The 53301-nt window shown below is 62.8% G+C and carries 57 protein-coding genes and 1 pseudogene; 54 read left to right on the top strand and 4 right to left on the bottom strand.

Annotation, left to right across the window (positions count from 1 at the left end; genetic code table 11):
- The first annotated feature begins 205 nt into the window (after positions 1-205).
- From QZ378_RS00810 to spoIVA, 43 genes are all read left to right on the top strand, one after another.
- Positions 206-901, top strand: a complete 696-nt coding sequence (locus QZ378_RS00810) for a tyrosine-protein phosphatase (protein WP_191378739.1) — start codon at positions 206-208, stop codon at positions 899-901.
- Between the two features lie 3 nt (positions 902-904).
- On the top strand, positions 905-1615 hold the full coding sequence (locus tag QZ378_RS00805) for a site-2 protease family protein (RefSeq protein ID WP_291256986.1): 711 nt from the start codon (positions 905-907) through the stop codon (positions 1613-1615).
- A 64-nt stretch (positions 1616-1679) separates the two neighbouring features.
- Positions 1680-2435, top strand: coding sequence for a segregation/condensation protein A (locus QZ378_RS00800; RefSeq protein ID WP_191528723.1), 756 nt, complete (start codon positions 1680-1682; stop codon positions 2433-2435).
- Positions 2436-2481: 46 nt separating this feature from the next.
- On the top strand, positions 2482-3144 hold the full coding sequence (gene scpB / locus QZ378_RS00795) for an SMC-Scp complex subunit ScpB (protein WP_087236600.1): 663 nt from the start codon (positions 2482-2484) through the stop codon (positions 3142-3144).
- A gap of 4 nt (positions 3145-3148) precedes the next feature.
- Positions 3149-3760, top strand: coding sequence for a DUF2953 domain-containing protein (locus tag QZ378_RS00790; protein WP_191528677.1), 612 nt, complete (start codon positions 3149-3151; stop codon positions 3758-3760).
- Between the two features lie 3 nt (positions 3761-3763).
- On the top strand, positions 3764-4186 hold the full coding sequence (gene ytfJ / locus QZ378_RS00785; RefSeq protein WP_087236602.1) for a GerW family sporulation protein: 423 nt from the start codon (positions 3764-3766) through the stop codon (positions 4184-4186).
- Positions 4187-4214: 28 nt separating this feature from the next.
- A complete protein-coding gene (locus tag QZ378_RS00780) occupies positions 4215-5312 on the top strand; it encodes a D-alanyl-D-alanine carboxypeptidase family protein (protein ID WP_291256985.1) in 1098 nt (365 codons plus the stop codon).
- Positions 5313-5355: 43 nt separating this feature from the next.
- Positions 5356-6048: a pseudouridine synthase gene (locus QZ378_RS00775; RefSeq protein ID WP_291256984.1), complete on the top strand. Its 693-nt coding sequence runs from the start codon at positions 5356-5358 to the stop codon at positions 6046-6048.
- Positions 6049-6189: 141 nt separating this feature from the next.
- Complete coding sequence (locus QZ378_RS00770) at positions 6190-7059, top strand: MurR/RpiR family transcriptional regulator (protein ID WP_087236605.1); 870 nt, start codon at positions 6190-6192, stop codon at positions 7057-7059.
- 38 nt (positions 7060-7097) lie between these two features.
- Positions 7098-8315, top strand: coding sequence for an NAD(P)/FAD-dependent oxidoreductase (locus QZ378_RS00765; protein WP_291256988.1), 1218 nt, complete (start codon positions 7098-7100; stop codon positions 8313-8315).
- Positions 8312-8992 carry a (d)CMP kinase gene (gene cmk, locus QZ378_RS00760; RefSeq protein WP_191528674.1) on the top strand — a complete coding sequence of 227 codons (681 nt, stop codon included), beginning with the start codon at positions 8312-8314 and terminating at the stop codon, positions 8990-8992. The genes QZ378_RS00765 and cmk overlap by 4 nt, the downstream gene beginning before the upstream one ends.
- Positions 8989-9606 carry a 1-acyl-sn-glycerol-3-phosphate acyltransferase gene (locus tag QZ378_RS00755; protein WP_191528673.1) on the top strand — a complete coding sequence of 206 codons (618 nt, stop codon included), beginning with the start codon at positions 8989-8991 and terminating at the stop codon, positions 9604-9606. Before cmk ends, QZ378_RS00755 begins: the two co-directional genes overlap by 4 nt.
- Positions 9603-11549: a bifunctional 4-hydroxy-3-methylbut-2-enyl diphosphate reductase/30S ribosomal protein S1 gene (locus tag QZ378_RS00750; RefSeq protein WP_291256983.1), complete on the top strand. Its 1947-nt coding sequence runs from the start codon at positions 9603-9605 to the stop codon at positions 11547-11549. Before QZ378_RS00755 ends, QZ378_RS00750 begins: the two co-directional genes overlap by 4 nt.
- A 173-nt stretch (positions 11550-11722) precedes the next feature.
- On the top strand, positions 11723-12202 hold the full coding sequence (locus QZ378_RS00745; RefSeq protein ID WP_087236610.1) for a CarD family transcriptional regulator: 480 nt from the start codon (positions 11723-11725) through the stop codon (positions 12200-12202).
- 97 nt (positions 12203-12299) lie between these two features.
- Positions 12300-13028 (top strand): 2-C-methyl-D-erythritol 4-phosphate cytidylyltransferase, encoded by a 729-nt coding sequence (ispD, locus tag QZ378_RS00740; RefSeq protein ID WP_291256982.1) that lies wholly within the window; start codon positions 12300-12302, stop codon positions 13026-13028.
- Positions 13025-13501, top strand: coding sequence for a 2-C-methyl-D-erythritol 2,4-cyclodiphosphate synthase (ispF, locus tag QZ378_RS00735; RefSeq protein ID WP_291256981.1), 477 nt, complete (start codon positions 13025-13027; stop codon positions 13499-13501). Before ispD ends, ispF begins: the two co-directional genes overlap by 4 nt.
- 68 nt (positions 13502-13569) lie before the next feature.
- Positions 13570-13824 carry a DUF3343 domain-containing protein gene (locus QZ378_RS00730; protein WP_191528671.1) on the top strand — a complete coding sequence of 85 codons (255 nt, stop codon included), beginning with the start codon at positions 13570-13572 and terminating at the stop codon, positions 13822-13824.
- On the top strand, positions 13821-14948 hold the full coding sequence (locus QZ378_RS00725) for an aminotransferase class V-fold PLP-dependent enzyme (RefSeq protein WP_191528670.1): 1128 nt from the start codon (positions 13821-13823) through the stop codon (positions 14946-14948). The genes QZ378_RS00730 and QZ378_RS00725 overlap by 4 nt, the downstream gene beginning before the upstream one ends.
- Before the next feature lie 221 nt (positions 14949-15169).
- Positions 15170-16057, top strand: a complete 888-nt coding sequence (gene cdaA / locus QZ378_RS00720; RefSeq protein WP_087240279.1) for a diadenylate cyclase CdaA — start codon at positions 15170-15172, stop codon at positions 16055-16057.
- Positions 16038-17288 carry a CdaR family protein gene (locus tag QZ378_RS00715; RefSeq protein ID WP_291256980.1) on the top strand — a complete coding sequence of 417 codons (1251 nt, stop codon included), beginning with the start codon at positions 16038-16040 and terminating at the stop codon, positions 17286-17288. The genes cdaA and QZ378_RS00715 overlap by 20 nt, the downstream gene beginning before the upstream one ends.
- 18 nt (positions 17289-17306) lie before the next feature.
- Entirely contained in the window at positions 17307-17735 is a 429-nt protein-coding gene (locus QZ378_RS00710) for a SoxR reducing system RseC family protein (RefSeq protein ID WP_191378754.1), read from the top strand.
- Positions 17735-18604 (top strand): DUF5685 family protein, encoded by an 870-nt coding sequence (locus tag QZ378_RS00705; protein WP_191378755.1) that lies wholly within the window; start codon positions 17735-17737, stop codon positions 18602-18604. Before QZ378_RS00710 ends, QZ378_RS00705 begins: the two co-directional genes overlap by 1 nt.
- Positions 18601-19215 (top strand): DnaJ domain-containing protein, encoded by a 615-nt coding sequence (locus QZ378_RS00700; RefSeq protein WP_087240287.1) that lies wholly within the window; start codon positions 18601-18603, stop codon positions 19213-19215. Before QZ378_RS00705 ends, QZ378_RS00700 begins: the two co-directional genes overlap by 4 nt.
- Before the next feature lie 3 nt (positions 19216-19218).
- The gene (locus QZ378_RS00695) at positions 19219-19755 is read left to right on the top strand and encodes a hypothetical protein (protein ID WP_191528666.1); all 537 of its coding nucleotides are present in this window, start codon (positions 19219-19221) and stop codon (positions 19753-19755) included.
- A 53-nt stretch (positions 19756-19808) separates the two neighbouring features.
- Positions 19809-20687, top strand: coding sequence for a YicC/YloC family endoribonuclease (locus QZ378_RS00690; RefSeq protein ID WP_087240292.1), 879 nt, complete (start codon positions 19809-19811; stop codon positions 20685-20687).
- Positions 20688-20699: 12 nt separating this feature from the next.
- Positions 20700-20972 (top strand): extracellular matrix/biofilm regulator RemA, encoded by a 273-nt coding sequence (gene remA / locus QZ378_RS00685; RefSeq protein ID WP_087240294.1) that lies wholly within the window; start codon positions 20700-20702, stop codon positions 20970-20972.
- Positions 20969-21598 carry a guanylate kinase gene (gene gmk, locus QZ378_RS00680; RefSeq protein ID WP_087240297.1) on the top strand — a complete coding sequence of 210 codons (630 nt, stop codon included), beginning with the start codon at positions 20969-20971 and terminating at the stop codon, positions 21596-21598. The genes remA and gmk overlap by 4 nt, the downstream gene beginning before the upstream one ends.
- A 5-nt stretch (positions 21599-21603) precedes the next feature.
- Positions 21604-21813, top strand: a complete 210-nt coding sequence (gene rpoZ / locus QZ378_RS00675; RefSeq protein WP_087240299.1) for a DNA-directed RNA polymerase subunit omega — start codon at positions 21604-21606, stop codon at positions 21811-21813.
- A 73-nt stretch (positions 21814-21886) separates the two neighbouring features.
- The gene (gene priA / locus QZ378_RS00670) at positions 21887-24364 is read left to right on the top strand and encodes a primosomal protein N' (RefSeq protein ID WP_291256979.1); all 2478 of its coding nucleotides are present in this window, start codon (positions 21887-21889) and stop codon (positions 24362-24364) included.
- Positions 24365-24376: 12 nt separating this feature from the next.
- On the top strand, positions 24377-24868 hold the full coding sequence (def, locus tag QZ378_RS00665) for a peptide deformylase (protein ID WP_291256978.1): 492 nt from the start codon (positions 24377-24379) through the stop codon (positions 24866-24868).
- A complete protein-coding gene (gene fmt / locus QZ378_RS00660) occupies positions 24865-25785 on the top strand; it encodes a methionyl-tRNA formyltransferase (RefSeq protein ID WP_291256977.1) in 921 nt (306 codons plus the stop codon). The genes def and fmt overlap by 4 nt, the downstream gene beginning before the upstream one ends.
- The gene (locus tag QZ378_RS00655; RefSeq protein WP_291256976.1) at positions 25782-27032 is read left to right on the top strand and encodes a glycosyltransferase family 39 protein; all 1251 of its coding nucleotides are present in this window, start codon (positions 25782-25784) and stop codon (positions 27030-27032) included. The genes fmt and QZ378_RS00655 overlap by 4 nt, the downstream gene beginning before the upstream one ends.
- Positions 27033-27276: 244 nt before the next feature.
- Positions 27277-27975, top strand: a complete 699-nt coding sequence (locus tag QZ378_RS00650) for a zinc metallopeptidase (RefSeq protein ID WP_291256975.1) — start codon at positions 27277-27279, stop codon at positions 27973-27975.
- Position 27976: 1 nt separating this feature from the next.
- Entirely contained in the window at positions 27977-29302 is a 1326-nt protein-coding gene (gene rsmB, locus QZ378_RS00645) for a 16S rRNA (cytosine(967)-C(5))-methyltransferase RsmB (RefSeq protein ID WP_291256974.1), read from the top strand.
- Complete coding sequence (locus tag QZ378_RS00640) at positions 29289-29909, top strand: hypothetical protein (protein ID WP_191378763.1); 621 nt, start codon at positions 29289-29291, stop codon at positions 29907-29909. The genes rsmB and QZ378_RS00640 overlap by 14 nt, the downstream gene beginning before the upstream one ends.
- The gene (gene rlmN, locus QZ378_RS00635) at positions 29906-30931 is read left to right on the top strand and encodes a 23S rRNA (adenine(2503)-C(2))-methyltransferase RlmN (protein WP_291256973.1); all 1026 of its coding nucleotides are present in this window, start codon (positions 29906-29908) and stop codon (positions 30929-30931) included. The genes QZ378_RS00640 and rlmN overlap by 4 nt, the downstream gene beginning before the upstream one ends.
- 74 nt (positions 30932-31005) lie before the next feature.
- A complete protein-coding gene (locus QZ378_RS00630; protein WP_087240315.1) occupies positions 31006-31740 on the top strand; it encodes a Stp1/IreP family PP2C-type Ser/Thr phosphatase in 735 nt (244 codons plus the stop codon).
- 14 nt (positions 31741-31754) lie between these two features.
- Positions 31755-33851: a Stk1 family PASTA domain-containing Ser/Thr kinase gene (gene pknB / locus QZ378_RS00625; protein ID WP_291256972.1), complete on the top strand. Its 2097-nt coding sequence runs from the start codon at positions 31755-31757 to the stop codon at positions 33849-33851.
- 3 nt (positions 33852-33854) lie between these two features.
- Positions 33855-34748 (top strand): ribosome small subunit-dependent GTPase A, encoded by an 894-nt coding sequence (gene rsgA, locus QZ378_RS00620; RefSeq protein ID WP_191378765.1) that lies wholly within the window; start codon positions 33855-33857, stop codon positions 34746-34748.
- Positions 34721-35368, top strand: a complete 648-nt coding sequence (locus QZ378_RS00615) for a thiamine diphosphokinase (RefSeq protein ID WP_291256971.1) — start codon at positions 34721-34723, stop codon at positions 35366-35368. Before rsgA ends, QZ378_RS00615 begins: the two co-directional genes overlap by 28 nt.
- Before the next feature lie 66 nt (positions 35369-35434).
- Complete coding sequence (locus QZ378_RS00610; RefSeq protein WP_162613985.1) at positions 35435-35605, top strand: hypothetical protein; 171 nt, start codon at positions 35435-35437, stop codon at positions 35603-35605.
- 164 nt (positions 35606-35769) lie between these two features.
- On the top strand, positions 35770-37296 hold the full coding sequence (locus tag QZ378_RS00605) for an SPOCS domain-containing protein (RefSeq protein WP_291256970.1): 1527 nt from the start codon (positions 35770-35772) through the stop codon (positions 37294-37296).
- A gap of 103 nt (positions 37297-37399) precedes the next feature.
- Positions 37400-38743, top strand: coding sequence for a stage IV sporulation protein A (gene spoIVA, locus QZ378_RS00600; RefSeq protein WP_291256969.1), 1344 nt, complete (start codon positions 37400-37402; stop codon positions 38741-38743).
- Here the strand turns inward: spoIVA and QZ378_RS12945 are convergent.
- Together QZ378_RS12945 and QZ378_RS00595 are read right to left on the bottom strand one after the other, a co-directional pair.
- Positions 38726-39232: a primase-like DNA-binding domain-containing protein gene (locus tag QZ378_RS12945; protein WP_366935108.1), complete on the bottom strand. Its 507-nt coding sequence runs from the start codon at positions 39230-39232 to the stop codon at positions 38726-38728. The genes spoIVA and QZ378_RS12945 overlap by 18 nt on opposite strands.
- A 98-nt stretch (positions 39233-39330) precedes the next feature.
- The gene (locus tag QZ378_RS00595) at positions 39331-39477 is read right to left on the bottom strand and encodes a hypothetical protein (RefSeq protein ID WP_291256968.1); all 147 of its coding nucleotides are present in this window, start codon (positions 39475-39477) and stop codon (positions 39331-39333) included.
- A gap of 577 nt (positions 39478-40054) precedes the next feature.
- Between QZ378_RS00595 and QZ378_RS00590 the strand changes: the two genes are divergently transcribed.
- Both QZ378_RS00590 and QZ378_RS00585 read left to right on the top strand, forming a co-directional pair.
- Positions 40055-40336, top strand: coding sequence for a hypothetical protein (locus QZ378_RS00590; protein WP_291256967.1), 282 nt, complete (start codon positions 40055-40057; stop codon positions 40334-40336).
- Positions 40324-40893: a relaxase/mobilization nuclease domain-containing protein gene (locus tag QZ378_RS00585; RefSeq protein WP_291256966.1), complete on the top strand. Its 570-nt coding sequence runs from the start codon at positions 40324-40326 to the stop codon at positions 40891-40893. Before QZ378_RS00590 ends, QZ378_RS00585 begins: the two co-directional genes overlap by 13 nt.
- A 10-nt stretch (positions 40894-40903) precedes the next feature.
- Here the strand turns inward: QZ378_RS00585 and QZ378_RS00580 are convergent, their stop codons facing one another.
- Positions 40904-41128 carry a helix-turn-helix domain-containing protein gene (locus tag QZ378_RS00580; RefSeq protein WP_291256965.1) on the bottom strand — a complete coding sequence of 75 codons (225 nt, stop codon included), beginning with the start codon at positions 41126-41128 and terminating at the stop codon, positions 40904-40906.
- 305 nt (positions 41129-41433) lie between these two features.
- Here QZ378_RS00580 and QZ378_RS00575 point away from each other — a divergent pair, with 305 nt between their 5' ends.
- From QZ378_RS00575 to QZ378_RS00565, 3 genes and pseudogenes are all read left to right on the top strand, one after another.
- Positions 41434-42618, top strand: a complete 1185-nt coding sequence (locus QZ378_RS00575; protein WP_291256964.1) for a YibE/F family protein — start codon at positions 41434-41436, stop codon at positions 42616-42618.
- Positions 42619-42658: 40 nt separating this feature from the next.
- A pseudogene (locus QZ378_RS12940) lies at positions 42659-43390 on the top strand (chitobiase/beta-hexosaminidase C-terminal domain-containing protein); the annotation flags it as partial.
- A gap of 861 nt (positions 43391-44251) precedes the next feature.
- Positions 44252-48886, top strand: coding sequence for an S-layer homology domain-containing protein (locus QZ378_RS00565; protein WP_291256962.1), 4635 nt, complete (start codon positions 44252-44254; stop codon positions 48884-48886).
- Between the two features lie 170 nt (positions 48887-49056).
- Here QZ378_RS00565 and QZ378_RS00560 read toward each other — a convergent pair whose 3' ends face one another.
- A complete protein-coding gene (locus QZ378_RS00560) occupies positions 49057-49197 on the bottom strand; it encodes a hypothetical protein (RefSeq protein WP_291256961.1) in 141 nt (46 codons plus the stop codon).
- A 303-nt stretch (positions 49198-49500) separates the two neighbouring features.
- Here QZ378_RS00560 and QZ378_RS00555 point away from each other — a divergent pair, with 303 nt between their 5' ends.
- The 6 genes from QZ378_RS00555 to QZ378_RS00530 all read left to right on the top strand — a co-directional run.
- Positions 49501-50436: a DUF932 domain-containing protein gene (locus tag QZ378_RS00555; RefSeq protein WP_291256960.1), complete on the top strand. Its 936-nt coding sequence runs from the start codon at positions 49501-49503 to the stop codon at positions 50434-50436.
- A gap of 70 nt (positions 50437-50506) precedes the next feature.
- The gene (locus QZ378_RS00550; protein WP_291256959.1) at positions 50507-51451 is read left to right on the top strand and encodes a lambda-exonuclease family protein; all 945 of its coding nucleotides are present in this window, start codon (positions 50507-50509) and stop codon (positions 51449-51451) included.
- 15 nt (positions 51452-51466) lie between these two features.
- A complete protein-coding gene (locus tag QZ378_RS00545) occupies positions 51467-52240 on the top strand; it encodes a hypothetical protein (protein ID WP_291256958.1) in 774 nt (257 codons plus the stop codon).
- Between the two features lie 81 nt (positions 52241-52321).
- Complete coding sequence (locus QZ378_RS00540; RefSeq protein WP_291256957.1) at positions 52322-52522, top strand: hypothetical protein; 201 nt, start codon at positions 52322-52324, stop codon at positions 52520-52522.
- Entirely contained in the window at positions 52522-52983 is a 462-nt protein-coding gene (locus QZ378_RS00535) for a DUF3846 domain-containing protein (RefSeq protein WP_291256956.1), read from the top strand. The genes QZ378_RS00540 and QZ378_RS00535 overlap by 1 nt, the downstream gene beginning before the upstream one ends.
- Positions 52984-53110: 127 nt before the next feature.
- Positions 53111-53301, top strand: a 191-nt coding sequence (locus tag QZ378_RS00530; RefSeq protein WP_291256955.1) for a hypothetical protein, incomplete at its 3' end; no start/stop codon positions are given.

Raw genomic sequence — 53301 nt, 5'->3', positions numbered from 1 at the left:
CGTCAAGTTGTTGTCTGCAACTCCAACTTTAACCGATGAGGCCTTATCCTTCATCTTTTTTTATTCTCCTGTCCAATATGTATTGTACTCCTACAGGTTCTCTCCGGCGGAACGGCGGGCATCCCCTTGTGCTTTTCGGGGGAATTTGCTATAATTGACTTTACCGTATCAGCCGCCCGGAGGGGCGGCGGAAGGGGGAAAGGGCATGTACCGCCGCATCCGGCTTGGAAAGATGCTGAATCTGCGGGATCTGGGCGGCTATCCTGCGTCCGGCGGGAAGACCACCCGGTGGGGGCGGCTGCTCCGGGGCGACAACCCGGCGGGGCTCTCCCAGGCCGACCGGGATTGGCTGCTGGAGCGGGGGATCACCACGGTGATCGACCTGCGCAGCCCGGCGGAGATTGAGAAGCTGCCCGACGAGCTGGCCGGACAGCCCGGCTTTGCCTACCGCCATCTCCCCCTGTCCGGGGGCGTGAAGCTGCCCCATGAGGAGGAGCTGGTGGGCTGGGGGTACTTCCAGATGCTGGAGCGGAAGGAGGAGGTGGCCGCCGTGCTGGCGGCCATCGCGGACGCCCCCGGCGGCGTGCTCTTCCACTGCATGGCGGGCAAAGACCGCACCGGCTGCGTGGCCGCCCTACTGCTCACCCTGGCGGGGGTGGATCGGCTGGACATTCTGGCCGACTACCAGGTTTCGGAGACCTACATCCGCCCCGTGATCCAGTGGATGAGGCAGACACAGGAAAACCTGCCTGCCTATGTGGGGGCCTCCCGGACGGAGTATCTGGAGGACTGCCTGAACCGGCTGGAGGGGGCCTACGGCTCTGTGCCGGACTACCTGCGCGCCGCCGGGCTGTCGAAGGAACAGCTGGACCGGCTCCGGCGCAGGCTGTTGGAGGAATAGTATTTGGGTTCTGTATCACAATTTGTCCGGGGCATGGACTGGTGGGGCCTGCTCACCCTGCTCATCAGCGCGGCGGCGGCATTGCTGTGCATCACCCTGCACGAGCTGTCCCACGGTTTCGTGGCCTGGCGGCTGGGGGATCCCACCGCAAAAAACGTCGGGCGGCTCACCCTCAACCCCATCAAGCACCTGGATCTCTTCGGACTGCTGATGATGCTCATCGCCAAGGTGGGCTGGGCCAAGCCGGTACCGGTGGATATGCGCTATTTCAAGCACCCCAAGCAGGGCATGGCCCTCACCGCCCTGGCCGGGCCGGCGGCCAACTTCCTCACCGCCCTGGCGGCCACGGCGGTTGCCTCTCTGATCTACCACATCGCCCCGCTCCACCCGGTGTGGGTGGCGGTGCTGTGCCTGCTGTCCAACCTGGCCCTGTTGGGCGTGGGCATGGGGCTGTTCAACCTGATCCCGATCTCCCCCCTGGACGGCTCCAAGATCCTGTTCGCCCTGCTGCCCGACCGGGCGTATTACACCATCCTGCGCTATGAGAAGTACGTCATGGGGGTGCTGATTGTCCTGGTGCTGCTGGGGGCGTTTGACCGGCCCCTGTCCTTCCTCATGCTCCACGTGCTCCAGGGCTTCTGCGCCGTGACCGGCATGCCCATGGGGGCCCTGCTGGTGTTCCAGGACGCGGCCAGTATCTTTCAACTGTTTTGAGGTGAGCGCCATCGAAACGCCGATTTTTCACCTGGAAAAGGTGGTCAAGGCACGGGATGAGGAGATGGAGGACTTCAACGGCCCTCTGGATTTGATCCTACACCTGCTGAGCAAGAATAAAATGGAGATCAAGGACATCCAGATCTCCCTGATCCTGGATCAGTACCTGGCGTGGATGGCCCGGCGGAAGGAACTGGATCTGGAGGTGGCCAGCGAGTTCGTCACCATGGCGGCCCAGCTGGTGTTCATCAAGACCAGGATGCTCCTGTCCATCCACGACGAGGAGGCCCTGTCCGAGATGGAACAGCTCATTGCCTCCCTGGAGGAGCACCAGCGCCACGAGAACTTTGCCAAAATCAAGGCGGTGGTGCCGGAGTTGTCCGACCGCTACGCCATCGGCCGGGACTACCTGACCAAGACGCCGGAGCCCATGCCGGTGGAGAAGACCTACCGCTATGTCCATAAGCCGGAGGATCTGGTGCGGGCTATGATGTCGGTGCTGGAGCGGGCGGATCACCGCCTGCCGCCCCCCATGGCCGCCTTCGAGGGGATCGTGGGCCGGGAGCCCTACCCGGTGGCGGACAAGGCCAGCGAGATCCTGGATCGGCTCAGCCGCTTCGGCGTGACCCGGTTCCGGGCCCTGTTCAAGGGCAACCGCAGCCGCTCTGAGGTGGTGGCCACCTTCATCGCCGTGCTGGAGCTGTGCAAGGCCCGGCGGCTGCGCCTGGCGGGCACGGAGACCGACTGCACCGTCACCTGCACCGAGGAGGGGGCGGCGGGAGAGCTGGAGCTGACCACCGACGCTGAGACGGCGGAGTAGGGGAACATCACTGCCGGGTTACAACGGGGCAGATTGGGGTTATACTATGGAATTGAAGGAAATTGAATCCGCCATCGAGGGTATTCTCTTCGCGGCGGGGGAGCCGGTGGGGGTGGAGCGCATCTGCCTGGCCCTGGAGATCGACCGGGCCACGGCGGACGCGGTGTGCCAGCGTCTGGCGGACGCCTACAGCTATGAGCGGCGGGGCATCCGGCTTCTGAAGCTGGACAGCAGCTATCAGCTCTGCTCCGCGCCGGAGTTCGCCCCCTATATCCGCAGGGCGTTTGAGAGCCGGCGGCCCGCCCGCCTGAGCCAGCCCGCCCTGGAGGTGCTGGCCATCATCGCCTACTACCAGCCCGTCACCCGGGCCTATGTGGATCAGATCCGGGGGGTGGACAGCTCCTACACCGTGGGCCTGCTGCTGGAGCGGGAGCTCATCGAGGAGTGCGGCCGTCTGGCGGTGCCCGGCCGGCCCATCCAGTACCGCACCACCCAGAACTTCCTGCGCGCCTTCGGCCTGTCCAGCCTGGAGGAGCTGCCCGAGCTGCCCAACGCATCCCCGGAGGACGGACAGATCACCCTAGAGATGCAGGCGGCGCTGGAGAAGCTCCAGGCGGAGGAACAGGCGGAAGGGGAGACGGCCGATGTGACGGAGGAGGAGATCCTCCAGGCCGCCCGGGAGTTGGCCCAGACGGAGGAGGCGCAATAAGCCCATGACAGCCCTTGTGATCCTGGCCGCGGTGGTGCTGGCCCTGGTGCTCCTGGGCCAGATCCGCCTGGGAGCGGCGGTGGACTACACCGCCCAGGGCCTGTGCGTGCGCGTCAAGGCAGGGCCTCTGCGGATTCAGGCCTATCCGCGTCCGCCCAGGCCGGAGAAGCCGCAAAAGCGGAAAAAGAAGAAAAAAGAGCCGGACAAGCCCAAGGAGAAGGCAAGCCCGCTGGCCCAGCTCAGGCAGTACCTGCCGCTGATCACCGACGCGGCAGGGCGTTTGAAGCGGAAGATCCGCATCGACAGCTTTACCCTGGAGTTCACCGCCGCGGCATCCGACCCGGCGTCGGCGGCCCTGATGTTCGGCGGGGCCAATGCGGCGGTGGGTATGATCTGGCCCCTGGTGGAGCAGAATTTTAACGTGAAGGACAGGGACATCCGCACCCGGGTGGACTTCAACGCCCAGCGGCCGGAGGTTGCCCTCTCCGCGGCGGCCACCCTCACCGTGGCCCAGGCCATCTCCCTGGCCCTGCGGCTGGCCGCGGGGTTTCTCAAACTGAATTCCCAATCCAACTCCGGGGCCAAGGCCCCGGCCAGACAGAAAGAGGCGGTTTAAGCTATGGAAAAGCAGCATCCCATTGACGACCTCATGAGCACCACCATGCAGAAGCTCCGGGAGATTGCGGATGTGAACACCATCGTGGGCAAGCCCATCCAGGCGGGGAATGTGACCATCATCCCCATCTCCCGCCTGACGGTGGGCTTTGCCTCCGGCGGCAGCGACTTTGTCTCCAAAAACCAGAAGCCGGAGGCTGACAACTCCTTCGGCGGCGGCAGCGGCGCGGGGATGAACCTGTCCCCGGTGGCCTTCCTGATCGTCAAGGGGGACACGGTGAAGCTGATGCCCGTGGCGCCCCCGGCGGCCACCACCGTGGATCGTGTGGTGGAGATGGTGCCCGAGGTGGTGGACAAGGTCACCGACTTCATCGAGAAGCAGCAGGCCAAGGGCCAGGATAAAGGGGAGACGGGAGAGACATACTAAGGGCATCTTCTGCCCGAGGTGATGTCCCTTGAAGCGCGTCTCCGCTCTTCTGCTGGTTCTGGTACTGCTGTGCCCCGCCGCCGACGCGGCGGGGCCGTCCACGTCGGCCGCCTCCGCCATTTTGATCGACGGCGGGAGCGGCCGGGTGCTCTACGCCCAAAATGCCGACGAGGAGCGGCCCATCGCCAGCATCACCAAGCTGATGACCGCCCTGGTGGCGGTGGAGTGCCATCCGGAGCTGTCCGATGTGGTCACCATCCGGTCGGAGTGGACGGGCATCGAGGGCTCCTCCATGTACCTGAAGGCGGGGGAGAAGCTCACCCTGGAGGCGCTGCTCTACGGCCTGCTGCTGGTGTCGGGCAACGACGCGGCCACGGCCATCGCCGGATACTGCGCCGGGGACAGCGAGACCTTTGCGGCCTGGATGAACGAGAAGGCGGCTCAGCTGGGGATGGAGCACAGCCGTTTTACCAACCCCAGCGGCCTGAACGAGGAGGGGCACTACTCCACCGCCGCCGACATGGCCCGCCTGGCCCGGGCGGTGCTGGAGCACGAGACCCTGGCCCGCATCGTCAGCACCCGATCCGTCTCTGTGGCAGGCCGCTCCCTCACCAACCACAACAAGCTGCTGTGGCAGTACGAGGGGTGCACCGGCCTCAAGACCGGCTATACCGAGGCGGCGGGGCGCACCCTGGTGTCCAGCGCGGAGCGGGACGGCCAGACCCTGATTGCCGTCACCCTCAATGACCGCAACGACTGGGCGGATCACGCCGCCCTGTTTGACTACGGCTTTGCCGGCTATCCCAATACCATGCTGGCCCTGGCGGGCCGGGCGGTGTCCGCGGTGCCGGTTTCGGGGAGCCTGTGCCGGTTTGTGCCGGTGGAGACGGTCTCCGACGTGTATTATCCCCTGACGGAAGGGGAGCGGGTGGAGGCAAAAATCGAACTGCCCCAGGCGGTGACGGCCCCTGTCCAGGCGGGGGAGACGGCAGGACAGCTGGTGTTCACCCTGGACGGAGAGGTGATCGGGGAGACCGAGCTGGTGTACAACCAGTCCGTGTCCGACGACCGGGCCGGCCCCGGCCTGCTGGAAGGGCTTTTGAACCGCCTCCGCGGCGGGGCATAGCGAGGAATCTTTCTGTTGTAACCTATAAAAGGAGGGACGCGCCGTGGAGGAGCGGCTGCAAAAAATCCTGTCCGCCCGCGGCGTGGCCTCCCGGCGGGCGGCGGAGGACTGGCTGGCCGCCGGACGGGTGACGGTGAACGGCCGCACTGCCCAGGTGGGGGACAAGGCCGACCCGGAGCGGGACGAGATCCGGGTGGACGGGCGGCTCCTGGCGGGGCCGGCCCGCCGTACTTATGTGATGCTCAACAAGCCCAGGGGCTATGTGACCACCCTGTCCGACGAGAAGGGGAGAAAAACCGTGGCGGAGCTGGTGGCGGACTGCGGCGCCCGGGTGTGGCCGGTGGGGCGGCTGGATCTGGACTCGGAGGGCCTGCTGCTCCTCACCGACGACGGGGCGCTCACCCAGCGGCTCATCCACCCCAGCCATGAGGTGGAGAAGGAGTACCACGTCCAGGTGGAGGGGGATGTGGCCGCCGCCCTGCCGGTGCTGCGGGGCCCCATGGAGCTGGACGGGATCCCGCTCCACCCGGCCCGGGTGGAGGAGCTGGGGCCCGGGCTGCTCTCCGTGGTGATCCACGAGGGGCGCAACCGCCAGGTGCGGCGCATGTGCGCCGCCGCCGGACTGAGGGTGCGCCGCCTGAAGCGGGTGCGGGAGGGGGCGCTCCGACTGGGCACCCTGCCGCCGGGGAAGTGGCGCCGCCTGACGGCGGAGGAGCTCCGCCTGCTGGGCCTGTGACGCCCCTCTTTGCAAGATTGGGAGAAAAACTTGCAAAAGGGGATTGCTTTTCCCCGCCAGACCCGGTATGATAAAGAAGATTGAAATCCGCGTCTGGGCGCCACTCCCGCCGGAGCGGACAGACAGTAGGGGGATCCATCCATGTCCAACGACATTTTATCGGTGATTCAGGGCAATATGCCCACCTTCTCCAAGGGACAGAAGCTGATTGCCAATTTCATTCTGGAGTCCTATGACAAGGCGGCCTTCATGACCGCCAGCCGCCTGGGCAAGACCGTCCGCGTCAGCGAGTCCACGGTGGTGCGCTTTGCCGCCGAACTGGGCTATGACGGCTATCCCGCCATGCAGAAGGCCCTCCAGGAGATGATCCGCTCTAAGCTCACCTCCATCCAGCGCATCGAGGTGTCCAACGACCGCATCGGCGATCAGGATATCCTGTCCATGGTGATGCAGTCGGACATGGAAAAGATCCGCATGACCTTGGAGGAGACAGACCGGGAGCACTTCAACCGGGCGGTGGACGCCATTGTGGCGGCCCGGCACATCTATATTTTAGGCGTGCGCTCGGCGGCGGCCCTGGCCAGCTTCCTGGGCTTCTACTTCAACCTGATCTTCGACCATGTGACGGTGGTGCACTCCACCTCCACCAGTGAGGTGTTCGAGCAGTTGCTACGGGTGGGGCCCGGGGATGTGGTGATCGGCATCAGCTTCCCCCGGTATTCCCGCCGGACGGTGACGGCCATGCAGTTTGCCAGCGACCGGGGGGCCACCACCATCGCCCTCACCGACAGCGAGACCTCGCCTTTGGCCCCCATCTCCACGCTGAAGCTGCTGGCCAAGAGCGACATGGCCTCCTTCGTGGACTCCCTGGTGGCCCCGCTGTCCCTGGTCAATGCCCTGATCGTGGCCATCGGGCGCAAGAAGAACGACGATCTCTCCCAGACCTTTGAGACGCTGGAGCAGATCTGGGATGAGTATCAGGTCTATGAGAAGGTGGAAGAGAACCATTGAATGATGTGATTGTTGTCGGCGGCGGCGCGGCCGGATGCATGGCCGCCCTTGCCGCCGCCCAAAGGGGGGCCTCCGTCACCCTGCTGGAGCGCAACCCCAAGCTGGGGCGCAAGCTGTACATCACCGGCAAGGGCCGCTGCAACGTGACCAACGACTGCACGGTGCAGGAGGTGCTCCAAAACGTCCCCCACAACAGCCGATTCCTCACCAGCGCCGTCACCCGCTTCCCGCCGGAGGCGGTGAAGGCGTTTTTTGAGGGCCTGGGCGTTCCGCTGAAGACGGAGCGGGGGAACCGGGTCTTTCCCCGGTCGGACAAGGCCGCCGACATCATCGACGCCCTGCTCCGCGCCCTGCGCCGGGCGGGGGTGTCCGTGGTGCAGGATCGGGCCGTGTCCCTGCGGCGGGAGGACGGCGTCCTTCTGGGCGTGGAAGGGGAGGGCGGCTTCTACCCTGGCGGGGCGGCGGTGATCGCCACCGGCGGGGTGTCCTACCCGCTCACCGGCTCCACCGGCGACGGCTATGCGCTGGCCCGCAGCGTGGGGCACACCGTTCTGCCCCCCAGGCCCAGCCTGGTGCCCCTGGTGGCAGAGCAGGATTTCTGCGCCAGGATGCAGGGCCTGTCCCTGCGCAACGTGGCCATCCAGGTGCGAAACGGGAAGAAAAAGGCGGTCTACGCCGAGCAGGGGGAGCTGCTGTTCACCCACTTCGGCCTGTCCGGGCCGCTGATTCTCAGCGCCAGCGCCCACATGCGGGATTTTGAGAAGGAGCACTATTACATCAACCTGGATCTCAAGCCCGCCCTGGACGAGGAAAAGCTGGACAAGCGGCTGCTCCGGGATCTGGAGGAAAACGCCAACCGGGATTTCCACAATGTGCTGGAAGGGCTGGTGCCCCGGCTGATGGTGCCGGTGCTGGTAGAGCTCACCGGCATCCCGGCGGAGGAGAAGGCACATTCTGTGACCAAGGCCCAGCGCCGCCGACTGCTGGATACCCTCAAGTGCCTGCGCATCGACATCAAGGGGCCCCGCCCGGTGGAGGAGGCCATCGTCACCTCCGGCGGGGTCAAGGTGTCGGAGGTCAACCCCACCACCATGGCGTCCAAGCTGGCTCCCGGCGTCTATTTTGCCGGAGAGGTGCTGGACGTGGATGCCTATACCGGCGGCTTCAACCTGCAGCTCGCCTGGTCCACCGGCCGGGCGGCCGGGGAGGCCGCCGCCCTGTCCCGCACTGAAAACCGAGGAGGAAGCAACCCATGACAGAGCACAAGAGCATCGCCGTGGACGGGCCGTCCGGGGCGGGGAAATCCACGCTGGCCAAGCTGCTGGCCAAGGAGCTGGGCTTTTTGTACGTAGACACCGGGGCGATCTATCGCACGGTGGGGCTGAAGGCCTACCGGGAGGGGGTGGATCCGGAGGACGGGGCGGCGGTGACCGCCCTGCTGCCCGGCCTGAACATCGAGCTGAAATACGGCGGGGACGGCCTGCAGCACATGTACCTGGACGGCGAGGACGTGACCGACGCCATCCGTCAGCATGAGATCTCCCGGTATACCTCCTGTATCTCTGCCATCCCGGCGGTGCGGGACTTTTTGCTGGAGCGCCAGCGGGAGCTGGCCCGCACCCACGACGTGATTATGGACGGCCGGGACATTGGCACCGTGGTGCTGCCCCGGGCCGACGTGAAGATCTTCCTTACCGCCTCTCCGGAAGACCGGGCCCGCCGGCGCTATGAGGAGCTGCGCCAGCGGGGGCAGGAGACCGACTATGATACCGTCCTGCGGGATGTGATTCAGCGGGATGAGCACGATACCAGGCGGGCCGCCGCCCCCCTGCGGCAGGCAGAGGACGCTCTGCTGGTGGACACCACCGGCAACTCTCTGGAGAAGAGTCTGGGCGTCCTGCTGGACACCATAAAGGAGCGGCTGCATGCATGAATAAGAAGCCAAAGAAGAACCTTGTCTACTGTATTGCCTATATTGTACTCTGGGTGGTGTTTCGTATTGTGATGCCCACCCGGTGCATCAATAAGCAGAACCGCCCCAGGGGGGGCGCGCTGCTGTGCGCCAACCATACCCGCACCAACGACCCCCTGTTCATCGCCTATGCCCTGGGGTGGCGCTATCAGATCCATGTGATGGCAAAAGAGGAGATCATGCACTGGCCCTTCATCGGCTGGGTGCTCCGCCACGGCGGCATCTTCGGCGTCAAGCGGGGCAAGGCGGATGTGGCCGCCATCAAGACCTCCATCAAGTACCTGAAGAACGATGAACTGCTCCTCATGTTCCCCGAGGGCACCCGCCACCAGGACGGCGACTTCGGCGACGCCAAGACCGGCGCGGCCATGCTGGCTCTGCGCACCGGCGTGCCCATCATCCCCATCTACTTACCGGCGGAAAAAAGATTCTTCCGGTGGAATCCCGTGGTGTTCGGCGAGGCATACTATCCAAAGGTGCCGGAGGGGCGCAAGCCCACCCAGGAGGACTATCACGCTGTGGCGGATGATCTGATGGAGCGCATTGAGGCGTTGAAGCCTCAGGCCGGCCGATGAGAGTCGAGCTGGCCAGAACCGCCGGCTTCTGCTACGGCGTCCGCCGGGCGGTGCAGCTGGCGGAGGAGGCGGCGGGACAGGGCAGACCCTGCGTCATGCTGGGGCCCATCATCCACAACCGGGACGAGATCTCCCGGCTGGAGGCCATGGGCGTGGGCCTGGCCGCCTCGATGGAGGAGATCCCGGAGGGAAGCGCCGTGCTCATCCGCTCCCACGGGGAGGGGAGGGCCGTCCACGAGGCCCTGGCCGCCCGTGGGTGCACGGTGATTGACGCCACCTGTCCCAACGTATCCCGCATCCACGGCATTGTGTCCCAGGCGGAGGGGGAGGGGCGGCAGGTGCTGATCATCGGCACGCCCACCCATCCGGAGGTGGCCGCCATTGCCGGCTGGTGCGCCCATCCCGTGGTGCTGGAGGGGGCGGCGGCCCTGTCAAACTGGCTGGATGACGCCCCGGAGCGGCGGGAAATGCCCCTCACCATGGTGTCCCAAACCACCTCCACCCGATTTATTTGGGATTCCTGCGTAGAAAAAGCAAAAAAAGAGTGTACAAACTTAAAAATTTTTGATACAATATGTAATGCTACGTGTAAACGGCAGTCTGAGGCCCAGGCGCTTGCCGCGCGATCCGATGCTGTGGTCGTCATCGGAGGACGGGAGAGCTCCAACACCAAACGGCTGGCGGAACTATGCGGGGCGCTCTGCCCCATGGTGGTTTGGATCGAACGGGCGGCAGAGCTGGAACCTTCCACCCTGTGTCGGAAGGCTTCTATTGGAATCACTGCGGGCGCGTCCACGCCTGAGTGGATTATAAAGGAGGTCTATGACAAAATGAGCGACGAAAACATTGAGATCGAGGAATCCTTTGCTGAAATGCTGGAGAAGTCGATCAAAACTTTGCATACAGGGGAGAAGGTCACAGGCGTTGTCACTGGCATTACGCCCACTGAGATCTATGTGGATCTTGGGACTAAGCACGCCGGCTACATACCGGTGTCCGAGCTGACCGACGACCCTACGGTCAAGGTTGAGGATCTGGTAAAAGTCGGCGACGAGATTGAGACCTATGTCATGCGCGTGAACGACCAGGAGGGTGTGGTCACCCTCTCCAAGAAGCGCCTTGACACGGTCAAGAGCTGGGAGGACATTGAGCAGGCCCGCGAGGAGCGCACCACCGTCGAGGGTGTGGTCACCGAGGAGAACAAGGGCGGCGTTGTCGTCAACATCAAGGGCGTGCGCGTCTTTGTGCCCGCCTCCCAGACCGGCCTGCCCCGGGACACTCCCATGAGCCAGCTGGTCAAGCAGAAGGTGCGCCTGCGCATCACCGAGGTCAACCGCGCCCGCAAGCGCGTGGTGGGCTCCATCCGTGCCGTGGAGGCCGAGGAGCGCGCCGCCAAGGCCGCCGAGGTGTGGGAGAACATCGAGGAGGGCAAGCACTACACCGGCACCGTCAAGAGCCTGACCTCTTACGGCGCCTTCGTGGACATCGGCGGCGTGGACGGCATGGTTCACATCTCCGAGCTGTCCTGGTCCCGCATCAAGCACCCCTCTGAGGTGGTGAGCGTGGGCGACACCGTGGACGTGTATGTCATCTCCTTCGACAAGGAGAAGAAGAAGATCTCTCTGGGCATGAAGGATCGCACCCAGAACCCCTGGGAGATTTTTACCGGCAAGTACAACGTGGGTGACGTGGCCAACGTCCGCATCGTCAAGCTGATGACCTTCGGCGCCTTTGCCGAGATCGTCCCCGGCGTGGACGGCCTGATCCACATCTCCCAGATCGCGGATCACCGCATCGACAAGCCCGGCGACGTGCTCAGCGAGGGCCAGATGGTGGATGTGAAGATCATCGACATCGACTACGAGCACGAGAAGGTCTCCCTGTCCATCCGCGCGCTCCTGGAGGAGCCCGCCGCCGAGGACGAGGACGTCAACGAAGAGTAATCACCTGATTGACCAAACAGCGCCATTTCCTGTGGAAATGGCGCTGTTTTTTTCGGATTTACAAAAAATAAACAGGAAACGGCTTGCAAAGGGGAAAAAAGGCGACTATAATACATTACGTAGGGTAAAATTGGAGGTATACGAAACGGAATGTTCTGCTGGGAGGTGGAAACGTGTTTCAGGTGGGAGACAAAATTGTCCATCCGATGCATGGTGCCGGCGTGATTGACAGCATCGTGCAGAAGAAAGTCAACGGCGTCGTCAGAGATTACTATATTCTCAAGCTGCCGGTGGGCGGCATGCTGGTGATGATCCCCACGGCCAACAGCGAGGAGATCGGCGTGCGGCCCGTCATTAAGGGCGAGGAGGCCGACCGGGTCATCGCGGCCATTCCGGGCATCAAGGTGGACATGATTCCCAACTGGAACCAGCGTTACCGGGAGAACATGCTGCGCCTGAAAAGCGGCAATCTGCTGGAGGTGGCCCGGGTGGTCAAGGGCCTGATGCTCCGGGAGGGGGAACGGGGGCTGTCCACGGGGGAACGGAAGATGCTCCACTCTGCCAAGCAGATCCTGATCTCCGAGATCGTCCTCTCCCAGAATTCCAGCTATGACGAGGTGGAGGCGCGCATAAATACCGCCCTGGCCCAATAAGTCTGTAGGGGGCGGTTCTGCGGAACCGCCCGGCCGGGCAAAATCAATTGGAGGGGGGAGCCGAAGAGGCTCCCTTTTTTTGAAAGGAGAGATGGACATGGCCGGACTGCTGGGCCGCCTGTTCCGGCGGCGGCGGGAGGAGCTGCGCTGCTCCGCCGTGGTGCCGGCTGCGGGGAGCTCCACCCGCATGGGGAAGGATAAGCTGCTGCTCCCTCTGGGGGAGCAGCCGGTGCTGCTGCACACCCTGCGGGCCCTGGATGCCTGTCCCTACATCACGGAGATTGTGGTGGTGACCCGGGAGGAGCTGATCGTCCCCATCGGCCAGCTGTGCCGGGATGCCGCTTTGGAGAAGGTGCGCAAGGTGATCGTGGGCGGGGCGACCCGCAGCCACTCGGTGCTGGCCGGCCTGGGGGAGCTCTCCCCGGACGCGGAGCTGGCTGCCATCCACGACGGGGCCCGGCCCTTGGTGAGCCAGGCGGTGCTGGAGGCGGTGATCCGCCGGGCCTCGGAGTGCGGCGCGGCGGCCCCGGCGGTGCCGGTGAAGGACACGGTAAAGCGGGCGCGGGACGGGCTGGTGACGGCCACCCTGGATCGGGCCGAGCTGCGGGCGGTGCAGACCCCCCAGGTATTCCAGGTGGATCTGATCAAAACCGCGCTGCAAAAGGCCCTGGAGGACGGGGCGGAGCTCACCGACGACTGCGCCGCGGTGGAGCGGCTGGGCATCGGCGTGGCCCTGACAGAGGGGGACTACTGCAATCTGAAGCTCACCACCCCGGAGGATCTGGCGGTGGCGGAGGCGCTTCTGGCATGGAGGGAAGAGCAGTGAGAATCGGACACGGCTATGATGTACATAGGCTGGTGGAGGGGCGAAAGCTGATTTTGGGCGGCGTGGAGATCCCCTATGAGCGGGGGCTGCTGGGCCACTCCGACGCGGATGTGCTCACCCACGCGGTGATGGACGCCCTGCTGGGGGCCTGCGCCCTGGGGGATATCGGCCATCTGTTCCCGGACAGCGACCCGGCCTACGCCGGGGCGGACAGCCTCCGACTGCTGGACGAGGTGATGTCCCGGCTCCATGCCCAGGGATTCCGGGTGGGCAATGTGGACGCCACCGTGCTGGCCCAGGCCCCCAAGCTGGCCCCCCACCTGCCCGCCATCCGCCGGAACCTGGCCGACCGGCTCCAGGTGCCCCTGTCCCGGGTGAGCGTCAAGGCCACCACCGAGGAGAGACTGGGCTTTACCGGTGCGGGGGAGGGCATGGCCGCCCACGCCGTCTGCCTGGTGGAGGAGGACGGCTGACCGCAGACAACGGGGCAGAACCCGACGCTCCTTTCGTGCATACACTGGCACGAGAGGAGCGTTTTGCTATGGTCTACTATCTCATCGTGTGCCGTTCGCTAACCTACGCCCAGCGGACGGCGGCCGCCCTGGAGCGGGCGGGCATCACGGCCTATATTCTCCGCTCGCCCAGAATCATCGCCGGCGAGGGGTGCAGCCACTCCGTCAAGGTGTCGGAGCGGAATCTGGCCCGCGCGCTGCTGGTACTGGAGCGGGTGGGGCTCTCCCCCAGGCGGATCTATATCATATCCGGGGACGGCGGCTATAAAGAGGTGCTGTTATGATCTATCTGGACAGCGCAGCCACCACCCTGCAGAAGCCGTCCGCCGTGGCCCGGGCCATGGCCCGGGCGGTGAACCATCTGGCTACCCCGGGGCGGGGCGGCCACGCCCCCGCCATGGCCGCGGCGGAGACGGCCTTCGCCTGCCGCCGGGTTGCGGCGGAGCTTTTCCAGCTGGAGAACCCGGAGCAGGTGGTGTTTACCTTCAACGCCACCCACGGCCTGAATATCGCCATCCGCTCCCTGCTGGAGCCGGGGGACGCGGTGGTGATCTCCGGCTATGAGCACAACGCCGTTACCCGCCCCCTCCGCGCCCTGGGGGCGGAGGTGCGGGTGGCGGAGGCATCCCTTTTTGACCGGGAGGCCCAGCTGGCGGCCTTTGAGCGGCAGCTGGACGGGGACGTGAAGGCGGTGCTCTGCACCCACGTGTCCAATGTATTCGGCTTCGTGCTGCCGGTTGGGGAGATCGCCGCCCTGTGCCGGGCACGGGGCATCCCCTTTGTGCTGGACGCCTCCCAGTCCGCCGGCTGCCTGACGGTGCGGATGGGAGAGCTGGGGGCGGCCTTCATCGCCATGCCGGGGCACAAGGGCCTCTACGGCCCCCAGGGCACCGGCCTGCTGCTGTGCGGCGCGGAGACAAAGCCCCTTCTCCAGGGGGGCACGGGCAGCGCCTCCGCCCTCCAGGACATGCCGGAGTTCCTCCCCGACCGGCTGGAGGCGGGCACCCACAACATGCCGGGCATCGCCGGACTGCTGGAGGGCCTCCGCTACGTCCGGGCCCAGGGGACGGAGCGCATCCTGGCCCATGAGCGCCGGCTGCTCCGTCCGGCGGGGGAGGCACTGGCCCGGATTCCCGGCATCACAGTGTTCCAGGCGGAGGAGCCGGCGGCCCAGGCCGGTGTGCTCTCCTTCCGGATCGACGGCATGGACTGCGAGGCGGCGGGGGAGGCCCTGGGCAGGCGGGGCATCGCCGTCCGGGCGGGGCTCCACTGCGCGCCCCTGGCCCACCGCTCCGCCGGCACCCTGGAGACAGGTACCGTCCGCGTCAGCGTCTCCGCCTTTAACACCGCTCAGGAGCTGCGCCGCCTGATCCGGGCGGCGGCCGAGCTGGCAGAGCGCAGAAAATAGCCGCCCGGTGCGGCTATTTTTTTGTTGTTCAGAAGCACGACAGCGCGGAGGCGCGCCGTTTTCCGGTGCCCGCTCCGCCGCAGGTTTATTCACAGAAAATTGATTTCCCTTCTACTTGCCAACCGACTGGGAATACAGTATAATAAACTGGTTAAAGAATCTTTGAGCGGTCTGTGTTGGAACAATGACGCCGGCGGTGCCGGGAGCGGGAGACGGTGGACATGGAAGGCATTATCTATTTGCTCCAGCAGTTCTGGAGTATGGTAACCCCGTTTGGAATTTCCGACGTGATCGACATTGCGATCATGTCCTTCATCATCTACAAGTTCATCATGTTCATGCGCCGCACCAACTCCGGTGCGGTGGCAAAGGGGATCCTGCTCTTTTTGGCTGCCCTGCTGGTCTCCACCTATTTTCAGCTCAACACCATCAGTTATCTGCTGCTCCAGGTGGTGGACTGGGGCGTGATCGCCCTGGTGGTTCTGTTCCAGCCGGAAATCCGCCGTTTTCTGGAGAAAATGGGCCGAACCACGCTGGGAAATGTATTCAACAACCAGGAGGAGCGCAACGAGCTGGACAGCGCCATCACCCAGACGGTGGAGGCCTATACCTCCCTGTCCAAGAGCAAGACCGGCGCGCTGATGGTCTTTGAGCGCAAAAACATGCTGGACGACGCCATCAAGACGGGCACTGCCCTGGACTGCACGGTGAACGCCGAGCTGCTGAAAAATATCTTCTGGAACAAGGCTCCCCTCCACGACGGCGCGGTGATTGTCCGCGGCGGGCGGATCGTGGGCGCGGGTTGCATGCTCCCAATGTCGGGCAATGTGAACCTGTCCCGGGAGCTGGGCATGCGCCACCGCGCGGGCATCGGTGCCAGCGAGCAGACCGACGCGGTGGTGGCCATCGTCTCGGAGGAGACCGGCTCCATCTCCGTGGCGGTGGGCGGCATGCTCAAGCGCCACCTGGCGCCGGAGACGCTGGAGCGGCTGCTGCGCAATGAGTTGATGCCAGAGCCGGTGCAGGACGATTCGGCGGCCAAGTTCAAGCTGGGCAGCCTGCTCCGTTTTGTAAAGGGGGATAAGCAGGATGGGAAAGAAGATTCTTAACAGCAAATGGATTTATGTCATTCTCTCCGTCCTGCTGGCCTTTGTCCTGTGGCTCTATGTGGGCAGGGAGGCCAACCCGGAAGTGACCAACACTCTGAGCCATGTCCAAGTGGTGTACAGCGGCCTGGAGAGTCTGGAGGAGCGGGGGCTGATGATCTCCGAGGGGGCGGAGCAGACTGTGTCCCTGCGCATCCGGGCCACCCGGGACGTGTGGCGCCGTCTGAACCAGGGGGACACCACCGTCACCATTGACGTCTCCGGCATCGCTGAGCCGGGAGAACAGAGCGTGTCCATCACCACCCGGAACATCAGCTTCCCCCGTTCCATCACGGTGCTGGATTCCATCGACGTACAGTATACCAGCCCGGGAACCGTGGACTTTACCGTGTCCCGCTGGGCCTCCAAGGACGTGCCGGTACAGGGCGTGTTCAACGGCAGCGTGGCCGAGGGCTACCAGCGGGAGGAGTTCTCCTTTGCACCGGAGACGGTCACCGTCAGCGGCCAGGAGGAGCTGGTAAACCAGGTGGATCACGCCCTGGTGACGGTGTCCCAGGAGGAGATGAGCACCACCTATATGGAGAATTGCAGCTATACCCTGGTGGACGCCAACGGGGAGCCCGTTGCCAATGCCGAGCAGCTCGACACCTCTCCCGAGACAGTGCTGGCCACCCTGCCCATTGTGCAGCTGAAGGAGGTACAGCTGACGGTGGACATCATCCCAGGCGGCGGAGCCACTGAGGACGACGTCACGGTGGAGATTGACCCGCTGACCATTACCGTCTCGGGTGAGGCGGCGGATCTGGCCGAGCTGGACAGCATCAGCCTGGGTGAGATCGACCTGTCCACGGTGTTCGGCACCCAGACCGAGAAGATGCCCATCAATCTGGACGCATCCCTCACCAATGTCAGCGGCCCGGCGGAGGCCACCGTGACGGTGCGGGTGGAGGGCCTGTCCACCAAGACCTTGGAGGTGGACAACATTGAGATCATCAACAAGCCGGCGGGTTACGAGGCAGATCTGGTGACCCAGTCCTGCACCGTACTGGTTCGCGGCCCCCAGGAGGCCCTGGATGCCGTGACCGCCTCCCAGATTCGCATCGTGGCAGATTTGTCCGATCTGGATCCCTCCACCGGCACCCGGACGGTGCCCGTCCGGGTCTACCTGGACGGCAGCAGCGAGGTGGGGGTCGTGGGTACCTACAATGTTTCCATCTCCATTACCAGATCATAGAGAAAAGGTGATCCTGACATGGTTCAAACCGCAAAAGTGACCCGCATTCTGCCCGGCGGGCGGGCAGAGGTATCTGTCAAGCGGCAGTCGGCCTGCGGCCACGACTGCTCCAAGTGCGGCGGCGGCTGCAGCGAGCTGATGGTGAGCTCCACGGTTTCCGTGGTCGCGGCCAACGGCATCGGCGCCCAGCCCGGCGATATGGTGACGGTGGAGTCCTCCACCAAGGGCGTGCTGGGAGCGGCAGTCATGGTGTACGTGGTGCCCTTCCTGCTGTTCTTCATTGGCTATTTCACGGCGGCGGCCCTGGGGCTGCCCGGCGGCGGCAGCGCCGGTGTGGGCGGCATAGGCTTTGCACTGGGGCTGGTGCTGGCCGTGCTGTGGGATCGCCGCGTGCGGAAGCAGCAGTCCATCTCCTTCCGCATCACCGCCATCGCCGCCGGGGACTGATGTTCGGCTACGTGCGCCCCAACCGGGATGAATTGAAGGTGCGCCAGCTCCGGGACTACGAGGCCCTTTACTGCGGCCTGTGCAGCAGCCTGGGGAGGCGGCACGGATTTTTTGCCCGGTTCTTTCTCAACTACGACTTTACCTTTCTGGCCATGCTGCTGGACGGGGGGAGACCGGAGACGGAGCGGCGGCGCTGCCCGGCCCGGCTGTGGTGCCGGAAAAAGACCTGTGCCATTGCCGGCGGCGTGGATGCGGCGGCGGACGCCGGGACGATTCTGAGCTATTGGAAGCTGCGGGACACCGTGGCCGACGGGACGTTCTGGGCGCGCACCGCCGCCCGGTTGCTTTCCGTCCTGCTCCGGCGGGGCTACCGCCGGGCCGCCGGCCACCGGCCGGAGTTCGACCGGACGGTGCGGGGCTGCCTGGAGGAGCTTCAGGCCCTGGAGCGGGAGAACTGCCCCTCCCTGGATCGGACGGCGGACACCTTCGCCCGGCTGCTGGCCGGGGCCGCCCCCGCCTCGGGGGATGCCGCCCGGGATCGGGCGCTGGGGCAGCTGCTCTACCACGTGGGCCGGTGGATCTACCTGGTGGACGCCTGGGACGACCTGGCGGATGACCGGCGTACCGGCTCCTATAACCCCATATCCGCCCGGTTCGGCGGGGAGACGGAGGCCAACCGGGACTATCTGCGCACCACCCTGCGCCACTCCCTGAACCTGGCCCGCTCCGCCGCCGCCCTGCTGGAGCTGGGCCACTGGCGGGAGACGGTGGAGAACATCCTCTTTCTGGGCCTGCCCATGGTGGAGGAGCTTGTGTTTACCGGCCGCTGGAAGGCCGTCAATCAACATAACAGGAGACAGAATCCATGACAGATCCGTATACCGTACTGGGGGTCAAGCCCGACGCCAGCGATGAGGAGGTCAAGCGGGCCTACCGGGAGCTGGCCCGGAAATACCATCCGGACAACTACCAGAACAATCCCCTGGCCGACCTGGCCGAGGAGAAGATGAAGGAGATCAACGAGGCCTACGACGCCATCACCAAGATGCGCAGCGGCGGCTCCTCCGGCGGCTACCAGAGTCAGGGGGCCTATCAGGGCTCCTACCAGGGGGGGTATCAGCGGCAGTACTCCAACGCCTCCTCCGGCAGCCTGTACAACCAGGTGCGCCAGGCCATCAACATGGGGGACATCAGTCGGGCGGAGGAGCTGCTCCGCTCCGCCCCGTCCCAGGATGCCGAGTGGCACTTCCTCACCGGCTCCATCGCCTACCGGAAGGGGTGGCTGGACGAGGCCACCCAGCATTTCCAGATGGCCTGCAACATGGATCCCTCCAACGGGGAATACCGGCAGGCCCTGATGATGATGCGCCAGGGGGGACAGGCCTACCGCCCGTACGGCTACGGCGGCGGGGTGGACACCTGCGACCTCTGCACCACCTGTCTGTGCCTCAACTGCCTGTGCGGCGGCTGTGGGAACTGAGCCATGGGGCGGGCGCGCTTCGGAAAGGGGGCGGGCCGGATCGCCCTGGTGGGCGTTCTGGCGGCGCTTTCCCTGATCGTTCTCTACCTGTCGGCCGTGTCTCCCGCGGCACAGCTGGGCATCGTGGCCATCGCGGGGGTGTTTCCCGCGGGGGCGGTGGTGTCCGCAGGGCTGGGGGCCGGCTTTTTCTGCTACGGCGCGGCGGGCTTGCTGGGCCTGCTGCTGGTGCCTGACAAGGCCAACGCCCTGCTCTACCTGCTCTTTTTCGGCCTGTGGCCCATGCTCAAGAGTCTGCTGGAACGGCTTCCCAGCCGTCCCGCGGAGTGGGCGGGCAAGCTGGCGGTGTTCAACGCCGTCCTGACCCTCTGCTGGTTCGGCCTGAAGGCGCTGTTTCTGCCCTTCCTGCCGTCGGCCCTGACGGCGGCCTGGATGGTGTATGCCGCCGGCAACGTCGCCTTTGTTATCTATGACATCGGGTTTTCCAAGCTGATTGCATTCTATGTGGCCAGGGTAGACAAGGTCTTGCGGAAGGCTTCCTAGTCTGGTATAATTTTTTAGATCACCAAATGATGAGAGAAACGGGGGGAACCCGCGTGGTAAAGAGCATGACGGGCTACGGCAGGGGAGAGGCCGTGGTGCACGGCCGCACCATTACCGTGGAGGTGCGCTCGGTCAACAACCGCTATCTGGACTGTACGGTGAAGCTGCCCCGCGTTTACGTATTCGCGGAGGACGCCGTCAAGGCCGGGGTGCAGAGCCATATTTCCCGGGGTAAGGTGGATGTGTTTGTCACCATCGGGCCGTCGGAAAAGGGGGATGTGGCCATCTCGGTCAACAAGCCGCTGGCCGACGGCTATTACGCCGCCCTGTGCCGGCTGCGGGACGACTACGGCTTGAAGGACGATATTTCGGTCTCCCTGCTCTCCCGGTTCCCCGACGTGTTCCTGGTGGAGAAGACCCAGGAGGATGTGGAGGCCATGGCCGCCGACATCTGCTCGGTGCTGGAGCTGGCACTGGCCGACTTCGACGCCATGCGCAGCCGGGAGGGGGAGAAGCTCTATCAGGATGTGCTGAACCGGGCGGACACCATTGAGGGCCTGACCGCCAGGGTGGAGGAGCGTTCCCCCGGCATCGTGGCCGACTACCGCGCCCGCCTGACGGCCAAGCTGAACGAGGTGCTCCAGAACACCCAGATCGACGAGAGCCGCATCCTCACCGAGGCGGCCATCTATGCCGACAAGGTGGCGGTGGACGAGGAGACCGTCCGCCTGCGCAGCCACCTGTCCCAGCTGCGCCATATGCTGGAGCAGGGGGGCGCCATCGGCCGCAAGCTGGACTTTCTGATCCAGGAATTCAACCGGGAGGCCAATACCATCGGCTCCAAGTGCAGTGACATTGAGACCGCCGGCTATGTGGTGGACATCAAGGCCGAGATTGAGAAGATCCGGGAACAGATCCAGAACATTGAGTGAGGCGGTGAGAGAATGAAGCTCATCAATATCGGCTTCGGCAACATGATCTCCGCCGGCCGGCTCATCGCCATTGTCAGCCCGGAGTCGGCCCCCATCAAGCGGATGGTGCAGGAGGCCCGGGATCGGGGTGTGCTCATTGACGCCACCTACGGCCGCCGCACCCGCGCGGTGCTGATCATGGACTCCGACCACATTGTCCTCTCGGCCCTCCAGCCTGAGACGGTGGCCGGCCGCCTGGGCGGCCGGGATACGGAGCCCGCAGAGGAGGAGAAGGAGGAGCCATGAACTGGAAGAAGAAAGGAAAGGGACAGCTGATTGTCCTATCCGGCCCGTCGGGCGTGGGAAAGAGCACGGTGATCTCCGAGCTTTTGGGTGCCCGGAAGGATATCTACTTCTCCGTCTCCTTTACCACCCGCCAGCCCAGGGTGGGGGAGGAGGACGGGATCAACTACAACTTTGTGACCCGGGAGCGGTTTGAGGAGATGATCGCCGGGGACGAGCTGTTAGAATATGCCGAATACGTCCATAATTACTACGGAACCTCCCTGCGGGTGATCCAGGAGAAGCTGGAGGCCGGCATCGATGTGCTGCTGGACATTGAGGTTCAAGGCGCCGCCAAGGTGCGGGCCAAATGCCCCGACGCGGTGTTTATCTTCATCGTGCCCCCCTCCTTTGAAGAGCTCTCCCGCCGCCTCCACCGCCGGGCCACCGACCAGGAGGAGGTCATCCAGGGCCGGCTCCAGAAGGCCCGGGAGGAGTGCAAGCAGATTCCCCACTACGACTACGTGGTGGTCAACGACAAGGTCTCGGAGGCCGCCTGGGAGATCATTTCCATTCTGACAGCGGAGAGCTGCCGAACCAAAAACCGCGTTCAGCTTCTGGACGCCATTTCATCCTTGGAAGGAGACTGATTGACATGATGCTGGAACCCCCCATGAAAAAACTGCTGGAACAGGTGCCCAGCCGCTATATGCTGGTGAACGTGGTGGCCCAGCGGGCCCGGCAGGTGGCCAGTGAGGCCGAGGACGCCGGAATCCCCCTGGACGACAAGCCGGTGACCATCGCCATCCGCGAGGTGGCCGACGGAAAGCTGGAACTGAACGACGAGGAGCGAGACGAGGCGTAAGCAGCCGATCTGAGGCAAGCGGCGGGTGATCTGATCCCGGCGCTTGCCTTTTCTGGAGAAAGGGGGCTTGTATATGGCGGGAAATACAGTGGCGAAAATCGCCCTCCAGGCCGCCACCTACGCCATCGACAAGCCCTATGACTACCAGGTGCCCACGGAGCTGCTGGATCAGCTGCGCCCCGGCATGCGGGTGATCGTCCCCTTTGGGGCGGGCAACCGGCGGACGGAGGGGATTGTCCTGGCCCTGGAGGGCGGACGGCCCGACGATCCCAGGCGCAAGGCCATTCTGGCACTGCTGGACGAGGAGCCGGTGCTGGACGCGCCGGAGCTGCGCCTGGCCCTGTGGATGCGGGAGCGGTACTTCTGCACCGTGTACGACGCAGCCCGGGCCATGCTGCCGGCGGGCCTGTACTTCTCCCTCCAGGATCGGTGGCAGCTCGCCCCCGGCATGGACGAAGAGGCGGCCTATGAGGCGGCGGGCCGCTCGGAGCGGGCCCGCAGGGTGCTGGAGCTGATCTTTGCCTCCGGCGGCTGGGCCGACGTGGCCCAGCTCAAGGAGGCTTTCGGCACCAAGGATCCCAATCCCGCCCTCAAGCTGCTGCGGGACAAGGGGGTGCTCATCCTGGAGACCAGCGCCTCCCGGGGCGTGGGGGACAAGAAGGAGCTGGTGGCCGCCCTGGACATCCCGCCGGAGGAGGCCATGGCTCAGGTAACCCCCAAGCGCCGTTCCGCCCCCCTGCGGTATGCGGTGACGGAGCTGCTGTGCGCCCTGGGCAGCGCCTCCGCCAAGGAGCTGTGCTATTTCACTGGCGCGTCCAATTCCACCCTCCGCTCCCTGGCCAAGAGCGGCATCCTCCGGCTGGAGCAGCGGGAGGTCTACCGCCGGGTGGCCGTGGAGCCGGGGGAGCGGACCGCGCCGCCGGTGCTCAACGCCGAGCAGCAGGCGGCTTTCGACGGCCTGGATGCCCTGGCCGTTGAGGGGAAGCCTGCCGCCGCCCTGCTTTACGGGGTGACGGGCAGCGGCAAGACCCAGATCTATCTGCGGCTGATCTACGCCGCCCTGGGGCGGGGGCGCACCGCCATGGTACTGGTGCCCGAGATCGCCCTCACCCCACAGCTGCTGCGCATTTTTGCCTCCCACTTCGGGGACGACATCGCGGTGCTTCACTCCTCCCTCCGGGCGGGGGAGCGGTATGACGAGTGGAAGCGCATCAAAAGCGGCAAGGCCCGGGTGGTGATCGGCACCCGCTCCGCCGTGTTCGCCCCTTTGAAAAACCTGGGGCTGATCGTGCTGGACGAGGAGCAGGAGGCCACCTACAAGTCGGAGAACGTGCCCAAGTACCACGCCCGGGACGTGGCCAAGTACCGCTGCACCCAGAGCGGCGCCCTGCTGGTGCTGGGCTCCGCCACCCCGTCGGTGGAGAGCATGTACCACGCCAGGCGGGGGGACTACCGCCTGTTCACCCTGTCTCACCGCTATAATCAGGGCGCCCTTCCCGAGGTGCGCATCGTGGACATGAAGGGGGAGCTGCGCGCCGGCAACGGCACCTCCCTCAGCGCCCCCCTCCGGCAGGCCTTGTCGGAGACCATGGCGGCGGGGGAGCAGAGCATTCTGCTCCTCAACCGGCGGGGGGCCAGCCGCATGGTCACCTGCGGCGAGTGCGGGGAGGTGCCCACCTGCCCCCGGTGCTCGGTGCACCTGACCTACCACTCGGCCAACGGCCGGCTCATGTGCCACTACTGCGGCCACTCGGAGCCGCTGCCCCACGCCTGCCCCTCCTGCGGGGGAGCGCTGAACTTTATCGGCGCGGGCACCCAGAAGGTGGAGGAGGAGCTGAGAGAGGCCTTCCCGGAGCAGGAGATCCTGCGGATGGACACCGACACCATCTCCGCCACCCAGAGCCACGAGAAGCTGCTGGCCCGCTTTGAGCGGGAGAGGATCCCCGTGCTCCTGGGCACCCAGATGGTGGCCAAGGGCCTGGATTTCCCCAACGTGACCCTGGTGGGAGCGGTGTCCGCCGACCAGTCCCTGTATGTGGACGACTACCGGGCGGGTGAGCGCACCTTCTCCCTGCTGACCCAGGTGGTGGGCCGGGCGGGCCGGGGGGGCAAGCCGGGGCGGGCCATCATCCAGACCTTTACTCCGGACAACGACGTGATCCGCTGCGCCGCCCGGCAGGACTACGACAGCTTTTATGCTCAGGAGATCGCCCTGCGGGAGATGCGCCGCTGCCCGCCCTTCCGGGATCTCTTTGTGCTCACCGCCTCCGGCACCATGGAGAGCGCGGTGCTGCGGGCCTGCATGCGCCTGCGCCGTACCCTGGAGAGTTGGCTGGCCCAGCCGCCCCTGGCGGGGATGGAGGTGCAGCTGCTGGGGCCCGCCCCGGCCAGCATTGCCAAGGTCAACGACCGCTACCGCTACCGGCTCACCCTGGCGGCGGAGAATACCAAAGCCCTGCGGGCGGTGGTGGCGTATCTGCTCCGCTGTGCGCAGACTGACAAGGAAAACAGGGGCGTGTCCGTCTCGGCGGATGTGAACCCGCTGGATTAAGGAGGAAACAACATGGCTCTCAGAACAATTTTGACCGACGGCGATCCCGCCCTCCACAAGGCGTGCCGCCCAGTGACCAACTTTGACCAGCGCCTCCATGATCTGCTGGACGATCTCAAGGAGACCCTGGCCAACGCCAACGGGGCCGGCCTGGCCGCCCCCCAGGTGGGGATCCTCCGCCGCGCCGTTGTGGTGGTGGACGGGGAGGACCACATGCTGGAGCTGGTCAACCCGGAGATCATCTCCCAGGAGGGGGAGCAGGAGGGCTTTGAGGGCTGCCTCTCCGTGCCCGGCCGGTGGGGCGTGGTGAAGCGCCCCCTGAAGGTCCGCGTCCGCGCCCAGGACCGGGACGGCAACTTCTTCGAGGCCGAGGGGGAGGAGATCGTGGCCCGCTGTTTCTGCCACGAAATCGAGCACCTGGACGGCCATCTGTTCACCGAGCACACCGACCGGCTCTACACCACCGAGGAGCTGGATCAGCTGATGGAGGAGCAGGGGGAATGAGAATTCTGTTCATGGGCACCCCAGACTTTGCCGTGCCCTCCCTGGAGGCCCTGGTGGCCGCCGGCCACGACGTGTGCGGGGTGTTCACCCAGCCTGACAAGCCCAAGAACCGGGGCATGAAGCTGCTGCCCACGCCGGTGAAGGTGTGCGCCCAGGCCCACGGCATCCCGGTGTTCCAGCCCGTCAAGCTGCGGGACGGCACCGCCCTGGCCCAGATCCAGGAGTTGGCCCCGGAGCTGATTGTGGTGGCCGCCTACGGCCGCATTCTGCCCGACGACATTCTGGCCGCCCCGCCCAAGGGGTGCATCAACGTCCACTCCTCTCTGCTGCCCAAGTACCGGGGGGCCGCCCCCATCAACTGGGCGGTGCTCAACGGGGACAGCGAGACCGGCGTCACCATCATGCACATGGCCCATGATCTGGATGCCGGCGACATCATCGACCAGGCCGCCACTCCCATCGACCCGGATGAGACGGTGGTGTCCCTCCATGACCGGCTGGCCCAGATGGGGGCGGAGCTGCTGGTAAAAGTGGTGGCGGACATCGCCGCCGGCACCGCCGCGCGCACCCCGCAGGATCACGGCAAGGCCACCCTGGCCCCCATGCTCAGCCGGGAGCTGTCCCCCATGGACTTCACCCGGCCCGCCCGGGAGCTCCACAACCAGGTGCGGGGGCTGATCCCCTGGCCCGCCGCCGTGACCGAGCTGGGGGGCAGCCGCTGTAAAGTATTTTCCACGTCCGTACTGGACGTCCATACCGATGCCGCCCCCGGCGCCATTTTGGCGGCGGGGAAGGAGGGCATCCAGTTGGCCTGCGGCGGCGGCACGGTGCTGCGCATTGATGAGCTCCAGGCCGACGGCGGCAAGCGCATGAAGGCCGCCGACTACCTGCGGGGCCACCCCATCCCCGTGGGATGATCCGCCTGCTCTGGACGCTGGCCGTCTCCGGGGCTGTCATCGCCCTGGGGGTGGTGCTGGTGCTCCGGTGGCTGGGTGCCGCCGGAGTCCCGGTGCCTCTGAGAGGCCAGTCCCCGATATCGATCCGCTATGAGGCAGACAGGAAGGAGAGCGCGGCGGTGTTTGCCGCCGCCCTGCTGTTCCGGCTGGCGGTGTTTCTGGCAGCAGCCCTGCTGGCCTGCCTGGTGCTCTATCCGGGGACGGGAGCCCATTGGGCCCTGGACATCTGGAAAAAGTGGGACGCCTGGCACTACGTCAACCTGGCGGAACTGGGCTATTCCGGCTATATGGAGGACGGAAAGCACCTGTTCCTGGTGTTCTTCCCTCTGTACCCGTGGCTGGTGCGGCTGGTTTCCGCGGTAACGGGCAATACTATGGCGGCGGGACTGCTGGTGTCCTCTGTGTGCTATGCGGCCGGGTGCGTGTATCTGTACAAGCTGGCGGCCTGGGAGCTGGGGCGGGAGGCCGTCCGGCGGACAGTGCTCTTTCTCTCCGTCTTTCCCTATGCCTTTTTCTTCGGCGGGGTGATGACCGAGGGCCTGTTCCTGCTCACCACCGCCGCATCCCTGTGGCACATCCGCCGCCACCGCTGGTGGCGGGCGGGGCTGTGGGGCACTCTGGCCGCCATGACCCGGATGCACGGCCTGCTGCTCATCGGCGCCGCCGGGGCGGAGCTGGTGGAGCACCTGGGGCACTTCGACTGGAGGGCCATCCTCCGCCGTCTCCCGGCGGTGCTGCTGCCGGCGGCGGGCAGTCTGGTCTACCTGGGCCTCAACGCCGCCGTGACCGGCGACCCCTTCGCCTTCACGGTGATGCAGGAGCACTGGAGCCAGGGGTTCTGCTGGATCTCCGACACCCTGTGGTATGTGCTGGAAAATGCCCGATCCTATCCCACGGTATCCATCCGTTATGAGATCTGGATTCCCACGCTGGCCATGTTCCCCCTCTTTTTCGCGTTGCTCTGTTATGCCTGGAAGCGGTTCCGGAGCATGTACACCCTCTACGCCTTTGTCTATCTGGTGCTGAACTACTCCCTGTCCTGGCTGCTCAGCGCCGGGCGGTATCTGTCCTGCGCCCTGCCGTTCTTCCTGTTTGCCGCCGCGCTGACGGAGAAGCGGCCCTGGCTCACCGCCCTGCTGGCGGGGGGCATGGGGGCGGGATTCCTGATCAATCTGACGGTCTACCTGACCGGAGGACAGATCATGTAACCAGCGTGTCAAAAAAGTGGCTTTCGCCACTTTTTTGAGAAAGCTGCATGGCAGAAGGGGTTCGATTTCTTACGAAATAGTCACCCCTCCCGCCATGAGAAGTGTCATTTCCGAGGCGCATGTCCCCGGAAATGACGGATTTTGATTTTATTCCGTCATCTGCGGATGACGGAACTCTGCGAGGCTTTCCCTGCGGGGGAGTTTTTTGACAATCTGCATGTAACGCCCTTTCACGGAGGTTTCTATGCCCTTTTTCTACTACTACGCCCCCTACTACTGGATGATTTTGGTGCCCGCCATGCTCATCGCCCTGCTGGCCCAGCTCAACGTGTCCTCCACCTTCAACCGCTATTCCCGGGTGGCCAGCCGGCGGGGCTTCACCGGCGCCCAGGCGGCGGAGGAGGTGCTCCGGGCCCACGGCGTGTACAACGTGCGCATTGAGCGGGTGTCCGGCCGGCTCAGCGACCACTACGACCCCCGGAGCAACGTGATCCGCCTGTCCGACGCGGTGTACGGCTCCACCAGCATCGCCTCCCTGGGTGTGGCCGCCCACGAGGCGGGCCACGCCGTCCAGTACGCGGTGGGGTACGGCCCCATCAAGCTGCGTACCGCCATCATCCCGGTGTGCAATATCGGCTCCCAGCTGTCTATTGTGCTCATCATCCTGGGCCTGGTGCTCTATTTCCCGGCCCTGTTCGGCGTCGGAGTGATCCTCTTCGCCCTGGCGGTGGTGGGGCAGATCGTCACCCTGCCGGTGGAGTTCAACGCCTCCCGCCGGGCCATCCAGAGCCTGTCGGGCACCGGCCTGCTGGACGACCAGGAGCTGCGGGGGGCCCGGAAGGTGCTCACCGCCGCGGCCCTGACCTATGTGGCCGCCCTGCTGGTGTCCCTGGCCCAGCTGCTGCGCTATCTGCTGGCCTTCGGCGGCCGGCGGAGGAGCTGAAATGGGTACGGCTCGGAACGTGGCGCTGGACGCCCTGGTGGCCTGTGAAAAGCAGGGGGCCTGGTCGGACGGCTATCTGAAAAAGGCCATCAAGGCGGCGGAGCTGGACGGCCGGGACGCCGCCCTGGCTACCCGCCTGTGCTTCGGTGTGCTCCAAAACCGGATGCTGCTGGATTTTTACCTGTCCCAGATGTGCACCACCCGGCTGGAGAAGCTGGAGGCGCCCATCCGCAACCTGCTGCGGCTGGGGGCTTATCAGATTTTATATCTGGATCGGGTGCCAGACCATGCCGCCGTCAGCGAGACGGTGTCCCTGGCCCGGAAGAAGGCCAAAAACCCCCGGGCCGCCGGGCTGGTCAACGGGGTGCTGCGCAGTCTGGTGCGGCAGAAGGACTCCCTGCTTGAGCCGCCGGATCCGGCCACCCGGTACAGCCACCCCAAGTGGCTGGCGGACGAGTTTGCCCGGCGGCTGGGCGTGGAAGAGGCGGAGGCCCTGCTGGAAGCCGACAACGGGGAGCCCCCCACCTGCGCCCAGGTGAACACGCTGAAAACCACGGCGGAGGCCCTGGCAACCTCCCTCAAAAGCCAGGGGGTGGAGGCGGAGTCCCACCCCTGGCTGCCAAACTGCCTCCTGCTCCGCCACACAGGGAGCCTGGAGGGGCTGGAGGAATTCCAGCAGGGCCTCTTTTACATCCAGGACGCCGCTGCCAGGCTGGCGGTGACGGCGGCCGATCCCCGGCCGGGGATGCGGGTGCTGGACGCCTGCGCCGCCCCCGGCGGCAAGTCCTTCGCCGCCGCCATCGCCATGGGGGACAGGGGAGAGGTGGTTTCCTGCGACATCCACCCCCACAAGGAGAAGCTGATCCAGGCGGGCGCCGCCCGGCTGGGCCTGACCTGTATCCGGACGGAAGTGCTGGACGGCAAGAGCTGTAAAGAGGAATTCCTGGACAGCTTTGATCTGGTGATCGCCGATGTGCCCTGCTCCGGGCTGGGCATCATCCGCAAGAAGCCGGATATCCGCTACAAGGATCCTAAGCCGCTGGAGAACTTACCAAGCGTACAGGCCGCCATTCTGGACAGCGTGGCCCGCTATGTGCGCCCGGGAGGCGTGCTCCTCTACGCCACCTGTACCCTGCTGGAGCGGGAGAACGAGGGCGTGGTGAGGGCATTTTTGGACAGGTGTAAAGACTTTACACCGGAGAGGTTCCAGTTGCCCGGAGAATTTGAGGATGCTGAGACGGGCATGGTGACCTGCTGGCCTCACCGGCACGATACCGATGGCTTTTTCTTCGCCAAGCTCAGGAGGACTAAAGATGGAGACATATGAGGTGCATCCCCGTGCAGGGCTGGGGCCCTTCCGCCTGGGCATGACCCGGGAGGAGGCAGAGAAGCTCCGGGCCCGGCTGGGCCTGCCTGAGCCCCCTGACTCCTTCTACCTGGAGTATGAGGAAGGCCGCTTGTCCCGGATCGGGCTGAACGCGGCGGAGAATGTCCGGATTCTGTACCGCGGTCTGGATCTGATCCACACCCATGCGGAGGATGTGATTGCCGCCCTGTCGAAGGAGTCCGGCTTTGTGTGCGACTGTGCGGATCATGATCTGGCGGATACTTACGACTTTCCAGCGCTGGGACTGGAGCTGTGGCGGGAGGAGCCCTATCATCCCAAGCTGCTGGAGGAGCCCGGCTTTCAGCGTATGCTTGCCCGGGATCCCTTTACAGACTATCGGCTTGGCTGGTATTTTCTTCAGGTTTGGGTGCAGGCGGATCAGTTCCGGGCTGATTTCCCCCTGAGGGAGTGCCCTGCCCCGGATTACGATTCCTGGTTTTTGCAGCAGGAGGAGCCAGAGCCCATTCCACCGGAGCGGCTGGCGGCGGTGGCAAAAAAATACGGCCTGGAGCCGCCGGGCGTACACGGCAGAGGAGAGGAACCATGACCGACATCAAATCCATGAACCTGGCGGAGATGTCCGCCTACTTCAAGGAGCTGGGGGAGCCGGCCTTCCGGGCCAGGCAGGTGTTCCAGTGGCTCCACCGGGGCGTATCCTCCTTTGACGAGATGACCAACCTGTCCAAGGCCCTGCGGGAGAAGCTGGCCGCCGCCTGCGTGCTCTGCCCGCCCCGGGTGGAGCGCAAGCAGGTCTCCGCCCAGGACGGCACCATCAAGTATCTGTGGCGGCTGGGGGACGGAAACTGCATTGAGACGGTTTTGATGCGCTACCATCATGGGAATACTGTGTGCATCTCCTCCCAGGTGGGGTGCCGCATGGGCTGCGCCTTCTGCGCCTCCACCCTGGGGGGGAAGATCCGGGATCTCACCCCCGCCGAGATGGTGGATCAGGTGCTCTTTACCCAGCTGGACTCCGGCGTGCCGGTAAGCAACATCGTGCTCATGGGCATCGGCGAGCCGCTGGACAATTTCGACACCGTGCTCCGCTTTCTGGAGCTGGTGAACAGCCCCGAGGGACTGAACATCGGCATGCGGCATATCTCCCTGTCCACCTGCGGGCTCACTGAAAAAATTGACAAGCTGGCCGATTATCAGTTACAATTAACGTTGTCTGTGTCCCTGCACGCGCCGGACGACGAGACCCGGAGCCGGATCATGCCGGTGAACCGGGGCATCGGGGTGGAGAAGCTCTTTGCCGCCTGCCGCCGGTATTTTGAAAAGACCGGCCGGCGCATCTCCTATGAGTACGCCATGATCGACGGGGTCAACGACGCCGACTGGCAGGCGGATCTGCTGGCCCGGCACCTGAAGGGCACGCCGGGACACGTAAACCTGATCCCCCTGAACCATGTGGAGGAGAGCCCCCTGAAGCCCAGCCGCCGGGTGGCCGCCTTCCAGAAGCGCCTGGAGAGCCACGGCGTCACCGCCACGGTGCGCCGCAAGCTGGGGGGAGACATCGACGCCTCCTGCGGCCAGCTCCGGCGCAAGCAGATCCAGGGACAGCTATGACAAAAGACCGGCCCGTGCCTGGCCGCGCAGGGCATGAGCCGGGGGATACAAGTGCGGAAAAGAGGAAAACCAGTATGATACATGCATGGGGAATTACCGACAAAGGGGCGGTAAGAACGCAGAACCAGGATGGATACTACTTAGATGTTCCCTCGGAGCACCTGGCCGTCGGCGTGGTATGCGACGGCATGGGTGGCGCCAAGGCGGGCAATGTGGCCAGCCTGGTGGCGGTGGAGACCTTCGTGGACGCCCTCAAGGAGATGGGCAGCCAGGAGGAGTCCCGGCCGGCCGCCGTCCTGGCCCAGGCCGCCGAGACAGCCAACTCCGCGGTGTTTCACCGGGCGGCCACCGACCCGGACTGCCGGGGCATGGGCACCACCATGGTGGCTGCCCTGGTGGTGGAGCGGATGGCCTACCTGCTCAACATCGGGGACAGCCGGGCCTACCATGTCAACGACCAGGGCATCGCCCGCCTGACCCGGGATCACTCGGTGGTGGAGGACATGGTGGCCCGGGGGGACATCACTCCGGAGGAGGCCCGCAACCACCCGCGGAAGAACCTGATCACCCGGGCCCTGGGCTCGGAGGAGCACATCCGGGCGGATCTCTACGAGAAGGAGCTTCAGCCGGGGGACTTCCTGCTGCTGTGCTCCGACGGACTGAGCAACATCGTGACGGATCAGGAGCTGCTCTACGAGGTGATCCACGGCGGGGAGCCGGCGGACTGCTGCCAGCGGCTGCTGAACATCACCATGTCCCGAGGGGCGCCGGACAACGTGACGGCGGTTCTCATCCAGATTGCAGAATAAGGGGGTAATGAACTATGGATCAGTACATAGGGAAATTACTCGACAACCGATATGAGATCCTGGAGCGCATCGGCATCGGCGGCATGGCCGTGGTGTACAAGGGCCGGGATCACCGGCTCAACCGGCTGGTGGCCATCAAGATCCTCAAGGAGGAGTTGGCCCAGGACGCCGAGTTCCGCCGCCGCTTCCACGACGAGTCCCAGGCCGTGGCCATGCTCTCCCACCCCAACATCATGGCGGTGTACGACGTGTCCCACTCGGCGGAGCTGGACTACATCGTCATGGAGCTGCTGGACGGCATCACCCTCAAGCAGTACATGCAGAAGAAGGGGGGCAAGCTGGCCTGGCGGGAGGCCCTCCACTTCATCACCCAGATCATGAAGGCCCTCTCCCACGCCCACAGCCGGGGCATCATCCACCGGGACATCAAGCCCCACAACATCATGGTGCTGCGGGACGGCAGCCTGAAGGTGGCCGACTTCGGCATCGCCCGGCTCACCTCCGCCGCCCAGGCCACCCTGACCCAGGAGGCCCTGGGCTCCGTCCACTATATCTCCCCCGAGCAGGCCCGGGGCAGCCACATCGACGCCCGCAGCGACATCTACTCCGCCGGCGTGGTGCTCTACGAGATGATCACCGGCCGCCTGCCCTACGAGGGGGACTCCCCGGTGGCGGTGGCCATCCAGCATATCAACTCCATCCCCCTCTCTCCCCGGGAGATCGACCCGGAGATCCCCGAGGCCCTGGAGGCCATCACCATGAAGGCCATGGCCTCCGACGTGAACCAGCGGTATATCTCCGCCGATGCCATGCTGGCGGATCTGGAGGAGTTCCGCAAAAACCCCAGCATCAACTTTGACTACACCCCGGCGGATCTGCTGATCTCCGAGGGGGATGAGCCCACCCAGATCCTGGGCGCCAACACCCCCCACACCGTCCGCACCCAGCCGGCCCACGGAGCCCGCTCCCCGGAGGACACCTATGTGTCTCCTGCCCCTCACCCCCGGAAAAGCCGCCCGGCCCGCGTGGAGGACGACTACGACGACTATCCGGAGCGGGGCGGCAGCCGCCTGCCCATCATCCTGGCCATCGTGGCGGTGGCGGTCTTTGTGGCGGGCATTGGCGTGTTCCTCTGGGTCAGCTTCTTCGGCGGCGCGGGGGAGACCCTGTACGCCGTGCCCAGCCTGCTGGGCAAGACTCTGGAGGAGGCCCGTGCGGACGCCAGCGTGGTTTCGGCCAATTTCCAAATCGTAGAGGGCGGTGAGACAGACAGCGACCGCCCGGTCGGACAGATTGTCTCACAGGATCCGGTGGAAGGCCGCAACGCCGCCGCCGGCGCCACCATTACCGTGATTCTCAGCAACGGCAGCGGCTATACGGACGAGGAGGCCAGGCAGATGCCGGATCTGGTGGAGCAGGATGTCCGGCTGGCTGTCAGCAGCCTGGCGGCGCTGGGCTACTCCGAGGAGGCCGGCAACCTGGTGATTCAGAAGGAGTACTCTGAGGACATGGCAAAGGATCACGTGATCTCCACCGTCCCCACCAAGGATACGGATCTGACGGATGTGGCCCAGGTGACCCTGGTGGTCAGCGACGGGGAGGAGACCCTGCCCGTGACGGTGATCTCCTTCCTGGACATGACAGAGGAGGATGCCAGGAAAGCCGCAACGAATCTGGGCCTGGATCCGGTCTTTGAGGGCTCGGAGTACAGCAGCGAGTATGATGAGGGCGATGTCTGCTGGCAGAGCATTACAAACGGCACGCAGGTGGCCGAGGGCACCACCATCCGTTTCCGGGTGAGCCTGGGCCCCGATCCCGCCGCCACCCCCAGCCCCAGTGTGGAGCCCTCGCCTGAGGCGACCCCCGCCCCGACCCCCGACGACGGGGAGGAGGAGCTCAAACCCTATACCTTTAACGTCAGCCTGCCCAGAGACGGCCGGGAGAGCGTCCAGGTGAACGTGACCGTGGGGGACGGGCAGTATTCCTACAGTAACACCTACGACACCATCATGCAGTCCATCCCCATCACGGTCTACGGGAGCGGCACCCAGGAGATCCGGGTGTATTTCGACGGGGAGCTGGCCGAAACCACCACCTATGACTTTGGCTGAGATATGGAAGGCATCATTTTGAAGGCCCTCAGCGGCTTCTACTATGTGGACGGCGGAGACGGCGCCCTGACGGCCTGCCGGGGCCGCGGCAAATTCCGCCATCAGAAGCTCATCCCCCTGGTGGGGGATCGCGTACGGTTCACCCCCCTTGGGGAGGGGGCGGGGATCCTGGACGAGATCCTCCCCCGAAAGAACCAGTTCCAGCGCCCGGCGGTGGCAAACATCGACCAGCTGGTGGTGATCGCCTCCGGCGCGGTGCCGGTGACCGATCCGTTTCTCATCGACCGGGTGGTGTCCATCGCCGAGGGCCGGGACTGTGAGCCGGTGATCTGCATCAACAAGTGCGATCTGGACGCGGCGGAGGAGCTGTATCAGACTTACCGGAAGGCCGGCTTCCTCACCCTGCGGGTGAGCGCTGAAACCGGCGAGGGCATTCCGGAGCTGGCGGCGGCCATTGCCGGCAAGGTATCTGCCTTTACGGGCAATTCCGGCGTTGGCAAGTCCAGCATCCTCAACGCCCTGGAGCCGGAGTTCCGCCTCCAGGTGGGGGAGGTCTCCGACAAGCTGGGGCGCGGGCGGCACACCACCCGCCATGTGGAGCTGTTCCGCCTCTCCTCCGGGGCCATTGTGGCGGACACCCCCGGCTTCTCCTCCTTTGACACCGAGGGGATGGAGCTGCGCCGGCCGGAGGAGCTGCAGTACACCTTCCGGGAGTTCGCCCCCTATTTGGATCAGTGCCGGTTTACGGGGTGCGCCCATGTAAAGGAAAAAGGCTGTGCAGTCCTTGCGGCGGTGAAGGCAGGGGAGATCGCCCCCAGCCGCCACGCCAGCTATGTGCGGCTGTATGAACAGGCAAAGGAAGTGCCCGAATGGGAGCGGAAGGAAAAAGAGCAATAATTTTCGGCTCCATGTCCTGCGGGGACGGCGCCTTCCTGCGGCCCTATCTGGAGGACGGGGAGTGGGTGGTCATCTGCGCCGACGGCGGCCTCCGTAGCGCCCGGGATGCCGGCCTGCAGCCCGACTACCAGATCGGCGACTGGGACTCCGGCGGCGCGCCGGAACCGGGGGTGCCCTGCGTCACCCTGCCGGTGGAGAAGGACATGACCGACCTCCAGGCGGCGGCGGAGCAGGCTCTGGGCATGGGCTGCCGGGAGCTGCTTCTGTGCGGCTGCACCGGCGGGCGGCTGGATCACACCGCCTCCAATCTGGTGCTTCTGGAGTGGATCGCCGGCCGAGGCGGCCTGCCTGTGATGGTGGACGAGGACAATGAGGTGCGGTTTCTGGAGGGGCCGGCGGAGCTCCGGCTGGCCAACCGGCCGCCCTACCGCTACCTGTCCCTGATCCCTCTGGATCGCACCGTCACCGGGGTGACCCTCCGGGGCCTGAAATATCCCCTCACCGGGGCCACCCTCACCCGGGGAGACACCCTGTCGGTGAGCAACGAGCCCCAGGCCCAGGTGATGGAGATCTCCCTCACCGCTGGCCGGGCGCTGCTGATCCGCAGCCAGCGAAACTGAATCGGAACCCCCTGCCGCCTCCCGCGTATACTGGAACAGAACCAGTTGCGAAGGGAGGCGGCTTTTTTGACGCCACAGACCAAAAAGTGGTTGGGTACGGCGGCCCTCTGCGTGGGGGGCGCGGCCCTGCTGCTCCATCCGGCCATCCTGTTCTCCTTCGGCGCGGGGGCCTGGGCGGGCAGCCGGGGCAGGGACTGGCTCAGGACATTTCTGGCGGACAGGGAGGCTTGGCTATGAAGATCGTTGTGGTAAAATCCCCCAAGGCGCTGCGGGGACTCCTCAAGGCCATCTTCGGCATCAGGGGGTCGTAAACGGAGGACATAGCCCGGCACGCGGGCGCATATAGTTCTGTAGCAGACTACATGAATCCGGGCTTTGGCCCCGACAAGGAGTGGAACGCTATGGAGCTGGAATTGGAACGGATCGGCTGGAACGGCTATGAGGCGGCGCTGGAGACCACCGTGTGCCAGGAGGAGACCTTGGAGAGCATTGTGCCTGACGCCTGCCCGGACGTCCTGCGCATCTGTGAGACCGAGGGGATCGTCTGCCTGAGGGACAAGGTGGTGCAGGAGGGGCGGCTCACCCTCTCCGGCTCCGTCCGGGCGTCGCTGCTCTATCTCCCCGACGGCGGGGAGGGGCTGCGCCGGATGGAGGTGGAGCTGCCCTTCACCTGCCCGGTGGAGCACCCCGGCCTGACGCCGGAGTGGAAGGTGGTGGCCGTTCCCCAGGTACAGGGGGCGGACGCCCGTCTGCTCAATCCCCGGAAGGTGCTGGTGCGGGTGAGCCTGGCCGTCTGGCTCCAGGCCTGCGCCCCGGTGGAGGAGGAGCTGTGCGGCGGCATCCAGGCCCCCGAGGAGGCGGGCATCCAGCAGCTGGTGGAGCCCTGGGAGGCGTGTTCCATCGTCTGCCTGGGGGAGAAGCCCTTCACCTTCTCCGACGAGATCGCCCTGTCCGGCAGCAAACCGGAGGCGGAGGAGCTGCTGAAAAGCCGGGTCACCCTGCGGTGCAGCGAGTCCAAGGTGATCGGCAACAAGCTCATCTTCAAGGGGGAGAGCCAGCTCCAGTTCCTCTACCGCTCCACGGCGGGGGCGCTGTGTACGGCGGAGTACGAGCTGCCCTTCTCCCAGATCATGGAGGTCAGCGGGGCGGGGGAGGAGTCGGTCTGCCAGGTGCAGGTGGTGCTCACCGACCTGGAATGCACCCTGGATCAGGGGGACGGCCGCACCATCAGCGTGTCCATGGGCCTGCTGGCCCAGGCGGTGGTGCGGGACACCCGCACCCTGGAGCTGCTCACCGATGTGTACTCCACCGCCTATCCCCTCACCGCGGAGCGGAAGAGCTGCACCCTCCGCCGCCTGGTGGAGCACGGGGAGCGGGAGGCGGCGGTGCGGGAGATCCTGGAGACCGGCCAGCTGGCCCAGGAGGTATCGGACGCCTATGTGACCCTGGGTGCCGTCACCCAGAGCCGGGAGGGCACCCGCCTGACCCTGGCCGCCGAGGCCTATGTGACGGTGCTCTACCGCACCGAGGACGGCGCCTGCTCCTCCGTCACCCGGCAGCTCCAGGCTGCCTGCCCCCTGGAGCTGCCCGAGGACGCATCCTGCACCTGCCTGTGCAGCTGCACTGCCCCGGTGTTTGCCACCCCCACGGCGGGGGGCATTGAGGTGCGCTTCTCCCTCAGCTTCTCCTACACGGCCCTGACCAGCCGCACGGCGGCGGCGGTGGCCGCCGTCCAGCTGGATGAAAATGCCGCCGCAGATCACGCCGGCCAGCCCTCCATCGTCCTGCGTGTGGTGGGGGCCGGGGAGCGGCTGTGGGACATTGCCAAGGCCTACGGCACCACGTCCCGGGACATCGTCCAGGCCAACGGCCTGGAGGAGGAGCTGGCCCCGGAGGGACAGCTGCTGCTCATCCCCAGGAAACGCTGATCCGTGCCCCCGCCCGGCTCTGCCGGACGGGGGCATATTTGCCGGCTTATCCCCATAGGATGTAGGGAAACCACCGGCTCACGGGCCGAAGGAGGAATTGCAAGTGGAAGAACGCAAGATCTATGAGGATATAGCCCTGCGCACCGAGGGGGACATCTATATCGGCGTGGTCGGGCCGGTGCGGACTGGAAAATCCACCTTCATCAAGCGCTTCATGGAGACCATGGTGATCCCCAATATCGAGAACGTGTACCGCCGGGAGCGGGCCCGGGATGAGCTGCCCCAGAGCGGCTCCGGCCGCACTGTCATGACCGCCGAGCCCAAGTTCGTCCCCGAGGAGGCGGTGCAGATCACCATGGAGAACGGGGCGGCCTTCTCGGTGCGGCTCATCGACTGCGTGGGCTACATGGTGCCCGGCGCGGTGGGCACCCAGGAGGACGACAGTCCCCGCATGGTGACCACCCCCTGGTTTGACTATGAGATCCCCATGACCGAGGCCGCCGAGATCGGCACCCGCAAGGTGATCGCCGAGCACTCCACCATCGGCATCGTGGTCACCACCGACGGCTCCATCACCGACATCCCCCGGGAGGACTACCTGGAGGCGGAGGAGCGGGTGATCACTGAGCTCAAGGAGCTGGGCAAGCCCTTCCTGGTGGTGCTCAACTCGGCCTATCCCAGCTCCGACCGGGCCCAGGCCATCCGGGCGGACATCGCCGGGCGGTATGACGTGACCTGTGTCTGCGCCGACTGCCTCCAGCTGGACGAGAACGCGGTGACCGATATCATCAAGGGGGTGCTCTACGAGTTCCCGGTGAAGGAGCTGGATCTGTTCCTGCCCCCCTGGGTGGACGCCCTGCCCTATGACCACCCCATCAAGAGCGGCCTGTATACCGTCATCCGGGAGGGGGCGGCGGGGATGCACCGCATCCGGGACGTGGAGCGGACGGTGGAGGCCATCGGGGCCTGCGACACGGTCAGCGGCGCCCGCATTACCTCCATCAGCCTGGGCACCGGCCTGGCCGCCGCCCAGCTGGAGCTGCCCCGCAGCCTGTTTTACGACACCCTCTCCGAGCAGTCCGGCTTTGCCATCCGGGACGACGGGGATCTGCTGGAGCTGCTGTCCAGCCTGGCCCGGGTCAAGGCGGAGTACGACAAGGTGTCCGGCGCCCTGGAGGAGGTGAAGGCCACCGGCTACGGCATTGTGGTGCCCAGCACCGACGAGCTGGTGCTGGAGGAGCCGGAGATCGTCAAGCAGGGGGGGCGCTACGGTGTGCGTCTCAAGGCATCCGCCCCCTCCATTCATATTAAACGTATCAAACAGAAGTATAAAAGTGATGAGCAGACAGAATGGGAGGAAATTTTTAATCAGTGCTTTTGTCATGATATAAAGTGCCAGACCGCACATGATTTGCGGTCTGGCACTTTATCATACAGTAAATCCTAAAATAGTGGCTAACTCAGGGTATTTCTTATTCAGCTCATCTTCGATTTGCCTGAGATAGTTGTGGAAATTTGGTGTTTCAGTTTCGGGTTGTCTCATTTCATTACGATCTTCTCTCAGTGCAATTCGCTGGAAATAATATGGATTTGTGTTGGCTTTGTAATGAGGTCTATAACGCTTTAAATCGTAGTTGTTCATTAGCTGTTTGCTAAAGTCTCCTACTTTGATAGGCTTCAAATTTATTGTAGAGCAAAACAATTTATAGGCATTATATAGGTCGCTTTGTTTTGTCTCAGATCCATCACTGAATTCACAGCACTTCTCTATGAAAGATCTGACTGAGGGAAGAATCGACCCATCCTCGCTCGCTGTGGATTTGCTTTTTTTGGAAGTTGAATTGATCGGAGAGTAACCCCAAAGAAGCAAATAAAATTGAATCCACAGTATATTTTCTTTTGTCAGGGAACACTCTTGTGGTAGGGAAAAAGACACAGATTGTATTTTGGTTTCCAGAGCTTTTTCAAGGCTTTTTATGTCTTGCTCATTTCCAAATAAAAGATAAGTCAGTTCAGATTTATGTTTCCGCTTTCCTAGTATATCATCATTTCTATAATATAATCTTGGAAATTTTTCCGCATAATGCGTTGAGCATCTGAAAGCTCATTTGGAGGAAGTGGAGGGGTCGAAGCATCGATTTCAAGCTTTAGGTGGCTCTCGATTTTTCCGTTATATTCCATATTAATACCTCCTTCGAATGAACATAAATCACATATGTACATGAATTTCCAGCTTTAGTCTACTATAGCCCCTTATTCTTGGCAATAATTTTTGAGAAAAAGATCAAATTTTACAGGGAAGCGAACATAGGGGTACAACTCGGAACTATATAATATCAGAGTGGGTGGCGTAAAAAAATAACCACCTCCTAACAGCTCATTGACTTGGAACGAATACCATTCGATCCGGGATCATATGCTGTATAGGATGTGATTCAATATGGCAACAGCAAGAGAAACCACCCCCCAGGCTGTTGTACTAAGGAACGAGGTCATGCTCCAGATCAATCAGCGTCTGTTTGATTCTGGCATCATCTCAAAAGACGTATATGAACAGGCAAAGATAAAAATAGTGAGCAGTACATAAACTTTAAGCTCAGTTCCGCAAGTCCGTCTTGCAGGAACTATTTTTTTGCCCTGATCGGATTAAAACGCATTATATTTTTTTATTTCCACTAACTATATATTAGCTGGGACCCCGAGGGGAAGTGGAACCAATCCGCTTCCCCTTGTGGCCAGTATAAAACGATGGAGGTAGATGAAAATGGATAGATCTTCATATAAAAAAGATACAGTTACTTTAAAGATAGAGATACCTAGAGATATATATTCTTCTATAAAAGAGAGAGCAGAAGAAAAGAAACTTACGTTAAAAGAATATGCCATACTAAAAATGACAGATGAGGTAGGAGGGAGAGAGGCGTTGAGGAGGGAAATTATTACAAATATTCCTGTATACTATAATAAAGTAAGAGAAATTGTGGATCAAGACTTACGAGGTTATTTTATGGAATTTGGAGCGTTTTTATGCCGTCTTTGAAAGTAATTTGTATGCAAGACCCGGTTTGGGAGAGCAGAAGTGGATTTCACAAATACCACGATCCCAATGCCTTGGGGGCTGTAGTGTCATACTGCCTGCAAGAGCAGAAAATCCCCTCAGAACTAGTAAGCGGCTTTGGCGTTAATATTAGCCAGGCTGCCTATGAGATGGAGCGCCTTTCCGAGGCGTACGGAAAGACTGAGGGGATTCATCTAAGGCATATGGTTTTGTCCTTCTCTCCAAGCGAAATAGAGCAATTACAACCGGATGCGCTCGGGGAGATATACAAGATCGGAACATATGCAGCGCAATATTATGGAAGTGAATATCAAATTGTGTATTCTCTTCATGAAGATTCTGGTAACTACCACGTCCACTTTGTCATGAATACAGTGAGTTTCCTTACAGGGAGAAAATATAGAGGCGATAAAGCAGATTACTATAGATTTCAAGACTATTTGAAAGAATTTTTAGGTGAGTATTATGGTATGAAGTTATATGTGCTCTCTGATAAGGAATCGCATACTCGAAAAATACCTGCCAAGCCGATGGCCTGACAGGTATTTTTCATCCTCTTTCATGGGAAGAAAGATAGGAAATTAAGCTTGTTTTCGGAATTTTCCATCGGTTCCCAATTCTGAATGCAGGTATCTTCTTTTCATTTAGCAACTTGTATGCTGAGTTTTTCCCGATTATGAGGATTTCACATAGTTCTTCAATAGAAATGATATCCCGATACTCGTCAAGCACGGCTGGTACACTCCTTTTTACGTTAATTATCGTTATGTTCATTCAAAAAAGCTGGCATCGGAAGCGTCTGTGGATTATACCAGAGAGATTTTAAATGAACGCAGCGGATTATTTCCACGGCGGTATCCGCAGAACGTTTTTCCAAAGCAGAAGTGAATCCACACCGGACATTTTCATCTGGCACCGGGTTTTCCTCCATATACTGAGGCTTTGTATGGCCACAGTTTGCACAAAATGCAGTGAGTTTTTTCGACTTCTTTACAGAAATTACACATAAGAGGTAGCGCTGAGGTATACTATCTTGCTATAATATAGACGGGAAATTATGCCTGAGAGGAAGATGGCCTTTGAAGATCCGGAAACGTGCTCCAGACATGCCTGTCATGCCAGATTCGTTGCTCCCGCGCCTGCTGGTATGCGGCGGGTTGGTCCTGCTGCTGGTTCTGGCGGGGCTGTGGCTCAACCGTCCGGACGGGTCGGCGCCCACTGCCTCCAGCCAGCTGGTCTTTGTCCCGGCTAAAGTGACGGCGGTGCTATCGGACAATGCCCAGCCGGACTATGAAAACGGCGAGGGCCGCCGGATCGGCACCCAGGAGCTGGAGATCCGCATCCTGTCCGGCCGGCATAAGGATGAGATCCTGCCGCTGACCAACTACATGAGCGCCCTGTTCAACGTGGATGTGCAGGCGGGCGACCGGGTGATCGTCCGGCTCATCACCCAGGAGGACGGGTCCTACTACGCCTCCATGTTCAACTACGACCGGGGGCTGGTGATGGGGCTGGCCCTGCTGGTGTTCTGCGCGGTGCTGGTGGCGCTGGGCGGCTGGAAGGGGCTGCGGGCCCTGCTGGGGCTGGTGTTCACCCTGGCGGTGATCTGGTTCCTGCTCATCCCGGGGCTGATCCGAGGCTGGCCGGGGATTCCCCTGACCATCGCGGCGGCGGCGGTGACGGCGGCGGCCTCCCTGATCCTGCTGGACGGGCTGACCCGCAAGAGCCTGTGCGCGGTGCTGGGCTGTGTGGGCGGCGTGGCAGCCGCGGGCCTGTGCGCCGGGATCGTCGGGACGCTCACCCCCCTCAACGGCTTTAACATGAGCGAGGCGGAAAACCTGATCCTCTACGGGGCGGAAAAGGGCCTGACCGTCAGCGGCCTGCTGGTGTGCGGCGTGCTCATCGCCGCCCTGGGCGCGGTGATGGACGTGGCCATGTCCATCGCCTCGGCGGTGTGGGAGCTGCGGGAGCGCAGCCCACAGCTGCCCGCCCGGGAGCTGTTCCGCTCCGGCATGAACATCGGCCGGGACGCCATGGGCACCATGGCCAACACCCTGATCCTGGCCTTCGCCGGGTCGTCCCTCAACCTGCTGATTCTGGTGCAGGTCTACGATATCCCCTTTTTGCAGCTGGTCAACACCGACTTCATCTGCATCGAGGTCTTGCAGAGCGTGGCCGGTTCCATGGGCATTCTGCTGACAGTTCCGCTGGTCGCCGGTATCAGTGCCCGCCTCATGGCGGGCCGGACCGGACGGGCAGCTTAACATAGAGCACGGCAAAATTGGATTAGAAAGGAAGGTTCGGATGAAACGGAAGGGAAAGATACGGCGCGGCCTGGCCTGTCTGCTGTCCCTGGCCCTGTGCCTTGGCATGCTGCCAGGAATGGCGCTGGCGGCGGAGACCACGTACACCATGGTTACGTCGGCAGATGAGTTCACCACCGGCCAGTATTACATGGTGACCGATACCGGCTACGCGCCGGGCGTGTTAGATGGGACATGGGTTACAGCGGTAGCTGAGGCAGATGCGGCAGCGCAGGCCGTTTGGACGCTGACAGTCGATGGCACTACTGTAAAGATTCAAGACGCAAATAACACCTATATTGCTCCTAAAGGCGGCAATAACAACGGTATTGTCAGCGGTGAATACGCATGGTCTTGGAAGTTTGAAAATGGCGTATTTACCTTCAGCGGCCAAGGCGAGGATACCGTTGTGTTAGCCAGCAACAAAAGTTCACAAAATAGATTCCGTGCCTATAAGACAACCACGGTTTCTGGCACTCCCGGTGGATATCCATCGGAGTTTACACTGTATAAAGCGGAAGTCGGCTCTGAACCCGGCGAGGACACTGTTGCCGCGCCTCAGTCTTCTCCTCAGGCGGGCGAAGTGACCTCCGGTACGGAGATCACTTTGAGCACAACAACATCTGGGGCGTCCATCTACTATACCTTGAATGGGGACGACCCCACTACGAGTAGCGCACAGTACAGCGATGACAACAAGCCCAAAATTGAAGGAACAGTTGGTGCAGAAGTCATTCTGAAAGCCGTGGCCGTCCTGGACGGCGTGTACAGCGCGGTGCAGACGCTTCAATATACCATTATTGAAGAGGATCAACCGGCAACCGAGTCCCCCATTGAGGCTGGCGACCAAGTGGTCATCTATGCCCCGGCCTATAATATGGCTCTGTCCAGCCAGAAAACCGGTTATTACAATTTGGGCGTCGAAGTTTCTTTTACGGATGATGTTCTGACTGGTTATGGTACTACAGAGGTCTGGACAGTGGTGGATAACGAAGACGGCACCTATAGTTTCCAGCAGAACAATCAGAATATTGGTTTGGGTGAAAGCTTTGCCAGCATGGATCTTAATGCTGTCAATGACAAGTGGGAAATTATCTCCCTTGGAAATGGCCTCTATAATATCAAGAACACCGGCCGTGGTAACTACATGGAGTGGTACGAGCAATACGGTAACTGGAGCACTTACGAGACAGATAATGCCGCCGCTGATGAGCGACTTCAGATGTCTTTCTACAAGGTGACTGAGGAACCTACCGATCCCAATCCGGAATCGCCTATTGCTGATGGAGAACGTGTGGTCATTTATAACCCGGCCTACAATAAGGCCCTGTCCAGTGAAAAGACAGGAAACTATAATGTGGGTACTGATGTGACCGTTAGTAGTGATGGAACCCTCAGTGGGTATACTGCTGTCAACATTTGGATTGTAGTGGACAATAATGATGGCACCTTCAGTTTCCAACAAGAAGGGCAGAACATTGGAATCAATAGCGGTTATAGCAGCATGGGCCCAGGCGTTGAAGATGATGATTGGAAAATCATCGATCTGGGCGATGGTCTGTATAACATTCAAAACGCAACTCGCAACAACTACATGGAGTGGTATGCCCAGTACAGTAACTGGAGTACCTACAACTCCAGCAGCGCCGCTACCGATGATCAGTTCCAGTTGTCTTTCTATAAGGTGACCGGTGATATTCCGGAGCCCGAACCGGAGGCCCCCTTTGAGGCTGGCGACACCGTGGTCATCTATGCCCCCTCCAATAACATGGCCCTGTCCGCCGCGGTAAAGAGCCAGTATTATCCTGTTGGTGTAGCTGTTGAGGTCAGCGGCGACACCATCACCGGCTATGGCAACACCGAGATCTGGACTGTAGGCGGCAACGCGGAAAGCGGTTGGACGTTCACCTCCAACGGCGGAAAAACCCTCAGCATGGCGGGCAGCTACTCCAGCGTGTACCCCGGCGCAGGTGAGAATGAGACCTGGATCCTGGAAGCGGCTGGGCCTGAGGGCCAATACTATGTGAAGAACGAAGGCCGGGGCAATTACTTGTTCTGGGACGATGAATACGATGACTGGACCACCCGCACGGAAGAGAAAACTGCGGTCACCTTCGTTGTGGTCGAGCCTCCCGAAGAGGAGCCCGAGGTGGAGGGATTGGAAGTCCGGGCCACCCCGGCCAGCGGCGCGTCCCTGGAAGAGGGCGACACCATCGAGCTGACGGCCGCCGAGGGTACCACGATTTACTACACCACCGACGGCAGCGAGCCCACCCAGGAAAGCGCCGTGTATACCGGCACCATCACCCTGGGCGACGGCGAGGGGCAGGTACCTGCCCCAATGGATGACCAGCCTCTGGTCATCAAAGCCTTTGCCTTCATCCCCGCCGATGAGGCGGCGGGTACTGAGGCGCAGACTGGCGAAGTATACACCTTCACCTATCACGCCCCAGTGGCCCTGGACGGCTACAAGCTCTACTTCGGTCAGCTCCACTCCCACACCAATATCTCCGACGGCGCGGGCACGGTGGAGGAGGCATTTGAACACGCCTCCGAGGTGGAGAACCTGGACTTCCTGGCCGTCACCGACCACTCTAACTCCTTTGACAACGAGAGCAACGCCAGCGTGGATCTGGGCGCCGACCTGCTCACCTCCGGGATCAGCTCTGAGTGGGTGGAGGGCCACCAGGCCGCCAAGGACGCCACCACCGAGGACTTCGTGGGCATCTACGGCTTTGAGATGACCTGGTCCGACGGCTTCGGCCACATCAACACCTTCAACACTCCCGGCTTTGAGAGCCGCAGCAACAGCGAGTTTGGAAACCGCTCCGGCTCCACCGAGGGCTACCAGAACTACTACGACAAGCTGGTGGATGTTGAGAGCTCCCTGTCCCAGTTCAACCACCCCGGCACCACCTTCGGCGACTTCCAGGACTTCGCCTTCTACGACCCCCAGGTTGACCAGCGCATCACCCTCATCGAGGTGGGCAACGGCGAAGGGGCCATCGGTTCCTCCGGCTATTTCCCCTCCTATGAGTACTACACCCGCGCCCTGGACAAGGGCTGGCATGTGGCCCCCACCAACAACCAGGACAACCACAAGGGCAACTGGGGCGACTCCAACACCGCCCGCAGCGTGGTGCTGGCCACTGACCTCAGCGAGGAGGCCATCTACGACGCCATCGCCAATTACCGGGTGTACGCCACCGAGGATAACGACCTGTCCATCCTTTACTCCCTCAACGGCAACGCCATGGGTTCCATCCTAAACAAGCAGGAGGACGGCGTGACCATCACCGCCCAAATCAGCGACCCCACCGACTCCGGTGATATGAAAGTGGAGGTCATCGTCAACGGCGGCCTGGTCATCGGCACCCAGACTGTCTCCGGCGGCGAGGGCACCGTGACCTTCCGGTTTGACAGCAACGACTACTCCTACTACTACCTGCGGGTCACCCAGGCCGACCAGAACATCGCCGTCACCGCCCCCGTGTGGACCGGCGAGGGGGTCAACGCCGGCATCTCCAAGACCGAGTGCGACACCGTGCTGGTGGTGAAGGGCGAGCAGGTCAACCTGTCCAGCGAGCTCTACAACAACGCCGGAAGTGACATGACCGTCAACAGCCTCGTATTCTCCATGGACGATGAGACTATCTACACGGCCGACGTCAGCACCATCGGCACTGATGGTGTCATCGCCTCCGGTTCCACCGCCACCGTCACCTTCCCGTATGCCTTTGCCAGCGCGGGCAGAACCACGGTGAACGTGAACATGACGGCCACCATCGGGGAGACGCAGTACACCTTCACCAGCGTGCTCCAGCTCACCGTCACCGACGCGAGCCTGGTCACCCGCGTGCTGGTGGACGGCACCCACTACAACGACTACGTGAACGGCTATTATGGCGGGAACATGGGCAACTTCACCCAGCTGGCGGCGGACATGAATGCTCAGGTGACCATCCAGCAGCCCGGCGACCCCATTACCGCCGAAGATCTGGAGGACGTGGCCCTGCTGGTGATCTCCGCTCCCATCAAGTACGACCAGAACGGCATTGTGGCCGATGAGAGCAACCGCTTCTCGGATGGCTTCGTTGACGTGGTGGAAGCCTATGTCCAGGGCGGCGGTACTCTGATCGTCTGCGGCTTGGCGGACTATCAGGACGGCAACGACCCCGGTGCGAACTACGAGTACACCACCTATGGCCAGATCAACAAGCTGCTGGAGGGCATCGGCTCCACCATGAAGGTGAACGATGACGAGCTCATCGACCAGGAGAAGAACGGCGGCCAGGCCTACCGGCTGTACTTCGACGACTTCAACTACGACAGCGCCGATCCCGCCGTCCAGGCGGCCCTGGCCGGGCTGGCGGACTCCGGCAAGGTGTACAGCTCCTACTCCGGCTGCTCGGTGTATGTGGGCGAAGGCACCGCCATCGTGTACGGCCACGACACCACCTACTCCATCAACTCCAAGGCCCCCGCCCAGGGACATAGCAAGCCCGTGCAGTCGTATAGCGATGCCTACGATGCGGAGAAAGCAGTTGTCACCAAGGGCGCTGTGGTCTCCCTGGCCACCGAGGCCGTGGGTGAGGGCCGCGTCTATGTGGGCGGCACCGTGTGGCTGAGCGACTTTGAGGTTGCTAACTCCGAGGGCAACGACTACGGCGACGCCAGCTACGCCAACAAGACCATTCTGGAGAACATCCTCTCCGGCCTGCTGGTGGAGCAGGAGGTCAGCACCATCGCCGAGGCCCGGGAGGGCAACGGCGGCATCGTTGGCACCGTGTTCACCGTAGAGGGCACCATCACCGCCGGCAACGTGGAGCCCAACGCCTTCTACGACACTATCTACATCCAGGATGACACCGCCGGCATCAACATCTACCCCGTGGCCACCACCGACGGCACCTTCCGGGTGGGCCAGCGGGTGCGGGTCACTGGCTCCTGGGATCAGTACCAGGGTGACACGGAGCTGAGGTGCATCAGCATCGAACTCATCGACTCCGCCATCGACCCCATCCAGCCCACGGAACTGACCATCGCTGAGGCCGGCGGCTATGACGCCAACGGTGGCCTACTGGCCCAGGTGGGCGGCACCGTGAAGTCGGTCACCAAGGAGGGGGAGGCCATCAGCACCGTCATTCTCACCGACGGCACCAACGACTTCCGCCTGCTGTTCAACAACTACATCGGCTACTCCGATGAGAGTTCCCCAGACATCACCACCTTCGTGGAGGAAGGCGCGGAGATTTCCGCCGTGGGCGTGATCTACATGGATCCCGACGGCGTGTGCCTACGGGTGCGTGACCTGTCCGAAGTGACGCTGGCCGGTTCGGAGCAGCCCGATGACGATGACGACGACCGGCCCAGCAGCAGCTCCGGCGGCTCCAGCTCCAACCGCTACACGGTCTCCGTATCCTCCGACACGGATCACGGCTCCATCCGGGTCAACCCCACCCGCGCCGAGCGGGGGGACACCGTCACCATCACCGTCACCCCCGACGACGGTTATGAGCTGGATAGGCTCATTGTCACTGACAGCGACGGGGACGAGCTGGACCTGGAACGGCTCAGCAGCACCCGCTACACCTTCGAGATGCCCAGAGGCCGCGTCACGGTGGAGGCTGTGTTCGCGCTGATCGAAGAGGAAGAAGATCAGCCACCGGTTTCCGCCCTGCCCTTTGGGGACGTGGCCCAGGATGCTTGGTACTACGACGCGGTGCAGTACGTCTATGAAAACGGCCTGATGGACGGCACCGGCGGCGGCGCGTTCAGCCCGGCCGCCACCACTACCCGCGGCATGGTGGTCACCATCCTGTACCGCTTGGCAGGCCAGCCCGCCGTCACCGGCGCGTCCGGCTTCACCGATGTGGTGGCCGGCCAGTGGTACTCCGACGCCGTGCTCTGGGCCTCGGCCAACGGCATTGTGAGCGGCTACGGCAACGGCAGCTTCGGCCCCGGCGACACCGTCACCCGGGAGCAGCTGGCGGTCATCCTGTACCGCTTCGCCCAGACCCAGGGTGAGGACGTGACCCAGACCGGCGCGCTGAGCACCTTCACCGACGGCGGCGACACCGCCCAGTGGGCGCAGAGCGCCATGTCCTGGGCAGTGGGGAGCGGCCTGATCTCCGGCAAGGGCAACGGCGTCCTGGATCCCCAGGGCACCGCCACCCGCGCCGAAGTGGCTGCGATCTTGGCCCGCTTCTGCCAGAATACCGCAAACTAATTTCCAGACACGGCACGGACCGGAGGCATACGCTTCCGGTCCGTGCGTTAATGGGAACCGCCCCCCGGAGCACATGCTCCGGGGGGCGGTTTTCGCTTGGGTATGGATTTTGGGCTCAGAGATGGGGGTTAATCCATGACCTCGCCACCGGGGGCGTCGTGGGTGTCAGATCAGACCCACTCCAGGGCAGCCCAGTCACGCTCTCTCAGCCAAGTGGTGATCTCCCGCACTGACCGGGCGTTGTTCTCCACCGTCCCCTCGCTCCGCTCCTTTTCCCGCAGCCACACCGCAATGCCGCAATCTGTTCCCATATCTGTGTCTACAGTTTAATATGAAACCCTCCAGTCGGTGATTTGCACTATTTTACCACCACGCATAAGGTCTATTCCTGCCGTTCCAGACGTGCAGCAAAACCCTGTTGAACTGACAGCTTTACAGGAGCGCCTCCGACGTATGCCAGGCTTTCGTCATCTGAGCAGAAAACGATTGTATATTATCGCCATGAATGACCCCGAGGCAATCGGGGTGCAAAATTATGGAGGTAATGATTATGAGTAAGCAAAGTACCAACAGAACGACAGAAGTGCCCCAGGCCAGAAAGGAGAAGTGATGTTATGTCAGCCAATGTCGAAACCATGTTTTACGTCCGGGAAAAGCCCTGGCACGGTCTGGGCACGGAGGTTAGCGAAGCGCCGGCCTCACTGGATGCCCTCATCTATGCGGGCCTTGACTGGATGGTTGAGCAGGAGAAGGTCTGCACGGGAGATGGGGTGCCGATCCCCGGTTACAAAGTCAACGTGCGCAGCACCGACCACGCCGCTCTGGGCATTGTGTCAGACCGCTATAAGGTGGTGCAGAACGAGGACGCTTTCCAGTTCACCGATGATCTGCTGGGAGAGGGTGTGACCTACGAAACCGCCGGAGCACTACAAGGGGGTAGGAAAGTCTGGATGCTGGCGAAGATGCCCCAACGCTATATCATCGCCGGGGACGAGATTGCCCCCTATCTCGTGGTGATGAACTCCCATGATGGCAGCAGCGGGATCAAGGTGGCTATGACCCCGATCCGGGTTGTCTGTCAGAACACCCTCAATCTGGCCCTGAACAGCGCCAAGCGTATTTGGACTACCAAGCACACCGAGAACGTCATGAGCCGTGTCCATGAGGCCAGAGAGACCTTGCTGTTGGCCGAGGCGTATATGGGTGAGCTTGGCCGGGGAATCGACGAGTTGTCCAGGATCAGGCTCTCCGACCGGAAGGCCATGGAGCTGATGCAGGAATTTTTCCCGGTGACAGAGGAGGTGAACGGGGTGCAGAAAAAGAACAACCTGCGTCTGCTGGAAGATCTGAAACAGCGGTATTGGGATGCCCCGGATCTGTCCAACGTGGGGCGGAACGGCTACCGCTTCATCAATGCGGTCAGCGACTTCGCCACCCACGCAGACCCGCTCCGCAAGACCAGGAACTACAACGAAAACCTGTTCCTCCGCACCGTTGAGGGAAACCCCATGATCGACAAAGCCTACAAGATGGTGCTGGCGGCGGCATGAAAAAGATTGGGATATAAAGGGCGGGGAATGTGTTCCCTGCCCTTTTCCCATAGAAAAGCGAGGTTTTAATATGTCGGCAAAAATCGTAATATCCACAGAGAATTTACCCTATGAGGACTGGCTGGAATACCGCAAGCAGGGGGTCGGCGGCTCAGACGCCGCTGTGGCCTGCGGCATCAGCCGGTATAAGTCCCCGGTGGAGCTGTGGCTGGAAAAGATGGGCCAGATCCCCGCTCAGGAGGCCGGGGAGGCCGCCTATTGGGGGACGCAGTTGGAGCCCCTGGTCAGAGCGGAATTTACCAGGCGCACCGGGATCGAGGTCGCCCACACCATGCAGCTCCTTCAGAGTGCGGAGCACCCCTTCATGCTGGCGAACCTGGACGGCACCTGTGAGCGCCCGGACTTCGGGCCCTGCGTTTTTGAGGCAAAGACGGCCTCGGCATACAAGGCGAAGGAGTGGGACAACTCAATCCCGGCGGAATACCTTCTGCAAATCCAGCACTACATGGCCGTCACCGGATACAGAGGGGCCTACATTGCGGCCCTGATCGGCGGCAACACCTTCCGCTGGAAGTTCGTGGAGCGGGACGAGGCGCTGATCGCCGTGATGATCCACCTGGAGGCAGAGTTCTGGGGCTATGTGCAGGACGGCACACCTCCGCCCCTGGACGGCTCGGAAGCCTCCGCCCGGCTCCTGTCAGAGCAGTTCCCGGCCAGCGTCCCTCAGTCCCAGATCACACTGCCGGACGCCGCAACCGACCTGCTCCGCCAGTATGATGCCGCCTGTGAGCAGCTGGAAGTGCTGGAAGGGAAAAAGCGGGAGGCCGAGAACCTGCTGAAACAGATGCTCGGGGCAAACGAAACGGGCACCGCCAGGGGGAGGGTCATTACCTGGAAGAACGTGACACAGGAGCGGCTGGACAGCAAGACCTTAAAGGCCGAGCATCCAGCCCTTTACCAGAAGTATGCCAATCAAACATCATACCGCCGCTTCTCCGTTCAGGCGGCGGGATAACCAGGAGGTCAGATTATGGATACCACAAAACTGAAAGCCCGGCTGGAGGACAAGGCAAAGGGGCTGGAGAAGCCGGCAGAGGCGGCTCCCGTACTGGAACCGGCTCCGGCACCGACAGATTCCGGCTACATCGCCCTTACTACAGATACGCTCCCTATCATCCGGGCGAACCTGAAAAACCAGCCCCTTTCCCTGGATCTCTTTGACCTTGTGAAATCCCCCTCCGGCGGGGCCACGGTGTTCTCCGTGCCGGGACTGGCCGGGGACGAGGCGGAGAAGGAGCTGATGGGCATTATCCTGGACTACACCACACCCCGGGCCTATTGGGATACCCCCGACCCGGTGGAGGGCACGCCGCCCATCTGCATGAGCCAGGACAGCATTGTCTCCCACGACGGGAGGGCCTGCGCCCATTGCCCGTACAACGACTTCGGTTCCAAAGACGGGGAGAGCAACGCCAAGGCGTGCAAGGAATCGGTGCTGCTGTTCCTGCTGCGGCCTGACAGCATCCTTCCCCTGCTGGTACGCGTCCCGGTCACCAGCAAATCCCGGTTCCTCAAATACTCCGCACGGCTCCTGAGCACCCTGACGCCAATCAGCGGCGTGGTCACAAGGATCACGTTGGAGAAGGCCACCAGCAAGGCCGGAAAGCCCTACGCCCTGTTTAACTTCCAGGTGGTCAACACCCTTGGCCCGGAGGAAGCAGACCGGGCACGGGTATTTGCGCAGCAGTTCATGGAGATCGTGAACACCGACGAGCTGGTTCCCGAGCTGTCAGAGGCCAGCTAAAACCATATCGCCCCGGTATCCGACGCCTGTAGGCAGGGATACCGGGGCTTTTCTGATTTTATGGGAAAGGAAGTTTGGGCAATGAAAGTTGAGGCATACATCCACAGCCTGGGGGGCAGTGACCACCACCAGCACGTCCTGGGGGAGGCGGAGATCCTGGAGCGCATCGGCGACAACCTGTACCTGGCCGCGTACAACGGTGTCCGGTATACGGCAATCTTCAACATCTTCGTCGGCAGATACTTTGTGGATGATGTATACGGAGTGCAGGGAACAAAGTAATGCGGCAGGCAGTGTCGGTGGCAAAAATAGGTCAGGAAGGGTTGAGATCGATTTATGACACACGAAGAAAGCCTGAAAAGGAGATGGAAGCTATGCTTGTACTGATGATAAAACCAGGAAAAGCGCCCTGCCGAATGGAGCTAGGCCATAGTCTGGCGGAGATGCAGAAAGCCGTGGGTGGCTCCATCCAGATTCTCTATTCCTTTGAAGATCCGGTGGCCCTGGTATGCAATGAAGAAGGGAAGCTGCTGGGCCTGCCCGCCAACCGGGCTCTTCGGGACGAGCGCGGCGCTGTCTATGATATTGTGTGCGGAACCTTCTTCCTGTGCGGAGCTCCGCCGGATAGCGATACACTGGCGGGGCTGACCGAGGAGCAGATAAGCCGCTATGAACAGCACTTTGCCCGCCCGGAGCTTTTTCTCAACATCGGCAGACGTATCATCTGCCTGCCGGATCAATAACGAAGGTTTTTGGAACAGGGGCCGGGAGGGGGCAAAATCGCCCTTCCTGGCCCCTGTTTCTGTTTCAAAACCCGTATCAAAATCTATGTCGCAATACCCATACCTTATTGAAACAGGAGGAAGCAGTATGGAATCCATTTTGAAGTGGCTCTTTGAGAGTGAGCTGAACATCCCCATGGAACAGGAAGAGGCGTACCAGTACGCCGAGGAGGGGGAGAAGGTGATCGACGCAAAGGAAGACGTGAACGTCCGCATCCCCCAGGAGCTCCGGGAGAAGTGGCAGACGTTTCTAAGCAAGCAGGACAGCTACCATGAGTG

The sequence above is a fragment of the Flavonifractor sp. genome (assembly GCF_019422385.1).
In the GTDB taxonomy this organism is placed as follows: domain Bacteria; phylum Bacillota; class Clostridia; order Oscillospirales; family Oscillospiraceae; genus Flavonifractor; species Flavonifractor avistercoris.
Note: the sequence above shows the minus strand (reverse complement) of the source record. Positions and strands in the feature narration are given on the sequence as shown.

Excerpts from the sequence above, each read along its gene's own strand:
- QZ378_RS00800 (WP_191528723.1), top strand. The coding sequence starts at position 1,680 with ATGGAGGACTTCAACGGCCCTCTGGATTTGATCCTACACCTGCTGAGC.
- def (WP_291256978.1), top strand. The coding sequence starts at position 24,377 with ATGGCTCTCAGAACAATTTTGACCGACGGCGATCCCGCCCTCCACAAG.
- QZ378_RS00810 (WP_191378739.1), top strand. The coding sequence starts at position 206 with ATGTACCGCCGCATCCGGCTTGGAAAGATGCTGAATCTGCGGGATCTG.
- rsgA (WP_191378765.1), top strand. The coding sequence starts at position 33,855 with ATGGAAGGCATCATTTTGAAGGCCCTCAGCGGCTTCTACTATGTGGAC.
- QZ378_RS00535 (WP_291256956.1), top strand. The coding sequence starts at position 52,522 with ATGCGGCAGGCAGTGTCGGTGGCAAAAATAGGTCAGGAAGGGTTGAGA.
- priA (WP_291256979.1), top strand. The coding sequence starts at position 21,887 with ATGGCGGGAAATACAGTGGCGAAAATCGCCCTCCAGGCCGCCACCTAC.
- QZ378_RS00550 (WP_291256959.1), top strand. The coding sequence starts at position 50,507 with ATGTCGGCAAAAATCGTAATATCCACAGAGAATTTACCCTATGAGGAC.
- QZ378_RS00565 (WP_291256962.1), top strand. The coding sequence starts at position 44,252 with ATGGAGTGGTATGCCCAGTACAGTAACTGGAGTACCTACAACTCCAGC.
- QZ378_RS00555 (WP_291256960.1), top strand. The coding sequence starts at position 49,501 with ATGTCAGCCAATGTCGAAACCATGTTTTACGTCCGGGAAAAGCCCTGG.
- QZ378_RS00595 (WP_291256968.1), bottom strand. The coding sequence starts at position 39,477 with ATGGAATATAACGGAAAAATCGAGAGCCACCTAAAGCTTGAAATCGAT.
- QZ378_RS00730 (WP_191528671.1), top strand. The coding sequence starts at position 13,570 with ATGGTCTACTATCTCATCGTGTGCCGTTCGCTAACCTACGCCCAGCGG.
- cmk (WP_191528674.1), top strand. The coding sequence starts at position 8,312 with ATGACAGAGCACAAGAGCATCGCCGTGGACGGGCCGTCCGGGGCGGGG.
- QZ378_RS00560 (WP_291256961.1), bottom strand. The coding sequence starts at position 49,197 with ATGGGAACAGATTGCGGCATTGCGGTGTGGCTGCGGGAAAAGGAGCGG.
- QZ378_RS00585 (WP_291256966.1), top strand. The coding sequence starts at position 40,324 with ATGCCGTCTTTGAAAGTAATTTGTATGCAAGACCCGGTTTGGGAGAGC.
- fmt (WP_291256977.1), top strand. The coding sequence starts at position 24,865 with ATGAGAATTCTGTTCATGGGCACCCCAGACTTTGCCGTGCCCTCCCTG.
- ispD (WP_291256982.1), top strand. The coding sequence starts at position 12,300 with ATGGCCGGACTGCTGGGCCGCCTGTTCCGGCGGCGGCGGGAGGAGCTG.
- ytfJ (WP_087236602.1), top strand. The coding sequence starts at position 3,764 with ATGGAAAAGCAGCATCCCATTGACGACCTCATGAGCACCACCATGCAG.
- QZ378_RS00605 (WP_291256970.1), top strand. The coding sequence starts at position 35,770 with ATGGAGCTGGAATTGGAACGGATCGGCTGGAACGGCTATGAGGCGGCG.
- QZ378_RS00750 (WP_291256983.1), top strand. The coding sequence starts at position 9,603 with ATGAGAGTCGAGCTGGCCAGAACCGCCGGCTTCTGCTACGGCGTCCGC.
- rpoZ (WP_087240299.1), top strand. The coding sequence starts at position 21,604 with ATGATGCTGGAACCCCCCATGAAAAAACTGCTGGAACAGGTGCCCAGC.
- QZ378_RS00640 (WP_191378763.1), top strand. The coding sequence starts at position 29,289 with ATGGAGACATATGAGGTGCATCCCCGTGCAGGGCTGGGGCCCTTCCGC.
- QZ378_RS00725 (WP_191528670.1), top strand. The coding sequence starts at position 13,821 with ATGATCTATCTGGACAGCGCAGCCACCACCCTGCAGAAGCCGTCCGCC.
- QZ378_RS00695 (WP_191528666.1), top strand. The coding sequence starts at position 19,219 with ATGGGGCGGGCGCGCTTCGGAAAGGGGGCGGGCCGGATCGCCCTGGTG.
- QZ378_RS00630 (WP_087240315.1), top strand. The coding sequence starts at position 31,006 with ATGATACATGCATGGGGAATTACCGACAAAGGGGCGGTAAGAACGCAG.
- QZ378_RS00590 (WP_291256967.1), top strand. The coding sequence starts at position 40,055 with ATGAAAATGGATAGATCTTCATATAAAAAAGATACAGTTACTTTAAAG.
- QZ378_RS00615 (WP_291256971.1), top strand. The coding sequence starts at position 34,721 with ATGGGAGCGGAAGGAAAAAGAGCAATAATTTTCGGCTCCATGTCCTGC.
- QZ378_RS00650 (WP_291256975.1), top strand. The coding sequence starts at position 27,277 with ATGCCCTTTTTCTACTACTACGCCCCCTACTACTGGATGATTTTGGTG.
- QZ378_RS00790 (WP_191528677.1), top strand. The coding sequence starts at position 3,149 with ATGACAGCCCTTGTGATCCTGGCCGCGGTGGTGCTGGCCCTGGTGCTC.
- QZ378_RS00715 (WP_291256980.1), top strand. The coding sequence starts at position 16,038 with ATGGGAAAGAAGATTCTTAACAGCAAATGGATTTATGTCATTCTCTCC.
- remA (WP_087240294.1), top strand. The coding sequence starts at position 20,700 with ATGAAGCTCATCAATATCGGCTTCGGCAACATGATCTCCGCCGGCCGG.
- gmk (WP_087240297.1), top strand. The coding sequence starts at position 20,969 with ATGAACTGGAAGAAGAAAGGAAAGGGACAGCTGATTGTCCTATCCGGC.
- QZ378_RS00770 (WP_087236605.1), top strand. The coding sequence starts at position 6,190 with ATGTCCAACGACATTTTATCGGTGATTCAGGGCAATATGCCCACCTTC.
- scpB (WP_087236600.1), top strand. The coding sequence starts at position 2,482 with ATGGAATTGAAGGAAATTGAATCCGCCATCGAGGGTATTCTCTTCGCG.
- cdaA (WP_087240279.1), top strand. The coding sequence starts at position 15,170 with ATGGAAGGCATTATCTATTTGCTCCAGCAGTTCTGGAGTATGGTAACC.
- QZ378_RS00705 (WP_191378755.1), top strand. The coding sequence starts at position 17,735 with ATGTTCGGCTACGTGCGCCCCAACCGGGATGAATTGAAGGTGCGCCAG.
- QZ378_RS00655 (WP_291256976.1), top strand. The coding sequence starts at position 25,782 with ATGATCCGCCTGCTCTGGACGCTGGCCGTCTCCGGGGCTGTCATCGCC.
- QZ378_RS00710 (WP_191378754.1), top strand. The coding sequence starts at position 17,307 with ATGGTTCAAACCGCAAAAGTGACCCGCATTCTGCCCGGCGGGCGGGCA.
- pknB (WP_291256972.1), top strand. The coding sequence starts at position 31,755 with ATGGATCAGTACATAGGGAAATTACTCGACAACCGATATGAGATCCTG.
- QZ378_RS00755 (WP_191528673.1), top strand. The coding sequence starts at position 8,989 with ATGAATAAGAAGCCAAAGAAGAACCTTGTCTACTGTATTGCCTATATT.
- QZ378_RS00540 (WP_291256957.1), top strand. The coding sequence starts at position 52,322 with ATGAAAGTTGAGGCATACATCCACAGCCTGGGGGGCAGTGACCACCAC.
- QZ378_RS00700 (WP_087240287.1), top strand. The coding sequence starts at position 18,601 with ATGACAGATCCGTATACCGTACTGGGGGTCAAGCCCGACGCCAGCGAT.
- QZ378_RS00580 (WP_291256965.1), bottom strand. The coding sequence starts at position 41,128 with ATGAACATAACGATAATTAACGTAAAAAGGAGTGTACCAGCCGTGCTT.
- QZ378_RS00545 (WP_291256958.1), top strand. The coding sequence starts at position 51,467 with ATGGATACCACAAAACTGAAAGCCCGGCTGGAGGACAAGGCAAAGGGG.
- rsmB (WP_291256974.1), top strand. The coding sequence starts at position 27,977 with ATGGGTACGGCTCGGAACGTGGCGCTGGACGCCCTGGTGGCCTGTGAA.
- QZ378_RS00765 (WP_291256988.1), top strand. The coding sequence starts at position 7,098 with ATGGCCGCCCTTGCCGCCGCCCAAAGGGGGGCCTCCGTCACCCTGCTG.
- rlmN (WP_291256973.1), top strand. The coding sequence starts at position 29,906 with ATGACCGACATCAAATCCATGAACCTGGCGGAGATGTCCGCCTACTTC.